Genomic DNA, 57671 nt, shown 5'->3' on the forward strand with positions numbered 1-57671 from the left:
GACGGCATCGGCAGGGTGCTGCGGGACTGCCCGCCCGACCTGGTGGCCGACCTGGTCGACCGCGGGATCATGATGGTCGGCGGCAGCGCGCTGCTGCCCGGCCTGGACCAGATGCTGCGGCAGGCCACCGGTATCCCGGTGCACATCGCCGAGCGCCCCGACGTGTGCGCGGCGATGGGTCTGGGCGCCATGCTGGAGGGCAGGATCCAGCCGCTGGCGCTGGACCCGCTGGCCGGCTGAGCGCGCCTGACCTTGCCGGCTCAGGGAGCCAGGAACACGCGGATCGTCGTGCCCTCGGGGCCCGTGCGGACCCGGACGAGGTCGGCGACCAGGTTGACCAGGAGGAGTCCGCGGCCGCCGCGCTGCTCGTGCGGGGCGGGTCGGCGCCCGGCGAGCGGATCCTCCAGGCGTCCCCCGTCGCGCACCTCGCACACCACGTAGCCGTCCTCGGCCCACACCCGCAGCTCGCCCACACCGCCGCCGTGCACCACGCTGTTCGTGGTCAGCTCGGCGGCGACGAGGGACAGGTCGTCGAGCCGGGCGCCCGTGAGTCCGAGCCGCGCGCCCTCGGCGGTGGCGTGGTAGCGGGCTCCGGGGAGCGTGACCGTGTCGAAGACGAGGGCCGGCGTGTGCGGTACGGGCGGCAGCGGATGGTTGTAGGTGGCGACGACGCCGTCGGGGTCGTAGGCGCCGCTGGCCTCGCCCAGGGGGGAGTCGGAGGTGATGAGGGTGGGGTGGGTGGCCAGGGCGTCGGTGAGGACCTGCTCGTCGAGGCGTTTCACGTCGTAGGGACAGAGGATCGTCACCTCGCGGCCCTGGAAGGCCGCGTTGATCAGCGCCTCGTGCTGGACGCAGGCGGGGTACTCGGTCGGCGTGCGTCCGGCCCAGATCGGTTCGCCGATGATCCGCACGCGGACGCCGGGCGGCTGGGTGTCGGCGAAGGCGCGCAGCACCCCGGGGATGATCCGGCCGGGGTTGCGTCCCGCCTGGCGCATGTCCAGGAAGCGCACCGATGAGGCGGCGTCCCCGAGGGCGTCCTGGATGAGCCGCAGGTTCTCGCCGGGCACCGCCACCGCGACCGGTTCCCCGGCCTGGACGGCCTCGCGCACGAAGGGCACGGTGCCCGCGAGGTATTCCTGTTCGTCCCGGTAGAAGAGCGCGGGGTGCACGAAGGGGTCGGCCACGGCTGTCATGACACCGGCACCTCGATCCCGTCCAGGCCCGGCCACAGCAGCTCCAACGACCGGCGCAGGACGGGGGGCGGCCCATGCAGCACGACTCGCCGGTCCGGGCCCAGACGGCGGACGGCGTCCGCGAGAGCTCCGGCACCGGCGACGTCGACGAACGTCAAGGCCGACAGTTCCAGTTCGTACACGTCCTCGTCCCCGCGTAGCGCCTCGTCCAGCGCGCGCTCCCAGATCACGCGTGTGGCCAGGCCGACTTCCCCTGCCGCCCGTAGGCCCCGCCGTCCGGACAATGGGGACACCGTCAGTCCCGGTTCCGCGTCGACGGCCGCGGACGGTGTCCCGTATCGGATACCCACACCAGTCTCCCCGATGCTCCTGATCGACAGGGCCATACCCCCGTGCGGACCCCTCCATGCACCGGGACGGGTGCGGGGATCGGGTGTAGGAGGACGCGCGCAGGGCAGACGCAGTCGCACGCACGGCGTGACGGACCGCCAGGCACCGGCACGCCTTGACCAGTGTCGGCGACCGAAGAGGCAGGGGGACATGACTTCTGTGGTATCACCATCTCTCGCGGGAGGAATGCTGAGCGCCCTGGTCATCGACGGACACGTGGACGGGCGCCGAGCGCTGCTCGCCCCGCAGGGAGAGCTCGTCCACGGGTGCGCGGACATCCTCGCCAAGGCGCTGGCCGGGCTGTCCGCCGACGTCCGCCGGGTGGAGCTCGACATGAGCGGGGTGACCTTCATGGACACGGCCGGGCTGCAGTTCCTGGAGCTGTTGGAGGACCACACCCGGCGCACCGGTGTCCCGGTGGCGACGTCCGGCTGGGGCGGCCAGCCGCGCCGCATCCTGGAACTCACCGGCCTGGACACCACGGACCCGCTGCGCGCGGCCCCCGACGCTCCGGTCGACCGGGAGCGGCCCTCTCCGGCCCACTCCCCGGTGGCATTGGAGCGAGCCGAGCTGCTGACGCTGTTGCAGCAGGAGATCGAGCAGCTGCGCCGGGCGATCGCCTCCCGCCCGGTGATCGACCAGGCCCGCGGCATCCTCATGGCCGTCCACGCCTGCACCTCCGACCAGGCCTGGGACATCCTGCGCGACGCCTCCCAGCACACCAACACCAAGCTGCGCACCGTCGCCGAGGCGATCACCACCAGCGTCGACGGACCGACACCCCCGGAGGAACTGCGCACGGCCCTGCGCGGGGCCATAGCGCGGCACGTGGGCTGACCGCACCGCCGCTGACCGCACCGCGCCCGAGGAGCCGCGCGGTATCCCGTACGCAGCGCGCGAGCCGCCTGCCTTGCCCTGATTCGCCGCGGAGCGGGGACGGCATATCCTACCGTGAAACGGCCGGGAGCGCACGGCGGGGCCGGGCGGGCGGAGCACGCTGCGGAAGGCGGGGCGGGCAGGGGTGGAAGGGACATCGCCGAACGAGGACGGGCAGCACGATCACGTCGACTTACGGGGCAGCGAGTTCCAGGGCGCCGTAGTCGGCAAAATGGTCATCCACCAGTGCCGGCACTCCGGACCGACCGCCCCGTCCGCCCTGCCCACCGCTCCGCCGGGCTTCACCGGCAGACACAGGGAGCTGGCCAGACTCCTGGACGCTCTGCGCCCCTCCGCCCGCCCCACGACCCCCAGCCCTGCCGCCGTCTGCGCCGTCACCGGGCTCACGGGCATCGGCAAGACCGCGCTCGCCCTGCACGCCGCGCACACCGCCCGGGACGAGAACTGGTTTCCGGGCGGCACTCTCTTCCTCGATCTTCGCGGCTACGGCAACACCCCCGTGACCGCCGACCAGGCCGTCACGTTCCTCCTCCACGCACTCGGCGTCCAGGAAGTGGATCTCCCGACGGAGGACGTGAACCAGTACGCGCTGTACCGCAGCCGCCTCGCCCAGCTCGCCGACGAGGACCGGCCCGTGCTGCTCCTGCTGGACAACGCCTCGGCCCCGGAGCAGATCTCCCCTCTGCTCCCCGGCAGCGGCCGGCACCGTGTCCTGATCACCTCCCAGGACTGTCTTGATTCGCTGAGAGCCCGCCAGTTCGCGCTGGACACCTTGAGTCCGGACGACTCTGCGGCCCTGATCGCCACCGCCCTGCACCTGCGTGACCCGGAGGACGACCGGCCTTCGCGCGAGGCCGGGGCCGTTCGCGAACTGGCCGAGCTGTGCGGTCATCTACCGCTGGCCCTGCACATCGCCGCCGCGCTGCTGCGCCGACGCCGCCCGAACCGCCCCGTCGCCTCGCTGGTCGATGAGTTCCGCACAGCCGCCGACACGACACGTGCGCTGGTCAGCCCGGGTGTCGACGAGTACGGCAGACCTCTGGCACTGCCTCCGGTGTTCGACGTGTCCTTCGGCCGGCTGGGCACCGGACAGGCCCGGATGCTGCGGTTGCTGGCGCTCGCCCCCAGCACGGAGTTCAGCACGACCACGGCGGCGGCCATGGCCGGCCTGGGCCGGTCCGACGCGCTGCGGCTGCTGGACGACCTGGCCTCCGCCCACCTCATCACCGGAAGCCACGCGTCCCAGGGGCAAGCCGAACGCTGGCGTATCCACGACCTCGTCCGCGGCTACGCGGCGACGCTGACGTCCGACGACCCGGCACTGGCCGAGGAAGGTGCCCTGGCACGGGAGCGGTTGCTGGCCTTCTACTGCCTGCTGGCCGGCCCCGCCGACCGCCATCTGCGGGCCCTGCCGGGCGAACCGCTGCCGGAACACTTCGAGGGGCGCGCGGCGGCGTTGGCGTGGCTCGACGCCGAGCGGGTCAATCTGGTCGCCGCGGCCCAGTGGACCGACGACCGGTTCGCGCCGGCCTGCGTTCGCCTGGCCCTGAGCCTGGCCGAGTTCCTGCGCTGGCGCCGCTACTTCGACGACTGGGTCGCCGTCAGCCGGGCCGCCCGTGACGCGGCCCGGCGCTCCGGAGACCGGCCCAACGAGGCGGCCCTGTGCAACCACCTCGGCAACGCCCTGCTGCGGGCGGGACGCCCCGAAGAGGCGATCGAGCCGGTGACGCACGCCGGAGACCTGTTCCACACCGACGGCGACCTGGTGGGTGAGGCCATGGCATGGAACATCCTCGGTCTCGCGCTGCGGAGGGTGGACCGGGTGGAGGAGGCGATCACCGCCCATACCCGGGCGCGCGACCGCTTTCACACCCTCGGAAAGCTGTCCCACGAGGGCCGCGCGTGGCACAACCTCGGCCTGGCCCTGGAGGAGACGGGCCGGGCGGAACAGGCCGTCGTCGCCCTCCTCCACGCCTGCGAGATCCACCGCCGCACCGGTGACCGGCTCCTCCACGGAGATTCGTTGAGCAGCCTGGGCGTGGCCCTGCGGGCGGCGGGCCGAGTGGGCGAGGCCATTGCCGCGTACGAGCAGTCCGTGGAGATCCGGCGGGAGTACGACAACTGGTACGCGACCGGTCTGACCTTGAACAATCTCGCCGTGGCACTCCGAACCGTCCACCGTCACGACGAGGCGGCTCGGGCCAGGGCGGAAGCCGTGGAGGCCTGCGCCCGCGCCGGGACGACGGCCGAGGTCTACGGCCATCTGTATTAGGGGCGGCTGGATCAGGACTGGCCGTACCGGTCCGGCCGGATCAGAACCAGAGGGATGCGGTTCGGCAGCACGTGGGCCGGCCGGATCACGTCCGGCCGGGGTCGCCACCAGGCGTTCGGGGCCGGCCGTGTGACGGAAGTGATTGAAAGCCTGACCGTGCGCCACGGCTGGGTTAGCCTCATCTTCCCTTTGGGAGGGCGAACTGACGTACGGCGAACATCACTTCGGGGGATCTGTGTCACACCAGCGGCCCGTGCCACCGGGCTCGGCAACGAGTGAGGCGGCCGCGCTGCGGCAGACCGGTGCCTCCCCCCTGCGCGTCGGCGACCCGGAGCAGGTGGGGCCCTATGTGCCGCTGGCCCTGCTCGGCAGTGGTGGCATGGGGCGGGTCTACCTGGCGCGTCCGGTGGACGGCAGTCCCGGTCTGGTCGCCGTGAAGGTGATCAGACCGGAGTACGCGGACGACGCGAGGTTCCGGCGCCGGTTCGAGCGGGAGGCGTCGGTGCACGCCCGGCTCCGTACGCCGTACACGCCGAGGCTGTGCGGCACGGGTTTCCGCGACGAACTGCTGTGGATGGCCACCGAGTACCTTCCGGGGCTCGATCTGGCGGAGGCCGTGCGGGACGGCGGTGCCCTGGAGACGGGCATGGTCTGGCGGCTCACGGCGGAGCTCGGGCGGGCGCTCGCCGACCTCGCCGCCGCGGAGATCGTGCACCGGGACCTCAAGCCGTCCAACGTGCTGCTGTCCGTCCGGGGCGCCCATGTGATCGACTTCGGCATCTCCAGGGCCGTGGACGCGAGCGCGATCACCGGTACGGGCAACCGGGTGGGCACTCCCGCCTACATGTCGCCCGAGCACCTGAGGACGGGCCACTCCGACACCGCCTCGGACGTGTTCTCCCTCGCCGGGACCCTCGTCTACGCGGCGACCGGCCGGGCCCCGTTCGGCGACGGCACCGGGGTCGACGTCATGCACCGGGTGGCGTTCGAGGAGCCCAACCCCGCGCTGATCACCCGGATCTCGGCGGCGGACCCGGCGCTCGGCTCCCTCCTCTCCGCCTGCCTGTCCAAGGAACCCGAGAACCGCCCCACCCCCGCCGACCTCGCCTCCACGGCCCAGTCCCACGCCGGACCGGCCCCCGACTGGGCCGAGCCGCTGGGCAGCGCGGTGCGGGCCCGGCAGCGGGCGTACGACCTGCTGCACCGCCTGCCTGTCGAACGCGGCGCCCGCTTACAGGCCCCGGGCGACGGCGGTCGTGACGCTGCGGGGCCGGTCGGGCCGGTGCCGTCCGTGCCCGTGGAGTCGACAGACCGCCCCGCCGAAGCCGCGGGCCCCGCCGTCGTCGTACCGCCGAAGCCGCTCCCGTCGTCCGGCGTTCGTGGCTGGGCGCGGCGGAAACCGGCACTGGTCGTCGTCGCGGCCGTGGTCGTCTGTGCGGTGGCCGCCGGGGTCTTCGTGCTCACCCGTCAGGACGCCGACGCCACCGCCCACGCTCCGGGCTCCCGTACGGCGACCTCCGCCGGCGGCGCCCCCGGCGACGCGCCCCTCTCACCGGCGCCCGGAACTCCGGACGGGCCGTCCGCCGACGGCACGTCCGGCAGGAAGGCGGGCGACGCGGACGGGGCGGTCTCGCGCCCCGGGGCCTCCGGTACCGCCGCCGAGGACGCCAAGGCGGGCGAGGACGGCGAGAAGGGAGGGGAGGGCGAGGAGGGTGACGACGCCACCGGCGCCGGCCGTGGCAGCGGGCCCCCCTCCTCCGGTACCGGCGAACCCGGTGCCCCGCCCGACAGCCCCGATCCGGACCCGAGCGCCCAGGACCCCGAGTCCGCGACCCCGCCCTGGATCTCGGACTGCGCCCACTACTCCGGCAACGGCCGCACCCGCCGGGGCGACAGCGGCAAACGCGTGCTCCAGGTGCAGTGCATGCTGTCGAAACGCGGGTACGCCGTCGGCGACGTGGACGGCGACTTCGGCGCCGCGACGGAGTCCGCGGTACGCGGCTTCCAGTCCGACAAGGGGCTCTCCGCCGACGGCGTCGTGGGCCACGCCACCTGGACCGCGCTGCGCGGCACGGAGTGAGAACGCTCGCCGCGGCGAGGCACTCAGAGCGCGTTGACCAGGACGACGTAGACGGCGGTGCCGATACCGACGCTGAGGATGGTGCGGCGGCCGAAGGCCAGGTGGACGGCGCTGGTGACGGCGACCGCGAGCAGGGCGTACCAGGCGCCCGCGGACGGTGATCGACCCGGTCGCCCGCGGGCGGACCTTCGAGGTGCTGATCGACCTCAGCCTGGAGGCCCAGGACGCGCAGACCGTGGCGCACTTCGAGCAGACCCTGACGCAGGCCGAGGAAGTGCTCGAGCTACGGAGACTGTTCGGCACCCCCGACTACTTCGTCCGCGTGGCCGTGGCCGACCTGCCCGCCTACGAGACCTTCCTCAGCCAGACGGTCATGACCATCCCCCGGATCAAGAACGTCACCTCCCACTTCACGCTGAAGACGGTCAAGCCGGCGGCGTGACGGCCACGGGCCACGGCTTCTCATCGCCGGGCGAGCGGGGTCTCGGACGCGACGCGGGTCAGTTTTTCCGGGTTGCGGACGTAGTAGAGGCCGGTGATGCGGGCGCCTTCGAGACGGACCGCCATGACGCCGTCGAGCTCGCCGTCCAGGCGGAGGAAGAGAGCCGGGTTGCCGTTGACGACCGTGAGGTCGCTGGTGAGCGTGGCCGCCTTCTTGCCGGCTCCGCCGACGATGAAGCGGGCCACCTTGTCGGCGCCGGTGATCGGCCGTACCGCGGCCTGCTTGATGCCGCCGCCGTCGCTCACGAGGACGACCTCGGGGGCGAGCACGTCGAGGAAGCCCTGGAGGTCCCCCGTTTCGAGCGCGTGCCGGAACGACTCCAGGGCCGCCCGGGTGGCGCTCGCGGAGACCGTCTCGCGGGGACGGCGGGCCTCGACGTGGCGGCGGGCGCGGTGCGCGATCTGGCGTACGGCGGCGGGGCTCTTGTCGACGGCGGCGGCGATCTCGTCGTAGCCGACGTCGAAGGCCTCGCGCAGCACGAAGACGGCGCGTTCCGTCGGCGAGAGCGTCTCGAGGACGAGCATCAGCGCCATCGACACACTCTCGGCGAGCTCGACGTCCTCGGCGACGTCCGGCGCGGTGAGCATCGGCTCGGGCAGCCAGGGACCGACATACGCCTCCTTGCGGCGGGTCATGGTGCGCAGCCGGTTGAGGGCCTGGCGGGTCGTGATCCGGACGAGGTAGGCGCGCTGGTCGCGCACCTCTGCCAGGTCGACCTCGATCCACCGCAGCCAGGTCTCCTGGAGGACGTCCTCCGCGTCGGTCGCGGATCCGAGCATCTCGTAGGCGACGGTGAACAACAGGTTGCGGTGGGCGACGAAGGTCTCGGTCGCCGGGTCGGTGGTGCGGTCGCTCATGTCTGGGCCTCTCCCCCGTTCATGCATGTCTTGGTCCCTCCCCCGTTTCTGTACGGTCTAGGCGGCCTGTTCGGCCGGGGCCGGGGCCGGGGCCTCCTGGCGCTGCTCGGCCTGAAGCAGCTGCTGCCGCTTGGCGCCTCCCGAGACGCGGTGCAGGCTGTACGAGCCGGGCTTGTGCGCCTCGTCGGCCAGGTGCTTGACGATTCCCTGGCACACCTTCTCCTTGAGCTTCGCGCCCGGGCGACCGGCGATGTGGAACCACACCGCCACGTCGTACCGGTGGGCGAACTGGAAGATGCCGGAGCGTCGCCCCAGGCTGATGCACTGGCCGGCGAACGCCTGGTTGAGGGGCGCGGGCCGCTCGCCGTCGATCCGGCTGAGCACCGTGTCGGCGGCCCGGGCGCCCAGCGGCATCGCGGCCTGGCAGCTCATCCGCAGCGGCAGGTCCGACGGTGCCGCCGAGTCCCCGGCCGCGACGATGCGTACGTCGTCCACGCTGGTCAGCGTCTCGTCCGTACGGAGGCGGCCCAGGGCGTCGGTGCTCAGCCCGCTGCGCGCGGCCAGGTCCGGCACGCCGAATCCGGCGGTCCAGATGGTCACCGCGCTGGGAAGCTCGCGGCCGTCGCCGAGCCGCACGGCATCGCGTGTCACCGCCGTCACCTTCGCGCCGGAGCCCTGGAGCACCGTCACACCGAGCGCGGCCAGCCGCTTGGCGACCGAGCGCCGCCCCCGCGGGTGCAGGTACGGGCCGAGCACCCCGCCGCAGACCAGGGTGACGGCGCGGCCCGCCTCCGCCAGCTCGGCGGCGGTCTCGATGCCGGTCGGACCGGCTCCGACCACCGTCACCGCGGCCGTCGCGGACGCGGCCTCGACGACCGGCCGCAGCCGCTGCGCCTCCTCCAGGCCGGCGATCGGGTAGGCGAACTCGGCCGCTCCGGGCACGCGCGGATCGGCGCTGCCGCTGCCCACCGCGTAGATCAGGTAGTCGTAGCCGACCGTGCCGCCGCTCGCCAGCGCCAGGCTGCGCCCGGCCGCGTCGATCCGGGACACGGTGTCGACCACCAGCCGGACCCCCTCGCCCAGGACCTCCCGGTAGTCGACGACCGCGTCGTCGGACCCGCCCACCAGCTGGTGCAGGCGGACCCGGTGCACGAAGGTCGGGCGCGGGTTGATCAGCGTCACCGTGACGTCGTCGCGCTGCGTCAGACGATTGGCCGCCATGACTCCGGCGTAGCCTCCGCCGATCACGACCACATCGATGTTCTCAGCCATGGTGTCTCCTCCGTCTTCCCCCGTCTCCAGGGGGTCGACCACAAGACACCGCACGGCCCACGGCTGTGACATCCAGTGACGCGGATCACATCCCTTGCTCAGTCCTGCTCCCGCTCCACCGGCAGCCACAGTTCGGCGTCGGCCTCGGTCCTGTCCGGTGACATGCGGGTGCGCAGGATCTCCGGGCCCAGGCGGGCGCGGTAGGGATTGGAGGGGAACCACTCGGCGTACACGTCCCGCCACAGTTCCTGGATGGCCCGCGGCACCGGACCGGAGACGGTGAACACCGCCCACGTGCCGGCCGGGACGGCCAGTGCCGTCGTGCCCTCGGGGGCGGCCGCGGACGTGATCACCCCCTGGTAGTAGTCGAGTTCGGTGCCCTCGGCGCGGCTCGGATCCAGGTCGTCGCAGACCGCGAGGATGCCGTTGGGCTCCTGGTCCGACAGTTTCTCCAGGCGCTCCAGGGTCTGCGGGTCGATCCCGCGGACGAAGTCGATGATCGCCTGGTTGGGTCCCGCGTGCACGAGTGGCACCCGGGTCTTGAGTCCGACCACGGTGAACTCCGGCCGGTCCACTACGCGATAGCGCATGCTGCTGCTCCCTTCGACGGTGAGGCGGAAGGTCAACCGGGGTTGGGAGACGAGCACGGCGCCCGTGCGCCGGGCCTCGCCCGGTCCGACGCCGTGCACGGCACGGAACGCCCGCGCGAACGCCTCGCCCGAGCCGTAGCCGTAGCGCACCGCGATCTCCAGCAGCGAGTCATCCCCGGCCAGCACCTCGGCGCCCGCGACGGTGAGCCGCCTGCGCCGGATGTACTCCGACAGCGGCATGCCCGCGAGCGCTGAGAACATCCGACGCAGGTGGTACTCCGACGTCGCCGCGATCCGCGCCAGCCCGGCCGTGTCGATCGACTGGTCGAGTCGGCCCTCGATGTGCTCCATGGCCTGGTTGAGCCGCTCCAGCACCCCGGTCTCCTTCCTCTTCGCGCTCACCACGCTAGGGAGCACACCACCCTCCGGACCCGACATCCTGTGCCCGATCAAGTCGGGTGGCACGGCGGGCCGCTACGTGATGCGGATCTCGGCGAGTTGGAGACGGTAGCGGGTGGATTCGTCGGTCGCGGGCGCTCCCAGCCTGGTGGCCTTCAGGCGCAGGTAGCGGCCGGTGGCGGAGGTGAGGGTGTAGGTCTGGGCGGCTCCGTTGGGGTTGGCCCGGCCGGTGACGGTGCGGACGGTGGTGTACGTGCTGCCACCGTCGGCCCGCGTCTGCAACGTGAAGTCGACGGGGAAGCCCGCGGTGCCGCCGCCGGCCGCGGCGGTGTCCGTGCGCGGGAAGAGGATGACGGAGCCGATCGCCCGGTCGGCGCCGAGGTCCACCTCGATCCACACCGGTGTGGCGCCGACGTCGGCGGAGGAGAAGTCGATGCTGGTGAAGCCCCTGGCGCCGGCCACGCTGGTGGTGGTGCCGTCCAGCACACGGGTCTTGCCCCAGTCGCCGTTCTCCAGCGTGCAGTCGGCGGTGACGGTGGTCGCCGCGGTGGGGACGGTGAGTTCGGCGAGCTGGAGGCGGTACTTCGTGGCCTCGTCGGCGGCGGGCGTGCCGAGCTTCGTGGTCTGCAGGCGCACGTAGCGTGCGGTGGTGGTCTTGAAGCCGTACGTCTGCACCAGCCCGCCCGGGTCGGGTTCGGCGGTGACGGTGCGGACGGTGGTGTACGTGCTGCCACCGTCGGCCCGCGTCTGCAACGTGAAGTCGACGGGGAAGCCCGCGGTGCCGCCGCCGGCCGCGGCGGTGTCCGTGCGCGGGAAGAGGCGTACGGCGTCGAGGTCGGTGTCGGCGCCGAGGTCGATCTCGACCCAGACGGGGTTGGCACTGACGTCGGCGGCGGGGAAGTCGTTGCTGGTGTAGCCCTTGGCGCCGGTCACGCCGGTGAGCTTGCCGTCGGTGAGCCGGTTCTTGCCCCAGTCGGCGTTCTCCAGGCTGTTGTTGCTGGTGACGGGCCTGCCCAGGGCGAGGTTGTCGAGGCGGCCCGCGCCGGTGACCGTGAACGTCCAACTGCCCGGCTGGAGAGTGAAGTAGACGTACGAGGAGTCCTTGCTCGCGTACGTCAGTCCGCTCACGCCGCCGGTGGCGGCGCCGCCCGTGAAGACGGTGGTGCCGTTCGCCTTGACGACCGGTGAGGAGCCGCCGTAGGTCGGCACACCCACCCGCGCGGTCGTGCCGCTCGGCGAGGTGAGGGTCAGGGTGACCTTGTCGCCGTCGCGGGTGACGCCGAAGCGGATGTCGCCCCTGACGGTCGGCGTGACCGTGGTGATCCGCGTGAGGGTGCCGGTCTGCGGGACCACGTCGTACGTCGTCCAGCCGGGCCGGGTGGGGCGGACACCGGCGGCGTACGCGGACAGGGCGTACAGCGGGCCGCCGTTCCAGGCGTGGTTGTCGGTGCCGGCCGCCTTGTCCCACACCTCCCACAGCGTGTAGCAGGCGGGGTCGGCGACCTGGGCGGCGAAGCGGTTGCGCATCCGCTCCTCGGCGACGGTGGGCGCGCCCATGAGGTAGAGCGCCTCCAGGACGTAGAACTCCATGTAGGGGCTGGCGTTGAGGTGGGTGCGCAGGACCTCGGTGATGCCCCGGTAGCGGGTGGTGGGGGCGAGGCCGGCGACGACGGCGAGGGCGTTGGCGCGGTCGTCGGTGTCCTTGGTGTAGTCGGGTGAGCGGTACTCGTTCTTCGTGGTGTTCCACAGCACGCGGTCGAAGTTGGCCTTGATGCTGTCGCGCCTGGCCTGCAGGGCGGCGACGTCGCTGTTGTTGCCGCTGAGGCCGGCGAGGGTGATGGCCGTCCCGAGGGCCAGGTAGTACCAGCAGTTGTCGAGGACGCGGGCGTCGATGTTGCTGCCCCAGTCCTCCCAGTCCCAGTCTCCGGCGCGGTGGTTGACGAGGCCGTCCGCGTCCAGGGTCCACAGGTTGAGGTATGCCTTCACCGCCGGGTAGGCGCCGGTGACCGCGTCGGTGTTGCCCGTGTAGAGGTGGTAGGTGCCGAAGGACCACACCGAGGCGAGCATCTGGACGGGCAGCTCGGCCGTCCAGATCGTCGAGGGGACCGGCGAGTACAGCGCGCCGCCGGACTTCTGCCAAGCGGCCAGTTGGGAGATGGCCTTGGCGCCCAGGGCGTGGGAGCGGCTGTCGAAGGTGTAGAAGCCCTCCTTGAGCTGGTTGACCACGTCACCCCACCACTGGGCGCGTTCGCGGGTGGGGCAGTCCATGTAGTTGTCCCGCATGTTGACGTACATGGTGCGCGCGGCCTTGCCCCACAGCGTGTCGAGGAAGGCGTCGCTGCTGCTGAAGGAGCCGGCGAAGTCGGTGTCGTAGCCGGACTCCCGGTACTTCAGATCGAGGATGGTGACGCCCGCGGGGATCGTGTAGCGCACGGCGGTGCCGCTCATCCACGCCAGTGCCTCGAACTCCTGCACGCCTCCCTTGCAGACGTAGGTGGCGCGCATGTTGTACTGCGTGCCGGGCTCGATCCCGGTCAGGCCCGCGCCGTCGTCATAGTGATCGGTCTGGACACCGATCACCGCTCCGGCCGGGGCGTCCACCTTCAGGTACGGGGTGACCTGGATGTTGGACGGCAGCGTCGCCGAGATCGCGGTGGAGCCCTGGCCCGTGGACGGCAGTGAGGAGGTGTTGGAGTAGGCCTTCAGCCCGGAGTAGCGGAACTGCGGGATCGGCCGCTGCACCAGGCCGTTCCAGGGCGCGGCACCGGCGGTGCCGAATTCGGTGGGAGCACCCCATCCGCTGTCGTCGAAGCCGGGCGACTCCCAGCCGGCCATCGCGGTGGCGTTGCGAGCGTCGTAGTAGACGTTCGACTCGGGCAGGCGGAAGTTGACCTGGGTGCCGCCGGTGTTGTTCGCGTAGCCCGGGTGGACGGTGTGCTTCCAGCCGGTGTCGCTGACGAGCCGGCTGGTCGTGGAGCCGGTGGTGATGTCCGACTGGAACAGCAGACCGCCCTTGCCGCTGCTGTTGTGCGAGAAGCCCTGCTTGCCGAAGTACCAGACCAGCAGCGCGACGGTGTTGTTGCCGCTGGTCAGGTAGGGGGCGAGATCGATCTCGTCGTAGTAGGTGTCCGTGCGGTTGGGGCCGCGCTTGAGCCCGCCCTCGAAGACCACCAGGGTGCCGTTCACCCACAGCCAGTACTTGGAGTCCGCCGCGATCTGCGCCACCGCCCTGGTCGGCGCGGATCCCAGCGTGAACGATCTGCGGAAGGCCACCCACTGGTTGGTGGTGCTGGAGGGCGCCCAGATCCACTTCGCGGTCCACGAGACCGCGGCGGACGCCGTGGGCGCGAGCCCGGGAAGGACCAGGGAACCGAGGGTCGGGGCGAGGGCCACGGCTATGGCCGAGCGCAGAGCGGACCGGCGCGTCACGAAGGGCATCGCGGGCTCCTACGTACGAGGTGGGGAGGGGGACGGCACATACGACCGCAGGTATTGAATCGTTTCAATCCTCTGCGTGCAGGCGAGATCCTCGCCGTGGCGCAACCGGGTGTCAATGGTCGTGCAGCCGCCGATTACGACACGAGGGGGCCGCGCCGCTCCGCTGAGCGACACGGCCCCGGCCGCCCCCGGCGGCCCTCGACGACCTCGGAGGTCCGCCCTCACCTCACCTGACGTCGACGAAGTCGCCGGCCGCCGTGGACGGGCCGGTGGTGCCGCTGCCGGCGAAGACGAAGCGGAAGTAGCCGTCGGTCCGCGCCTTGGTGGTGGTCTTCAGCGCGCCGCTGCCGCTGCTGGTGACGGTCTTCAGGGTGGTGTAGGTGGTGCTGCCCTTCTCGCGGAACTGCAACTGGACCGGTTGGGCCGCGTAGCCGGTGTAGGTGCGGCTCTCCCAGTTGGCGCGGGTCAGCTTGCCTGTGACCGTGATGGTTCTGCCCTTCGTCACCGGCTCGGGCGAGGCGTTGACCGTCACCGTGGCGGACCGCTTGACCTGCGCCGTGCCGGCGACGTCGATCTCCGTCCAGTCGTCGGTGGCGTCCTGCGCCCCGGCGAGGACGTTCCAGGTGCCGGCGAGGGTGTTGCGGTGGAGGGCCCGCGCGGGGTCCACGACGAAGCTCACCTTGCAGGTGGACGTGGTGCGGTCGGTGGGCGACACGGTGCACGCGCCGGACGACAGGTAGCTCGGCAGGTAGCCGTCGGCGTCGTCGGTGTTGGGGCCGTGCCAGAGGTAGGCCCACGACGCGAGGACGCCGTCCGGGTCCGTCGCGGTCCACGTGAGCGTGACGGTCTTCCTGGTGGTCAGGTCGAGCACGATGTCCTTGCCGCCGTTGACCACGACCTTCGAGAACGTCGTGTCACTGGACGCGGCCGGGCTCGCCGCGTGGGCGGTGGCCGGAGGCACCGAGACGGAAAGGGCGGTCACACCGAACACGACGGCGACGGCGGGGCGGATGCGCATGGGGTCCCCCTTCGGGATCGTCGGGCTCGTCGCCTCGTCTCCTGCGGCGAACCCTGATGACGTGTCACGTTGGCTAGACCCGTCAACACCGGCGCAGGTTGCCCTGATTGTTCAAGATCGTCCCAATCGGCGCAACGAGGCAGTTGTGTGACCTTTGCGGGTGGTGGTCGTTTTTCGGAGCGTTCGGCTGAGCACGAGCCCTGGCAACAGGACTCACTCCCACTCAGCCCCTAGGAACGGTCGCCCGCGCCTTGATGCGCGACTCGATGATCGCGGGCGCCCGCGGGTGGCGCAGCAGCATGCGGCGGGCCGACAGCACGCGCCGGCGTACGGCGGTCTTCCAGTCGGTGTCGCGGGCCGGTGGGTCGATCTCGCCGACGAGCACGTCGATCATGCCGTCCAGCAACTCGTTCTTGTTCGCCACGTGCTTGTAGAGCGCCATGGGTACGACACCGAGCGCCTGCGCGATCCTGCGCATGCTGAGCGCGTCGACTCCGCCCTCGTCGGCCAGCGCGACGGCCGCGCTCAGAACCCGCGCCTTGCTCAGCGGCTCACGGGGCTGCGCGGCGGAGCCGGCCTGCGTGCTGTTCTCCACGTTCCCCTCTCGTACGGGCGGGGCCCGGAGCCGACCGTCCCCCGGGACGAAGGTACAGCGTCCGCACTTCGGCGCCCTCGTGGTGGCCGCGGCAGGCGGCCGCACGTCCGGCTCGCGGCCGTTTTACTTCGCACACAGTCACTTGTGGATGCCTTGACGATCCGTTCCCGGCGCGTTCAATCCCCCGTCCCTGCAGGGGACGTGTGCCGCCCCTAAGTTCCTTCACCGTTGAGGAAGAAGGGACCCATGGACACACTCCTCGCAATCCGGGCTCGCGGGATCACCAAGTGTTTCGGCGACGTCGTCGCACTCGACGGCATCGATCTGGATGTGACGCAGGGGCAGATCCACGGCCTGGTCGGACCGAACGGCGCGGGCAAGACGACTCTGCTGGGGCTGCTGCTGGGCCTGGCCGTCGCCGACAGCGGCCGCCTCGAGATCCTGGGCGCGCCGGTCGGGCGGGCGCTCGACGCTCCTGACGGTGTCGCCGGCTTCGTGGACGGGCCCGGGCTCTACCCCTCGCTCACCGCCAGGCAGAACCTCGCCGCGCTGGCCACCCTTCGCGGAAGCGACGGCCGCGGCGGTCGCGACGCGCGGACAGCGGGAATTGACGAGGTGCTCGACCAGGTCGGGCTCACCGATGTCGCCGACGACCGGACCCGCGGTTTCTCCCTCGGCATGCGCCAGCGGCTCGGGCTCGCGGCCGCCCTGCTGACCAAGCCCCGGCTGCTGGTGCTCGACGAACCCGCCAACGGCCTCGATCCGGCCGGCAAGAAGCACGTGCACGGTGTTCTCACGCGGCTCGCGGCGGACGGGACCAGTGTCGTGCTCTCGAGCCATCGCATGGACGACCTGGAGGCACTGTGCTCCGAGGTCACCATCCTCGCCACCGGACGGGTCGTCTTCTCCGGCCCGTTGGGCAAGCTGGCCGCCGAGAACCGTGAACTCGACTACCGGCTGGTGACCTCCGATCCGCAGGCCGCCCGCCAACTGGCCGTAGACACGGCCGGGATCGGCGTCGTCGACGGCGTCGGGGCACGGCAGGACGCCGAACGGCTCGTCGTGCGGGCGCTGGTGCCCGCGCTCGACGACCTGGTGGCGCGGCTGGTCCACGGCGGCATCGCGGTGCGCGAACTGACCCCCGTGGTGTCGCCGCTCGAAGCCGCGTTCCTCGCCCTCACCGAGCAGCAGGAGGCGGGCAGATGACCGCGACCGTAGTCAACGACCATGTCACTGCCGGGACCGGACGGGTCTCGGTGCGGCGCGGCTACCGCTTCGAACTGGTGAAGCTGGTCTCGCAGTGGCGGATCCGCTTGCTGGTCCTCGCCTGCTGGATCGCGCCGACACTCTTCGTCGCCGGGGTGAGCGGGCAGAGCACGCTCCCCTCGGACACCCTCTTCGGTCGCTGGATGCACGCCACGGGCTGGGCCGGCCCGTTGGTGATGCTCGGTTTCGCGGGCACCTGGGCGCTGCCGCTGCTGACCTCGGTGGTCGCCGGTGACGTGTTCGCCTCCGAGGACCGGCTCGGGACCTGGCGCCACCTGCTCGTGGCGGTCCGCTCGCCCCGACGTATCTTCGTGGCGAAGGCTCTGGCGAGCCTCACCGTCATCCTGCTGCTGGTGGCCGGGCTGGCCTGTTCCAGCACGGTCGGCGGACTCGTGGCGGTCGGCAACCAGCCGCTGGTGGGCCTGGACGGTCATCTGCTGGCGCCGTCCGACGCCGCCGTGAAGGTCCTTCTCGCCTGGGTCTGTGTGCTCGCCCCGACCCTGGCCCTCGCCGGGATCGGGCTGCTCGGGTCGGTGGCGCTGGGGCGGTCCCCGATGGGACTGCTGCTGCCCCCGCTCGTCGCGCTCGCGATGTCGGTCGCCCAGATGCTGCCGCTGCCCGTGGCCGTGCGCCTCGCTCTGCCCGGCTCCGCCTTCGTCTCCTGGAACGGTCTGTTCACCGGCCCGGCACAGCTCGCCCCGCTGCTGACCGGCATCGTTGTCAGCCTGGTGTGGGCGGTGCTCGCGACCGCGCTCGCGTACCTGCTCTTCCTCCGGCGCGACTTCACCAACCTGGCCTACGACGGTGCCGGGCGCCGTGCGGTCACCACCGCGCTCCTGCCGCTGGTCGGACTGACCGCCCTCACCGTCGCGGTGGTCGCCGTGGCGGCCCCCTCGACGGGCTCCGGAATCGCGCAGGACAAGGTCCAGCGGTCGGTGGCCACGGCCTTCGCCCACCTCTACCGGATGCAGACCGAGCAGCTCCACCGCCCGGCCGTCACCGAGGCGCAGCTGAAGGCCACGGCGGCGTGCAGCAAGGGCGACGGCCAGGTCGCCCCCGAGGGGGCGGGCAACGACTGGCGTTGCGTCGTCAGCTGGCATCTTCCCGGCGTCACGGCCGCGGGGACGGCCATCTACCAACTTGACGTCGCCTCAGACGGGCGGTTCGTGGCCGACGGCGACGGACCCAAGGAAGTGAACGGCTACTTCCTGGTCCGTACCCCCACCGGGGACGCCCCGAATCCGCTCTGGCAGTTCGACGGCAACGTCGAGCTGCTCGACACCACCCCGAAGGGATGACTTCCATGCAGGTAACACGCCAGCGTCGGACGAACGAGAAGGGGCAGATCAGCCTCTTCGGCAGATCTGTCGGCCGCCGGACTCTGCTGGTGACGTCGGGCATCGCTGTCGCCCTCGCCGTCACGGGCACCGCCGCCGCCCAGACGTACCAGTTCGGCACCCAGCAGGTCGGCCAGGTCACCGACAACGGTCAGGTCGTCGCCGCCGACCAGTACATCGCCCCGTACGGCAGCCGCACCGTCATCAACGACGGCAAGATCATGTCGTCCTCGGTCAGCCCGGACGGCGGCCACCTCGCCGCCGCGGTCGCCGACGGTGACGCGGCGCTGGTCATCATGGACCTGAAGACCGGTCAGGTGAAGCAGAAGGTCGGCACCAACAAGGCGGACGACCTGCGCATCAGCAGTGCCTCCGTGGGCCAGGAGGGCCCGACGTACTCGCCCGACGGCAAGCAGCTGTGGCTGGGCCAGAGCGACGGCTACACCAAGTTCACCGTGAACGCGGACGGCACCCTGGCCAATCCGACGGCCGTCTCGATCCCGGCCGACGGCACCAAGCACGCGCTCGTGGGCGCGGCGGTGTTCTCGGCCGACGGCTCCACGGTGTACTCCGCGGTCAACGGCCAGAACAAGGTGGTCGCCATCGACGCGGCGACCGGCACCGTCAAGCAGACCTGGGCCGTGGGCAGCGCCCCCCGTGGCATCGCCCTGGTCGGCGACAAGCTCTACGTCAGCAACGAGGGCGGCCGTCCGGCCAAGGCCGGCGACACCACGATGAACTCCTACGGCACCCAGGTGCCGGCCAACCCGGACACCGGCGCCGCCACCACCGGCACGGTGAGCGTCATCGACGTGGCGAACCCGTCCGCCGCCGTCGGGAGCATCGACGTCGGTCTGCACCCGACCGCGGTGTACGCGAAGAAGGGCGCGGTGTTCGTCACCAACACCGCCGACAACAAGGTGTCGGTCATCAGCACTGCCAACGACAAGGTCGTGCAGACCATCGCCACCCAGCCGTGGCCGGAGGCGAAGGTCGGCTACGAGCCCAACGCGGTGACGCTCACCGACGACGGCCACCTGCTGGTGACGCTCGGCCGCGCCAACGCGGTCGCCGTCTACCGGTACACCTCCCCGCAGCAGCCGGCCGGTTTCGTCGGCCTGCTCCCGACGGACTACTTCCCCGCGGAGATCACCACCGTGGGCAAGCAGGTGGTCGTCTCCAACACCCGTGGCATCGACGCCCGTCGCCCCACCACGGCCGCCGGTCACGGCACCCACGACACGACGTCCAGCCTGACGCAGTTCAAGCTGCCGGACGACAGCGTCATCAGGTCCGAGACGGCCAAGGTCTTCAAGCAGAACGGCTGGACCCCCGGCTCGGTCAGGTCGGCCAAGGGCGACAGCCACGTGAAGCCGGTCCCGGTCCCGGCGCGGCTCGGCGACCCCTCGACGATCAAGCACGTCTTCCTGCTCGTGAAGGAGAACCGGACCTACGACCAGGTCTTCGGTGACATACCGAAGGGCAACGGCGACCCGTCGGTCACCCAGTTCGGCGAGAACGTGACGCCGAACCAGCACGCTCTGGCTCAGCAGTTCGGGCTGTACGACAACTTCTACGACGTCGGCACGAACTCCGCCGAGGGCCACAACTGGCTGATGCAGTCCGACAACCCGGAGTACACCGAGTCCTCGGCCGGTGAGTACACGCGCAGCTACGACACCGAGGACGACGTTCTCGGCCACCAGAAGACCGGCTTCATCTGGACCGGCGCGCAGGCGGCCGGCAAGTCCGTCAAGGACTACGGCGAGTTCCAGTCGATCGAGAGCAAGCCGGCCGACGCGACCTGGCAGAACCTGTACTGCGACACCAAGAACATGGAGTCGACCGGGCAGCAGACCCAGTACCCCATTCAGACGGGCTCGGCGATCCCGTCGCTGAACAAGGTGTCGGTGCCCGGCTTCCCGCTGTTCGACCTCAACGTCCCGGACATCTACAAGGAACAGATCTGGAAGCAGGACTTCGAGAAGAACGGCCCTGCGAACCTGAACATGTTCTGGTTCTCCAACGACCACACCGGTGGCCCGGCGAGCCCGGCCGCCGAGGTCGCGGACAACGACCTCGCGGTCGGCAAGATGGTCGACACGATCACGCACAGCCAGTACTGGAAGGACTCGGCGATCTTCGTCGTCGAGGACGATTCCCAGGCCGGCCTCGACCACGTCGACGGCCACCGTGCCCCGGTCCAGGTCATCAGCCCCTACGCCCAGCACGGCAGGGTCGACAGCCACTACTACTCGCAGATCACGATGATCCGGACCATCGAGCAGATGCTCGGGATCCACCCGATGAACCAGATGGACAGCGCGGCCACCCCGATGTTCGGCGCGTTCACCCAGAAGCCGAACTACACGCCGTTCAAGGCGCAGCCCAACCGGACCTCGCTGACCCTCGGCCTGAGCACCCAGCCCTCGTGCGGCTCGGACACCCCGGCACCGCAGGATCCGAGCGCGGCGCCCGCGCAGACCTCCGTGACGGTGCCGGCGTCCGAGCAGAAGGTCGCGGCGCAGTGGAAGGCCTGGGAGTCGCACCAGCGGCTGACCGGCACCAAGGCGGTTCCCGACTTCGCGAACCCCGAGCAGATGAACCGCCTCACCTGGTACGAGACGCAGAACTGGACCAAGCCGTACCCCGGCGACAGCAAGATCTACGCGCCCAACGACGTACCGGGCGCTTACCTCCCGTCGCCTGAGTCCGACGGCTGACACGGCCTGGTCCGACGCGGCCTGGTCTGACACAGCCTGATCCCCCAAGGGCCCCTGGTCGGCATCACCGCCGACCAGGGGCCTCACTCGTCGGTCATGAGAGGTGCCCCCAGGACGGAATCCGGATCTACAGGCTGCGGGCGGTGATGTCGCCGTTGGAGGTGGTGGCGCGGATGTCGAGTTCGGCGGTGCCGTCGTTCTTGAGGGAGTTGCTGATGCGGCCGTGGGAGGTACCGGCGTCCAGGGCGGCCGAGACGCCGGCGGCGGCGACGACCGAGATGTCGCCGGACTCGGTGCGCAGGACGACCGTGCCGCGTCCGGCCTCGCCGATGCGGATGTCGCCCCGGGCGGTGCTGATCTCCGCGGAGCCGCCCAGCCGGCCGACCTCGACGTCACCGTCGACGGCGGTGAGGCGGACGCTCGCGGCCTCGTCGATCTTGATCTGGCGGTACGCGCCCTCGAAGTCGAGGTCGCCGAGGCGTCCGACGACCCGGAGTTCGGCGCTGCCCGTCTTCGCCTCGACCCGGGAGCCGGCCGGCAGCTGGACGGTCACCTCGACGGCTCCGGAGGGGCCGAAGAGCTGGTTCTTCGCCTCCGCGGCCGTGATCCGCAGAACGCCGTCGCCGTACGCGACCTCGATCTGCTCCGCGTTCTTCATGTCGCGGCTCTTGGAGGCGTCCGCCGGCCGGATGTCGACCGTGGTGTCGGCGCGGTCGGCGGCGATGAACTGGACGCGCCCCGCGGGGATGGAGAGGACGGCGGAGACGGGGGCGGTGGTCTCGAACTTCTGCATGGTGTTCTCCTGGACTCGTTGTCGTTTCTGACATTGGAAACGCTACGTTGCGTTCGAGGTTCAGGCAACAAACACGTTGCGCAAGACAGCAATACACGCAGGTGAAAGCCTGGATATTGTTGCAATGGTTCTGCCTATTAATGCAACAGCCTCACCGAGTTCGTTGCATTGAATTGACGGTGAACGCTATGGTGGGCCACCACGCACCATGAAGGAGGCCGCGAATGCCGGGCGGCAGGCTCACTCAGCAGGAACGTCAGCAGATCTCGCTGGGGCTGGCCGACGGGCTGGCCTACGCGGAGATCGCCAGACGTCTCGACCGTCCGACCTCCACCGTCACCCGCGAGGTGATGCGCAACGGCGGCCCCACCGCCTACCGCGCCGACCTCGCCCAGCGCGCCAGTGAACGCCGCGCCCACCGCCGCAGGCAGGCCACGCCCCGCGGTGCCGAGGCGCCCCCGCAGGCGTACGGACGCGATCCCGAGGCCGTGCGCGCGTACGAGGAGACACTCACCACCGTTTTCATGCAGTCCGGCACGCCCCAGATGATGGCGCGGGTGATGGCCTGCCTCACCATCAGCGACACCGGCAGCCTCACCGCGGCCGAACTCGTCCAGCGCCTCCAGGTCAGCCCGGCGTCCGTCTCCAAGGCGATCGCGTTCCTCGAGAGCCAGGACCTGGTCCGCCGAGAACGGGACGAACGGCGTCGCGAGCGCTATGTCGTCGACGACGAGGTCATGTACCAGGCGATGATGTCCAGCGCCCGGTCCACCGCCCAGGTCGCCGAGACCACACGGCAGGGCGTCGGCATCCTGGGCCCCGGCACTCCGGCCGGCGCCCGCCTCGAGAACACCGCCCGCTTCCTCGACTTCGTCTCCGAGAGCCTCGCCCGCGCGGCGGACCAGGCCCGCGAGATCCTCCACACCAAACCCAGGGCCACCTCGGACGACACCGTGGAGCCGAGTCCGGATCGCGCGGCGGTCGACTGAATCAGTCGGCTGACGGCACACCCGTGTCGCCGACGATCTGTTCCGGCGACCCCGTGCCGGATCGGGCCGTGCGGTCGTGGGTGATCAGCAGTGTGGTCAGCGCGGCGGCCAGGAGGGCGAGGGACAGCAGGGAGGGGACGAGGGTGAGAGCCGGGCCGGCCACGAGGCAGAGGGCGGCGCCGGTGAAGAGGGCCGGGGAGCGGTGGTTCGTGGCGCGGAGCAGGACGGCCGCCGATGCGAGGAGGAACAGACCGACGCCTCCGGGGAGAGCCCAGGCGACCACGCCGTGCAGCGGCTCGGTCAGGTCGTAGTGGCCCGTGTCGGCGATCTGGTGGAGAGCCTTCTTCATGCCCAGGGCCGTGATGACGACCCCGGCCACCAGAGGGAGGTGGAGGAACGTATAGGCGTCGCGGGCCAGGCGGGTCCGTGCGTCGGAGGTGAGGGTGTGGAGGCGATGCTCGGCGGCCTCGCTCACAAGGCGGAAGTACAGACGGTACAGAGCGGCGGAAACCAGCAGACCCGCGACCACGGCGGCCACCACCGCGGGGGTCAGCGGCAAGCCGGTCACGCCGACACCCATGGCCACGATCGACTCGCCCAGCGCGATGATGACGATCAGACCATGGCGCTCGGCGAAGTGGCCGGGCGAGGAGATCCGCCAGCCCTTCCCTCCGGTGACGTAGACGGCCAAGTAGTCGAAAGCCACCGCGGCGAGCCAGACCAGGATCCGCGCCACACCGGTGAAGGCCGTGCCCAGCAGCAGAAGGGCGAACGGCGGCGCCACCGAGAACAGCGCCGTACGGCGCAGGACGGCCCGCAGCACCTGGTCGTCGGGGCTGGCGATCCAGTAGGTGACCAGGTGGAGGACACGGACGGCGCCATAGCCGAGGACGAACACCAGCGGGGCCGGCAGCCCGCCGGGCGCGTCGTCGTACACCGCGGGCACGATGAGGGAGACGACCAGGACGACCGCCATGACCGACACCAGCACGGCGGACAGCGGGCCGGAGTCGGCACGCACCACGTTGCCCAACCACGCGAAGCAGGACCAGCACCACCACAGCAGCGCGAGCACGGCCGTTCCGCCGAGCAGCCGCAGCGCACTCGGATCGGCCGCCATCAGCGCCGTGACCTGAGTGATCGCGTACACGAAGACCAGGTCGAAGAACAACTCGGCCGGTGTCACCCGATGACTGCCGTCCGTCGCGACCAGCCGGTGATCCTCACCACGTATCGACACAACTCCCCCTCCACGGCGCGCACTTCGCCGCCGACCCCGACGTGAACGATACCCAGACCGGAGCGGCGGCCGAGTCCGGCGGGACGGCCGACCCACTCGGGGCCGAGTGCCACGGCTCATAGCCCGACCGCGTGACGCGCCCGGCGGAATGCGGCTGTGAGGCGTGCCGTTCTGTCGCGCCCGCGGCGCAGGATGCTTTGGTCGGGTCGATCGCATCCAAGTCCCCCTGTACGTCGCCCGCTCCCGGCGTGCGTGCCGTCCGCAACACCGAAGGAGAGATCGTGATGGCAGGAAAGGCCGACGAGAGCGCCCGCGCGATGTCCGTGCCGCTTCTGCGGGGCCAGAAGGCGCTGGTGACCGGCGCCAATTCCGGTATCGGCCTGGCCACCGCGGTTGCCCTGGGCCGGGCCGGAGCGGACGTCGTGGTGAACTACGTCGCCGGGGCGGAGGAGGCCGAGAAGGTCGTGGGGCAGATCAAGGACTTCGGGGTCCGCGCCTACGCCCACGAGGCCGACGTGTCCGACGAGGACCAGGTGGTCGCCATGGTCGCCCGGATGGTCGAGGAGTTCGGCACCATCGACATCATGGTGGCCAACGCGGGCCTACAACGGGACGCGGCCCTGACCGACATGACGCTCGCCCAGTGGCAGAAGGTCATCGACGTCAACCTGACCGGTCAGTTCCTGTGCGCCCGGGAGGCCGCCAAGGAGTTCCGGCGACGCGGCGTGGTGGAGGAGGTCTCGCGGTCGGCCGGGAAGATCATCTGCATGAGCTCGGTCCACCAGGTCATCCCCTGGGCGGGGCACGTGAACTACGCCTCCTCCAAAGGAGGTGTGTCCATGCTGATGCAGACCCTGGCCCAGGAGCTGGCCCCCGAACGGATCAGGGTCAACGCCGTCGCACCCGGCGCCATCCGCACACCGATCAACCGCGACGCCTGGTCCACCCCCGAAGCCGAGGCCGACCTGCTGCGCCTCATCCCGTACAACCGGGTGGGCGACCCCGACGACATCGCGGGCGCCGTCGTCGCCATGGCGTCCGATCTGCTCGACTACGTCGTCGGCACCACTCTCTATGTCGATGGCGGAATGACACTCTTCCCCGGCTTCGCCACCGGAGGCTGACCTCCATGCGGGATCACGTCACGCCCCGCCGGGTGGGGATCCTCGGCGGCCGGGGTTTCGCCGGGCTGTTCGCCGCCCGAGCCCCGCGGCACTCCGGACCACCGAGGCACACATGATCGGCACAGCGGCACTTCTGGCGAACACCCCTCCCCAACTCCTGCCGGCCCGCGAGCTGATGGCCTTCACCCTCGCCTCGCACATCCTGCTGGTCCCGTTCGGTGTGGCACTGCCCTTCATCACCCTGCTGATGCACTACCGCGGACTGCGCCGCGACGACGCCGTCGCCCTCACACTCGCCCGCCGCTGGTCGGCGGTGATGGCGGTGCAGTTCGCCATCGGTGTGGTCACCGGCACCGTGCTGTCCTTCGAGTTCGGCCTGCTGTGGCCCGGGATGATGGGCCGCTGGGGTGACGTGTTCGGCCTGGGGTTCGGGGTCGAGGCATGGGCGTTCTTCCTGGAGGCCGTGCTGATCGCGGTCTACCTCTACGGCTGGCGCAGGCTCAAGCCCTGGACGCACTTCTGGCTGGCCGTACCCCTGCCCCTGACCGCTCTGCTGGGGGCGTTCGGCATCATCGCGGCCAACTCCTGGATGAACACGCCGCAGGGGTTCGCGCTCGACGCACAGGGCAGTCCCGTACACGTCGATGTGCGGCAGGCGGTCTTCACACCGATCTTCGGCGCGGAGTACTGGCACTTCGTGGTGGCGATGTTCCTGACCGCCGGCTACGTGGTCGCCGGCGTGTACGCGGTCGGGTGGCTGCGCGGGCGCCGCGACCGGTACCACAGGCTCGGCTTCACGGTGCCGTTCACCGTGGCCGCGATCCTCACACCGGTGCAGTTCGCGCTCGGCGACTCCGCCGCCCGTGCCGTCTTCCACAAGCAGCCGGTCAAGTTCGCCGGCATGGAGCTCGTCTGGAAGACGGACACCCACGTGCCCGAGTACATGTTCGGAAGGCTGAACAGCGACGGGACGATCTCCGGCGGACTCAAGATCCCGCAGCTGGACTCGATCCTCGCCGGCTTCAAGCCCAGCACCCGGGTGACCGGGCTGACGTCGGTACCGGCCGCCGACCGCCCCACCGTCGTCCAGGCCACCATCGCCCACTGGGCCTTCGACATCATGGTCACCATCGGCAGCCTGCTGATCCTGCTCGCGCTCTGGTACGGCTGGTGTCGGCTGCGGCGCCGGGACCTCCCCCGCAGCCGCTGGTTCTTCCGTTGCGCCGCCGTCGCGGGAGTCGCCTGTCTGGTGACCGTGGAGTGCGGCTGGATCACCACGGAGGTGGGGCGCCAGCCCTGGATCGTCTACCACCACATGAGAGTGTCGGAGGCGGTGACAGCCACCGGGGCGGGGTCGCTGTGGGCCATGCTCGGCATCGTCATGGCCGTGTACGTGGCCGTCTTCGGCTCGTTCCTCGCGGTCGTCCTGAAAATGCGGACACGCTGGCGCCTCGCCGACGAGGGCCGTGCCGCCGCGGGCACCGTACCGCCCCCGGAGACCGACACCCCCTACGGGCCCAAAGGACCCGGGCCCGCGGCCACCCCGGCCCCGCCCGGCCGTTCCGCCGGCGGTGCGTCATGATGGCCGATCTCATCGCCTGGGTGATGGTGCTCGCGATCGCCGCCTACGCCTGCGCCGGGGGCACCGACTACGGCGCCGGCTTCTGGGACCTGCTGGCCGGAGGAGCGGAGCGCGGGCGACGGCCCCGGTGGCTCATCGACCACGCCATGGCACCGGTCTGGGAGGTCAACAACGTCTGGCTGATCTTCGTCCTGGTCACCATGTGGACCGGCTTTCCGACGATGTTCCAGGCCGTCTTCGCCGCGATGTGGCTGCCGCTCGTCCTCGCCGCCGTCGGGCTGGTGCTCCGCGGCGCCGGATTCGCCCTGCGCAAACCGACCCGCCGACTGGCCCAACGCCGGGTCTACGGCGCGATGTTCGCCGTGTCATCGCTCCTCACGCCGTTCTTCCTCGGGGCGGTGCTCGGCGGCATCGCCTCCGGTCGGGTCGCGGTCGGCACGACGGCCTCCGCGGACGCCTGGGCCAACGGGACCTCCGTCCTGGCGGGACTGCTGGCCATCGCCGCCACCGCGTTCCTGGGGGCGGTGTTCCTCTGCTCCGACGCCCGGCGGTTCGGTGCCGACGACCTCATCGGCTACTTCCGGGTGCGCGCGCTGTTCGCCTTCGCCGCCGTCGTCGTCCTCGCGCTCATCGGTCTGCCCGTCACCCGCGTCGACGCCCGGTACGTCTGGGACGGCCTCACCGGCGGCTGGGGCCTGCTGCTGGTCGTCCTGGCCGCGGTCTGCGGCCTGGCCACAGTGCTGCTCCTGCTGCGGCGGTCCTACGGCTTCTCTCGCTACACCTCGGTGGCGAGCGTCGCCCTGACCGTCGGTGCCTGGGGCCTCGCGCAACGGCCCTATCTGCTGCCCACCTCGCTGACGGTGGCCCAGGGGGCGGGCGCCGCGGACACCCTGCGCTGGCTGGCGATCGTCACGCTCATCGCGGTCGTCCTGGTCGGCCCGGCTCTGGTGCTGCTGTACCGGCTCGACACCATGGGCGAACTGGAACCGCTCACGGATGCCGACACCGGGGCCGCGGGAACACCCGGGGACAACCTCTGACGGCACACCGGCCCAGGTTCAGGGCCTGGTCAGCTCAGCCGTGCGGCGATGCGGTCACCGACCCGCAGGGCGTTCGCGATGGCGGTCAGTGACGGGTTCACCGCGCCGATGCTCGGGAAGAAGCTGGTGTCCACCACGTAGAGGTTGTCGAGGTCGTGGGCCTTGCAGTCGACGTCGAGGGCCGAGCTCTTCGGGTCGGCGCCGAACCGTACGGTGCCCGCCTGGTGCGCGGTCGCTCCGATCGGCATGCCCTTGTGCAGGTAGATGCTGTGCGACAGCAGATGGTGCTCGTGCATGCCCAGGTGCCCGAGCATCCCCTGCAGCTTGTGCCGGAGGCGATCCAGCCCGGCGATGTTGTTCTTCTCGTCGAGGGCCAGGTGGATGCGGTCGTCCTTGTCGAGGGTGACGCGGTTCTCGGGCAGTGGCAGGTCCTCCCCGCACAGCCAGAAGTCGACCGCGTGGTGCGCCAGCATCTCGAACGGCATGTCGGGCGAGACGGCACCGGCCCAGCGGGGCGCCTCGCCATGGATCTGGTCGGCGTCCGACTTGCCGAGCATCTGGATGCCACCGAGCGGGAAGTCCCAGTCGTCCGCGCCCAGGTACCAGTCGTGCAGCGCCAGCGTCTTCTGGAACCTGGTGGGGTTCGGTTCCCTGGACACCGCCATCAGGGCCGCGTTGTTGTGACGCATGTAGTGGCGTCCCACCACGTCCGAGCTGTTGGCCAGGCCGCCGGGGTGCCTGTCGTTGGCCGAACGCAACAGCAGGACTGCGGAGTTGACCGCACCGCAGGCGACCACCACGATGTCGGCGCTGAACGACTCGGTCGTTCCGTCCCCGAGTTCGGCGACGGCCCTGGTGACGGTGCGTCCGGTCGGGTCGGTGTCCAGGCGCCGCACATGGGCGCCCGTCACCATCGTGACGTTGTCGTGCCTGAGGGCCGGGTCGACGCAGATCACCTGGGCGTCGGACTTGGCACCCAGCAGGCAGGGGAAGCCGTCGACCCGGTCACAGCGGATGCAGGCGCTGGAACGGGTGGCCCCGCCGTTCTCGTCCTGGGTGAGGTTCACGCCGATGGGCAGGTGGAAGGGGTGCAGCCCCCTCTTCTCCAGATCGTCACTGAGCTGCTGGATGCGCGGCTCGTGCTCGACCGGGGGGTGCGGATACTGGCCGCTGGTCGGCCCCTCGGTGGGGTCCTCGCCGTGCCGCCCGTGAACCAGGTAGAGCTGCTCGGCCTGGGTGTAGTACGACTCCAGGTCCTCGTAACGGATCGGCCAGGCCGGGGAGACGCCGTCGTGGTGGCGCAGTTCACCGAAGTCCTCCGGCCGGAGCCTGAAGAGCGCGGCGCCGTAGAACTTGGTGTTGCCGCCGACGTAGTAGTTGACCTCCGGAGGGAACTCGTTGCCGTGCTTGTCGCACCAGAACTCCGGGGCACGGTAGGTGCCCTTGACGAAGACGGCGGTGGAGTCCCAGTTGTCCCGCTCCCGCGGCAGGTAGTCGCCGCGTTCCAGGATCAGGATCCGCCTGCCGGTGGGGGCCAGCCGGTGGGCGAGCGTACCGCCGCCTGCTCCGGTGCCGATGATGATGACGTCGTAGTGCTGATCGTCAGCCATGAGGGGGACCCGTTCGCAGTAGCATCCGCTGGGGCGATTGGGGTGTTCACTCCTCTTTCGACGCTATCGGTCACCGCCGGGATCGGCGACCCGGAGGGAAGCCACCGCCGCCACGACCCGCCGCGCGGCGGGTCGTGGCGGCGGGCTCTCCGGGGGCGGCGTGAACCTCCGTCAGGCCTCTTCCAGGGCATCGCCGAACTCGCGCAGCACCCGGCTGTGGTGGTTGTGGGCGAGCTGATGTCCGACGGCCAGGAGCAGCGCCACCGGCCATTCGACGACTTCCAAGGCGGCCAGAACGCCCAGGCCCGCCAGAAAGGCGAGGTGGTCGGGCGGGGGCAGTTCGACGCGCTGCCCGAAGACGTCCAGCGCCACGGCGTTGTGCGTCACCGCTCGCTCGGCTGCCGCACGGGGCGTCTTGGCGTCGCCCTTTTCCGAAGCGTCCGGCTGAGCGGGGCGGACCTCCTGGGGGGTGACGTTCGCTACGGTCATGGTCGTCATCCGTTCCCTCGGTTCCCCCTTCGTCCACCATATGCAGGGCTCGGGGGCGGCGCACGGACGAGCGGCGGACGGTCTTCCCCCCTCCCTCAGCCCGCCTGCGCCGGTCCGATCACGACAGCGATGTCATCGGGCCGCGGTGTGGGCCTGCCACCGCCGTCGGCGGGTGCCAGTCGGCCACCGGGGCGCACCAGGAGCAGCAGGTCGTACTCGTGCGGAACAGGGCCGTCGAAGCGCCGGGCCACGACACGGGCGCCCTGGGCGTAGCGCTGGGAGACGGCGAGACGGGTGAGGTCCGGGGCGAGCAGGGTCTCCCCAGTGCCGTAGGGGGCCACGACTCCGTACTCCCGGCTGCGCGGTCCGAGGCGGTAGACCGGAACGCCGCCGGCGCGGTGCAGGACGGTCGAGGCCAAGGCGTTGAAGTCGTCTTCGTCGGTCAGGAGCAGCACCGCTGTGATGGCTTCGAGCCGGGCGCCGCGTCCGGTGGCCGCTGCCAGCAGTTCCCCTGGCGCCAGTTCGAGTCCGGCCTCCCGGATGCGTGCCCTCTGTTCCTCGGAGCTGGCCCACATCAGCACCTCGATCCCCGCCGAGCGCAGTACGCGCCCGAGGTCGATGGCCCAGGGATCACCACCGACGAGCAGGGGGCGGGCCCGGGTGGAGCGGGTGACGCCCAGGCGACGGGCGACGGGGACCGCCGTCAGGCCGTAGAGCGTGACGGTCGCGGCGATCACCAGGAAAGTGACCGGGAGGATCTTCGAAGCCCCGCCGATGCCCGCCGCGACGAGACCGGCGGAGAAGGTCGACGCGTTGGCCGCGGCCACGATGCCGCGCGGGGCCATCCACGCGAGGAAGCCGCGCTCGCCGCGTGTCATGCCTGCCCCGAGCGTCGCCAGCCACACGGTCAGCGGACGCGCGAGCAGTAGGAGGACCGCGACGAGGCCGAGTGTCGGCAGGACGACGTGGCGCAACGAGGCGGGGGTGACCGTTGACGAGATGGAGACGAACAGCAACCCGATGATCAACCGGACCAGCGTCTCGATGAAGGGGCGCTCCTCGGGCACGTCGTATCCAGGCAGGTACACCACCGCGAGCCCCATGACGATGGCGGCGATGAGCCCGGAATCGTCGCGGACCATGTCGCAGGCCGCGGCAGCCGCGATCACCGTGGCCACCTGTGCGGAGGTGGCCAGCACGTCGCCTAGCCGGAGCCTGGCCAGCAGCAGCCACAGCAACGCCGTCCCCACGGCGGCACCCGCCAGTCCGACCCCGACACTGACCGCGAACTGCCCCACCCGACTGGCGAAGCCCCTGTCATGGCCGTCGTCGAGGACAGCGGCGTAGACCAGAGCACCCAGGATGCCCCCGACGGGGTCGACGAGGGAGCCCTCCCAGGTGAGGATCCGCTGGGGCCGCTCGGCAGGCCGGACGAAGGCGAGCAGTGGCCCGACGACCGTGGGACCCGAGACCACGAGGATCGCGCCGAGCATGAGTGCCGCCTGCCCGGACATCCCCAGCACGGGGGCGGCGAACAGCGCGGCGGAGGCCCAGGACAGGACGACTCCGGCCACGATCAACCTGACCACGGTGCGGCGCGGGCGCCCCTGGAGCCTGCGCAGGTCGAGCCCTAGGCCGGCGTCGTAGAGGATCAAGGCCACGGCCAGCGACACCAGGGGCTGGAAGGCCGGGCCCAGCAGCCGGTCGGGGTGGATGTCGTCGGTCAGGGCCCCGGCCACGAACCCCGCCGGGAGCAGGATGATCAACGCCGGCACCCGCACACGGGAGGCGACGATCTGGGAGCCGACCGCGAGAACGAAGGTCAGGCCCACGCCGAAGAGGATCTCGTCGGTCGTCACCGCCCGCCCTTCCTCCGGCCCGTCCCATCGCCGATGCCGCTCACCGTCCGCGTCCCATGCTCACTCGGTGGGGAGCCCTTCGCATGTCCGACGGGGGCACACGGGTTCCTCCCGGGACGCCGGCGTTGCAGGGCGCCCCGAAGGCGTCCGGCCTTGCGAGGGAAGGGCTGGAGGGCCGGGCGGCAGACCGTTGCCGCCCGGCCGTCATCGTTTGCCGCCGCCCACCCCCGGTTCAGCCGTTCTTGCGGGCCACTCCGCCGTAGATACCGATCGGCGGGGTGTCGGGCGCGGGGGGCTGCTCGGGGCGCCAGTCCGGGACCGGGGTCAGGCCCGGGTCGATCAGGGTGAAGTCGCCGAAGAAGTTCAGGACCTGGGGCCGGGTGCGGGGGTTCATGGTGGCGGTGGCGTTGTTGTAGACGGCCGCCGCGCCTTCGCGCCGGTCCTCGTGGAGGTCGCCCGTCGCGTGCGACAGGACGAGGTAGGAGCCGGTGGGCAGCGCGTCGCGGAGGGTGGCGACGAGGGCGTCGGGGTCCTCCGCCTCGGTGATGAAGTGCAGGACGGCGACCAGCAGCAGCGCCACCGGCTCGTCGAAGTCGATGACCTCGCGCACCTCGGGGTGGTCGAGGATGGCCCGGGGATCGCGCAGGTCGGCCAGGACGACGGAGGTGTTGGTGTCGTCGTCGGCCAGCAGAGTCCTCGAGTGGGCGCTGACGATCGGGTCGTTGTCGACGTAGGCCACGCGGGTCCCGGGAGCTGTGGCGCGCGCTGTCTGGTGGACGTTGGGCTCGGTCGGCAGACCCGTGCCGATGTCCAGGATCTGCCGGATGCCGCCCTCGGCGACGACGTGCCGGACGGCGCGGTGCATGAAGTGCCGGTTGGCGCGGACGGCCACCCGTACCTCGGGGGCCGCCTCGATGAACTTCTCGGCGGCTTCCTGGTCGACCTCGTAGTTGTCCTTCCCGCCCAGGAAGTAGTCGTACATCCGGGCCGGATGGGGCCTGCTCGTGTCGATCTTCAGGGGCTGGGCGGCACCGCCGCTGAGAGGGGAGGTCATACTGCCTGGCTCCGTCCTGGACCCGTGTCCCGCCACCGCGTGAAACGGGATGAGTGACTGTCAGATCATCATCCTGGCATGGCTAAGGCCACCGATTCACGCAACCCCTCAGCCATCGGGGCACCGCCCCGAGGTTCCCTCGACGCGTCGGCCGCCCGGGTCCGTGACGCTCACCGGCGCCGGCTCGGCTCCGGGATCGGCGACGCGCTGCGCCGCGACGGCCGTACAGATGATCTGGTCCGCCGCGAGGTCACCCAACTCATCGTTCAGCGATTTGAGGTGCACGGTGATTTCACCGTCCCGCTCTGTCACCGTCGCCCGGCCGGGCGAGGAATCCCCCTGCGGCACGGCGGTGGGGCCGCCCGTGGCCGGGGGGACACCGGCGAGATTCAAGAGGCCTGGGGGCAGATCCGTCCTCATCCGCTTGTTCCGCTCCGCGTCGCTCGGGCCCAGGAGCAGGAGTTCCACGGCCGAGTCGACATCGCCCGGCGCGTCGGTCTCGCGCGGGACGGAGACCAGGCGGCCGTCCCGCACGAAGTAGACCCGGGTCTTCGGCACGATCCCGACGGCGGGACCGCCCGCCTGCACCACGCCGGTCGCGGGAATGCCGCAGGAGGTGAGGGCGCACAGCGCCGGGAGGAGGAACAGCGCGGTGCGGCGCAGAGCGGTCGTGGGCCGGGGTGCGGGAGTCACCAGCGGTTCTCCTCGGGAAACTGGTCGCCGGGCAACGGGAGTTCCACCGTGAAGACGGCGCCCCCCTCGGGCCGGTTCGCGGCGCGGACGGTGCCGCCGTGCACCCGGACGTTCTCCGCGGTGATCGCGAGGCCCAGGCCGCTGCCCTCGGTGCGGGTGCGGGCGGCGTCCGACTTGTAGAACCGCTCGAAGACATGCGGCAGCACGCTGTCGGGGATGCCGGGCCCGCTGTCCGACACCTCGATGACCGCGAGCCGCCGCGCGTCCGGCTCCCCGCCCTCGTACAGCCGGAGTGCGACGGGCCGGGCCCCGTGCCGCAGGGCGTTGCCGACCAGGTTGGCGACGACGACGTCGAGGCGGCGCGGGTCGACGCGGGTGCGCAGGGCGTCGGGCGGTGGCAGGTCGGTGTCCACGAGGTCGGTCCACGCGCGGGCGGCGAGGGTGCGCCGCAGCGACTCGGCGAGGTCGATCTCGTCCAGGTGCAGCACCGCCGCGCCCGCGTCGAAGCGGGAGATCTCCATGAGGTCGTCCACCAGCCGGGCCAGCTTCACGGTCTCCTCGCTGATCAGGCGGACCGCGGTGGCGGTGTCCGGGTCCAGGCGGGCGGCGTCCTCGTCGAGGACGTCGGTGACCGCCGACATGGCGGCCAGCGGGGTGCGCAGCTCGTGCGACACGTCCGCGGCGAACCGGCGGGCCCGGGCCTCCATGCCGCGCAGTTCGGCCACCGACTCCTCCAGCGCGGCGGCCGTCTCGTTGAACGTGTGCGACAGATCGGCGAGTTCGTCGGATCCGTCGACGGCCAGCCGCGTGTCCAGCCGTCCCTCGGCGATGCTGCGGGTGGCGCGGCGCAGCGCCCGTACGGGCCGCAGAACCCCGCGCGCGGCGAGCAGCGCCAGCAGTACGGCCAGCGCCAGCGCGGGCACGGTGGCTCGTTCGATGGCGGTGACCAGGGCGTCGACGTAGGCCCGTTCCGTGGTCTGCGGCACGGTCAGGAAGACATGGACCCCGGAGGCGTACTCGCCTTTCCTGGGCGGCTCGGCGAAAGTGACCGTCATGCCGACGACGAGGGAGGTGTGGTCGCCGGCGTCCACCCGCTGGAAGACGGTGGCCATGCTGGAGTCCACGGCCTTGCGCAGGGCGGGGGTCAGCTCCTCGAAGGGGTCGCCGGGGACGGAGGTGGCCCGCAGGTCGCCGTAGGTGGCCAGGACGCGCCAGGTCCCGGAGGGCTCGGCGCGGGCCACGTCGGCCGTGAGCCGCCGCAGTTCGGCTTCGCCCGGCGGGAAGCCGAGTTGCGGAGCGAGCCGGTCGACCTGGGCGCGCAGCACTTTGATCACGGCGTCCTGGCTCTGCTGGAGGACGCCCGTGCGCGCCTCACGGAAGGTCAGCGCGCCGGTGGTGGCGACCGTGAGACCGGCGACGAGCACGAACGCCACGACCAGCCGCATCCGCAGGCCGCGCAGTTGGGGGACGCGTGGACGCTTCACTGGGCCGCGAACCGGTAGCCGAAGCCGCGCACGGTCTGGATGTAGCGGGGATCACGCGGCGGCTCGCCCATCTTGGCGCGCAGCCGCTTGACGCAGGCGTCCACCAGCCGGGCGTCCCCGTGGTAGCTGTGCTCCCAGACCGCCTCCAGCAGCTGCTGTCGGCTGAACACCTGGCCGGGCGAGGCGGACAGGGTCAGCAGCAGCCGTAGTTCGGAGGGGGCGAGCGCGATCGGCGCGCCCCGCAGGGCGACCGAGAGCCCGGCCCGGTCGACGGCGAGGTCTCCGTACGTGTCGATCTTCGGTATGCCGCCCTCGGCGGGCGCGCCGGCGGCCGCGCGGCGCAGCACGGCGCGGATGCGTGCCTCCAGCACTCGGGCCTGCACGGGCTTGACGACGTAGTCGTCGGCCCCCGCCTCCAGTCCTACGACGATGTCCTCGTCGTCGCCCCGCGCGGTCGCCATGATGATCGGCAGGGTCTGGTCGAGGGTGCGTATCCCGCGGCACACGTCCAGGCCGGATATGCCGGGCAGCATCAGGTCCAGCACCACCACGTCCGGCCGGAAGGACCGCAGCCGTTCCAGCCCGTCCTCCCCGGTGTCGACTGCGGCGACCTCGTGGCCCTGGCGGCGCAGGGCGAGTGCGACGCCCTCCCGCACGGCACGGTCGTCTTCGATCAGGAGAACGCGTGGCATGCGCCCAGTATCCGCACGAACTCCGGCCACCCGCGGCCTTGTTACCGGATGATCATAAAACCTGTAACGGATCAACCGTTACCCTTTCGTTACCGCTTGGGCCAGATCTGATCACACTACGATCACAACCTGACCAACATGACCACGCGCACAGCACGCCACACCCGTGGCCGTAGCCGCCCCTCACACGCCTCACCGCCCAAGCGGAAGGGACCCCTGTGGGCAGGCCTGGTCGCGCTGGCCGTCCTGGGCGCCGCAGGATTCGCGCTCATGGACACGACCACGTCCGGTGCGGACCGAACGCGCGACACCGCCCGCACCGAGCCCACCGGGCGCGCCGCGTCCGGCCCGGGTACCGCCGCGAGCACGGGGAGCGCCGAAGCCGACGCCACCTCCGAGCCCGACGCCACCTCCGAGCCCGGCTCCGGGTCCGGCTCCGGTGAGGCGACGCACAGCTCCCCGCCCCCGCGCCCGCACCGGCACCCGTCGTCCGGTCGGTCCGCCGGCGCCTCCTCCCCGCCTCCCAAGACCTCCTCCGAGCCCGACATCCCGGCCACGGGACCGGGCACGTACACCGTCGCGGCCGGCGGAAGCGCCAAGGCGGGGACGGGAACCGCCCTGCGCTACCGGGTCGAGGTCGAGGACAACCTCGACCTGTCCGCCGCCGACGTCGCCCGGCAGGTGGACCGCATCCTGGCCGACCGGCGCGGCTGGACGAGGGACGGACACTCGGCGTTCCAGCGGGTGTCGACCGGCGCGACCGACTTCGTCGTCCGGGTCGCGACGCCCGCGACCGTGGACAAGAAGTGCCTGGAGGGCGGCCTGGACACCCTGGGCGACTACAACTGCAGCTGGGGCGACAACGTGATGGTGAACCTCGAACGCTGGCTGCTCGCGACCCCCGTCTACGCCAAGGACGTCACGGCCTACCGCGCGCTGATCATCAACCACGAGGTCGGCCACTTCCTCCGCCACAACCACGTGGGCTGCCCGGGGCCGGGGCAGCCGGCTCCCGCGATGATGCAACAGATCAAGGGAATGAACGGCTGCGTCCCCAACGTCTGGCCGTACGACGAACGGGGCCGCTACCTGACGGGACCGGCCGTTCCCTAGTCGGCCACCTGCCCAGCTACGTCGGTGCGGCGATGTCATGCTCGGTCTCTTCGCCGCGCCGGACGCCGAGCAGCCCCCGCCCGGCGAGTTCGCCCAGCTCCCTGACCGGCCGGCGCACGGTCGTGAGGTCGGTGAGTTCTGCGGACGGCGCCGAGGGCGACCTCGTGGGAGTGGGCGTGGACGGGGTGGGCGGCTCGGGCCGGCTGAGCGGCCTGGCCGTCGCGTCCGCGCCTTCGGCGCCGCCCCGGTCGACAGTGACCACGAGGCGTTCATCGAGGGGGAATGCCCCGTCGCCGTCGACTGCGGCCTCAGCAACCAGGCGTCACCAGCCCCGTCTACGTGACCACGACCGCCTGAGCCCTGCTGCCCACGCCAGCTTGGTCATGGGATCCCTCACCCGGGTCACCCGGGCACGGAAGTACAGCGTTCAGACCGTTGCGTCAGACGAGATCACTGTGTCAGGCGGAAGCCGTCGGGGCAGGTTGGCTTCTGGATGACGACGACCAGTACTCACTGGTAGGCGGGTACGGCCCAGGTGGCCTTGTAGCGCCGGTCGGCGGCGGAGACCGACTCCAGGGACTGCGGGCCGCTGGTGGGGACGAAGCGGATGTACGCGGTGTCCCAGGAGTTGCCCGCTGCCTGTGTCTCCGGGCACCCTGTCGAGCAGGTGGAGATCACGGCGCCCGTGGTGGGGGCGTTCCCAACGCTCTTGATGAGGGTGCGCTTGGTGACCTCGGCCCGGTTCGCATAGTTCGTACACCAGTGATTCTCCGCCCCGGCCACGTACTCCGGCAGTGGCCAGGTGCCCTGCGAGTCGTCGTAGCAGTCGACGGCACCGCTCTTGGAGAACTGGACGATGCCGGCGTTGGCACCGACCCACAGCCGGTCGGTGTTGCCGTAGACCGGGGTGAGTTCGTGGCCGTACGCCTTCTTCGCGCCGATCTGCTGGGGAAGAGGCCAGGCCTTCCCCCACTTGAGCCGACCGTCGACGTAGTCGTACCGCACCAGAAGCTCATCGCCAACAGCCCACACCGAGTTGCTGCTCGGGTCGTAGAGGACCTCGTGCGCGCCGGCGAGGGAGGTCTGCTGGACGGGCGTGGCGCTCCAGTCGCCCGGGGTGCCCTGTGCCTTGGAGTAGACCGCGAGCCCTCCGGCGATCCCCTCCGAACCGAAGACCCGCGAGGCGAACGCGGCGATGACCGTGCCGTCCGGCAGCATCTCCACCCCGTGCAGGTCGTTCGGGTCGCCCACGTTGATCGCCCAGTGGTAGCCGGCGAGGGACGGGTACGGGATCACGCCGACGAATCCGCTGGCGCCGTCGCCCGTGACGAGGACCTGTCCGCCGTACGTGCCGCCGGGGCGCAGCTTGTGTGAGGTGCCGCCGGCCCAGGAGTCACCCTTCAGGGTCGTGTCGAAGACCGAGTGGTAAGCGTCCGGGATCCATCGCTGGTACGGGCCCGAGGCGGGCCAGACGTCCGGGCTGGTGGAGTCGAGAAACTCCAGTGCCGAGTGCGCCGTGGGGTAGTTGTTCGGGTACGTCGGGCCGTACCCGTTGCCCGAGATGATCGGTGTGGAGCCGGCGTTGAACTCGACCTCAAGCGTCGGTGTGTTGTACGCGGCGTGGCACGCGTAGTCGGTCGACACCGTGTTCATGGAACAGAAGTCCTTGTAGCCGGAACTGGTGTCCTCCTGCGCCGAGAACCTGATGCCGTAATTCGGGAACGAGGCGTCGTTGGCCCACGCCCTCACCCAGTCGGTGACGTCGATGCGCTGGATGCCGTTGGACGCGGCAGGGTTGGTCCTGTTCGGGATGTCCGGGCAGTTCGGGTGGCCGAGTCCGAACCACGTACCCTTTCCCGCGCCGACGGCCGGCTGGTTGGCCCAGGTGATCGTGGACTGGTCCCACGGCTGGGTCACCGGGTAGACGCCCATCCAGGCCTTCGCGGCGCAGTCCGAGACGAAGGAGTTGTAGACCCGCAGGTATGCCTTCGAGATCGGGGCTCCGCGGAGCTTGGAAACGTCGAAGCGCATGAAGCTGCGGTACTTCGTGGTGCCGTTGTCGGGCGTGCCGACGTGCAGGAGTTGCCCTTGCGAGTGGTCGACGCCGTCCGCGTTGGTGATGTAGGTGTCCTGCAGCCGCTTGATGATGTTGCGCGGCCCCGTCTGCGTCATGGGGGATGCCGTGGGCGTCGACGCCGTGACGGCCGCCGTCTTGGCCGTCTCACCGGTTTCGGCCGCCTGGGACGGCGGGACGAGCAATGACGCCAGGAGCGCCACTCCGCCTCCCGCCGTCACGAGGCATCTCTTCAGGAGACGCCGTTGACTGTGACGATGCACGTGTGAGTCCGCCTCTCACGATCTGGACGGCATGGCCCTGGGGCCGACCGTGCCGGTTCACGGCACGGTCGGCCCCAGTCAGTCATGTCCGCGGTGCGGGTCAGAACTTGGGGTCGAGCAGCGAGCCGAACGTGTGGGAGCCGGTGGTGGTGCCCACGCCGCTGACGAGCGTCGCCGCCGGGGAACCGGACTTGGCGAGGTAGGAGGTCTGCGTGTAGCCACCGTCCCCAGGGACCAGGCAGTCCTTCCACGTGTACGAGCCCGCGGCCAGGGAGATGTCGCGGGTCGGGACGCGGAAGGAGTCGAAGACCTGCGACCACGTGTAGTTGCCGGCGGCCAGGGTGATGGACTTGCTGACGCACGCGGTGGCGTCGGACGGCGAGGGGTTGCCGTTCAGGGTCAGAGTCCGCGTGTTGTACGCCGTGCCCGCCGCACTCGCCGGGTTCCCCGCGATAGCCACGAGCGCCGTCGCCGCCGCCGCGACGGCCGCGAACCTGCTGATCTTCCCAACCATGTGATGCCTCCTGGTGAAGTGACGTCGTTGCTGTCCGCGACACTAGCATCGCGTTTCACTTAAGTGAAAGCATTTGATCTCCAACGCAGCGCAACACCGCTTTCTTGTCGAGTGGATACACCCCTCCCCCTTCCCGATGCGTTCATCAAGTGCATCTTTATGTTCTGCCTCCCGGTGTGGGTATCACCGCGAGCGTCGGCGCACGGACCGCGCGCGGCGCGCGGGATAATGCCTCCCTGACAGGAGGCGTCGAGAGGTGAGCGACCGTGAGTGAGACCGAGGGGCAGCGGCTGGCCGCCCGCCTCGAGTACCTCTTCGAGCATGTGCAACCCCTGGGCAGGCGCCACACCCTTCAGGAGGTGGTCGACGGCATCAAGGCGGTGGAGGAGCCTGCAGGCGTTTCACTCTCGGTGGGCCGGCTGTCGATGCTGATGAACGGCAAGGCACCCAACCCCACCATCGGAACGCTTCGCGCGCTCGCCGACTTCTTCGGCGTACCGGTCGGCTACTTCGTCGACGACGCAGTCGCCGACCGGACCATGGCCCAGCTCGCCCTCCTCACAGCCATGCGCAACAACGACGTCAAGGCGGTCGCTCTGCGCGCGGCGACGGTGGCCACCCTCTCCGCCCACGGCCTGGACGTGGTGCGCGGCCTCGTCGAACAGGCCGCCGACCAGTCCCGGGAGCACGACGGGCCGGAGGCTTAGACTTTCCTGTGGCCAAGGCTTATGACCGCGCGGCACGCCGCCGAGCGGTCGGGGGAAGAAGGGGCGCGGTGCGGGACGGCAACCGGTTACGGGCAGAGTCCTGGTCCGACTTCCGCACCCGGTGCGATGCCATCCTGGACGGCCTCCCGCTCGGACGGTCGCAGCCCCTGACCATCGACGCGCTGTGCGCCGCGATCCAAGAACAGCACGGCAGGCGGCTGTCCCTGTCCCCCCTGCCGAAGCAGGCGGGAGCCACCGCCCACCTGTGCGGACTGTGGGTCAGCCTCGGCCATACCGATCACATCTTCTACGAGACGTCCACCAACGCCCTGCACCAGCGGCACATCATCCTGCACGAGATCTCCCACCTCCTGCTCGACCACCGCACGACGGACAGCGACGGCGGCGGTTCGTTACCCGGGATGGAAGCGCTCTTCCCCGGCCTCGATCCCGCCATGGTCCGAAGGCTGCTGGCCCGCGGCCGTACCGACTACACCGAACTGCAGGAGCAGCAGGCCGAGCTGCTGGCCACCCTGATCCACCAGCGGTCGACCGAGCGCCCGTCCCATGGCGCTCCGCCGGTCCACGAGGGGGCGGAGAGCCTCGACCGGCTGGCTCGCGCCCTCGGTCTGGTGCGTCGCCGGTGACGGCCATCCGCCCGTACGAGGTCGTCCTGCTGGTCCCGATGTGGTCCCTCACCGTGCACTCCGCCCGTCGGGCACTGCGCAGCCGCGCCGTACCGGAATCCGCGCCCGCCCGGCTGCTCGCCGGAGTCATCGCCCTGGTCACCCTGTCGGTCACCGTCGGAGTCCCTGCAGTGCGCCGCGTGATCGACACCGTCACCGGTGTACCGAGCATCACCAATGTCATCAGCCATCTGCTCGGCATGTCCGCCATCACGTGCCTCACCGCCTTCGTGCGTCGGACGTCCGCCGCAACAGGCGCGGCTCACCGAGGCCGAACCCGCGACTGGCTTCCCCTTCCGGTGGTGGCAGCCGCCCTGTGCACAGCCTTCTTCCTGGCCCCCCGCCCGAGCGGCGAGCAGTATCTTCTGACCGACCACTCGGCGGCCCACACCGCCTACTGGGCCATCTACATCGGTTACGTGCTCTGGGGAGTGGCAGCGATCGGGGTGATGTGCCTACGGCACCACAAGCAGGCCCCTCCAGGCCCCCTGCGGACCTCCCTGAATCTGATCGGCGCGGGCGCCGTGACAGCCATCGTCTACGCCCTGCACCGGTGCGCCTACCTGGCCCTGCGCGACTCCGGCATCCCGCTGTTCGACGACGCCGTCGTCGTGCCCACCACCCAGGTCCTGCTGACCGGTGCACTGCTGCTGTCCAGCTCCGGGATCGCCTGGCCGGCCCTGACGGACAGATGGCGTGCATACGCCGACCGCCGCAGACTGCGCCGCCTCGAACCGCTGTGGCGGATGCTGACCGACGCGGTACCCGAGGTCGTCCTTCCCCTCCCGGCCCAACTGCGCGCCGACCCTGAACTCATGCTGTACCGCTACACGATCGAGAGCAGTGACGCGATACTCGCCCTCACCCCGTTCCGCAGCCCCACCGTCGAGACGGCGGCGCGCGAGCAGCTCGCAGCCCACGGGGTCACCGGTCCGCGGCTTGCGGCGGCCACCGAGGCCGTCGTCCTGCGCTGCGCCATCGCGCGGGCATCCATGACGCAGACGGCAATGCCGCCGACCAAGGCCCCGGAGCCCTCGAGCGACAGCACCCGACACAGTGGCGACCCGCTCGAGTGGCTGGAACTGCTGGCCGCGCACTGCCGGCACCCGCTGGTCCGCAGCGTCTCCGCGGCCCTGACCGTGCCGGCCAACGACTGAACAGCGCGGGTCACACTGGCCCCGTCCCGACGCCGACGTGAGGGTATCGGCCCGCCGAACCGTGGTCGGCGGGCCGATACCCAGCATGTCCTTCGAGGTGGCGGGTCGGGTCAGTCCTTGCCGTTGAGCCTCCAGATCTGGTTCTTCTTGGTGGTCAGGGCGCTTGCCGCGTCGCAGGTCCACTGGTGGACCAGGGCGCCGGGTGCGGTGGAGATGGTGCTGACGTCGACGCACTTGCCGCTGTGCACGGCGACGAGCTGGTAGTCGTGGCTGTTGCCGAGCGCGGTCACCGGCCGGAGCGTGAAGCGCTGGTTGGCGCCGTTGAGGCAGGTCCACTGCTGGACGGCGGCGCCGTCGGCCGTGGAGAGCTGGCTGACGTCCAGGCACTTGCCGCTGAAGTGGTTGACGACGGTGTAGGTGTCGGTCGTGCCGGTGACGGGGTGGAAGTCGAAGACCTGATCCTGGCCGCTTCCGCAGGTGTTCTGCTGGTACTGGGTGCCGTTGGCGGTGGACTGGCCGGGGTCCTCCAGGCAGAGCCCGCTGTGCTGCGCGACGGCCGTGGAGGAGAAGCCGGACGCGGCGCCGATGTGCAGACCCACCGGTGCGAAGGAGACCTGGTCGAGGTGGGGCGCGGAGCTGGAGCGCATGGGCTGTCCGATGTCGCTGCCGCCGCCCGAGTAGACCACGCCGACGGTGGTGCCGTCCCAATTGTAGAGCTGGGAGGCGGTGAACTTGACGGTGTTGGCGCCCTTGGCGAGGGTCACGGGGACCGTGTAGTTCTGGAACTGGTTCCAGTGCAGGGTGCTGGCGAAGTTGACGCGGGTGGCGGTGCCGCCGTTGACGCTGACGTCGGCGTGCTCGGCGTACAGGTCGGGGTTGTAGTGGTTGGAGGGCAGTTCCTCGGCGTTGGCGTAGCGCATGGTCATGGCGTAGGTGCCGGCCGCGGGCGCGTTGACGTCGAGGGTGAGGGAGTTGGCGGTTCCGTTGCCGATGCCGGTGACGACGCCGCCGTTGGCCTGGTTGTAGGTGTTGTCGACGGTCGCGGTGCCGGTGAGGGTGCCGTTCTCGGCCTGGTAGGTGACGACGTTGCCGGTGGTGACGGCTGACGTGGCGCTGAAGGGGGTGACGGCCAGGTTGTCCAGGGCGAGGGTGCCGCCGGCACCGGTCACCTTGACCTTGTTGATGCCGCCGTTGAGGTACACCCGGTTGGTGGAGGTGGACCAGGCGCCGGTCGTCGCGCCGGAGAGGGTCTGGTCGTCGGCGGTCTTGCCGTTGACGGTGAGACCGGCCTGGCCGGTGTTGCGGAAGCGGGCCGTCAGGTCGGCGTATCCGTCCCGCGCGGAGTAGACCCAGAAGGTCGCGGACTTGCCGGAGGTGAGGTTCACCGCGCCCGCGCCGGACTGGCCCTGGGCGGCGTAGGTGGCGGTGCCGCTGTCGGAGAGGTTGGCCTGCTCGGCCTCGTAGAGGGTGGTGCCCTGGACCGAGGGGTCCTGGTACGTGAGGTCGATCTTGTCGATGATCGCGTCGCCGACGGTCGTCGCGCCGTTGTCGCCGGTGGTGGCCAGCGTGATGGTGTGGCTGCCCGCGGTGAGGTGCACGGTGGCGTCATCGTGCCCCCACACGACCCACTGGAAGCCGACCGGTATGTCGATCCTGGTGGAGGCACCGCCGTCGACCCGCGCGTACACGTTCGTCGGCCCCTTGACGTCGGCGTCCTTGGCGTAGCTGTTGCCGAACACCGACAGGTCGTAGTCGCCGGTGGTGGGGACGGAGACGGGGAAGGAGATCACCGTGGTCGAGCCGGTGCGCAGGCCTCCGACGTCCTTGGTGCCCGAGGTGGCGAACTTGCCGACGTTGCCGGTCGTGCCCTCGGTGTTGATGTTGTAGCCGCTGCCGCTGAGCGTGGCGTTCTCGGCCTCGTACGTGCCCGTCCAGGTGGCGTCGGACGCGGTCGTGCTGCCGGTGCCGCCCGGGGAGACGATCACCTGGTACGCGGACATCGCGTCGAGGGTGATGGGCAGGGTGATCGAGCCGTCGGAGCCCACGGCGACGTCGGCGTCGGAGAGGCGGGTCGGAGTGGCCGCCGCGCCTATGTAGCCGCTGTAGCGGTCCTGGAAGACGCTGACGTGCACGGTGCTGCCGAAGACCGCCGGGTCGATGTTCTTGATGACCGTGTCCGAGGCGCCGCTGGTGCCGCCGCCGGCGAGGATGACACGCGCCTGCTTCTTGGCCGTGTCCACACTCGCCAGGCCCTGGAGGGTGTAGGCGGCGTTGGCCCCGCTGCTGGTGACCTTGACGGTGTTGCCGCTCATGGAGCTGTACCAGTTGTACAGCCACCACTGGGCGTTGGGGGTGTTCTGGGCGGCGGCGGAGTCGCCGAGGTTGCCGTTGATGTTCCAGTACGGCAGGTTGCCGTCGACCTTCTCGTCCTCGATGGCCGCGATCCACTGGACCATCTGGCCGGGGTCGGTCAGGTGGTAGCGGTGGGCGTACTCGTTGAGGTTGACGGGGATCGGGGAGGTGATCCCCGCGGCGGTCTCCACCGCACGGTAGGCGTCGACGGTGCTGCGGACGCCCGCCGGGCTGCCCAGGGTGTGCCAGGTCACCACGTCGGGCAGGCAGTTGTTGGCCTTGCAGTACGTGAGGAAGCCGCTGAGGGAGGAGTCGCTGTAGCTGGAGGTGTTGGGACCTGCCAGCCGTGCCGCGGGCCAGATGCCCTTGATGAAGTTGTAGGTCTGGCGCCACTCGGCGTTGAAGTTGGCCAGCGCGGTGGCGTTGGTGCGCATGCCGCTGAACCAGTTCAGGTCGGGCTCGTTGTAGGGGATGAAGACGATGTGGCTCGCGTACGGGCTGGCCATCGCCTGCTCGACCTGCGTCTTCATGGCCGCCTGGTAGGCCGAGTAGCTGGTCCGCTCGTAGTTGGCGCGGTACACGTCCGTCATGTAGATGAAGACGTCCCCGCCGCCGCTGTCCACGAAGGGCTTCGCGATCTCCAGCGCGTCCGAGCCGGGGTGCTGCTGTCCGTCCTGGTACTTGGTGTTGGTGGTCTTCAGCCCCATCCCCTCGATGAGGTTGTTCGTCGGCACCTCCGGGCCGTACAGGCCGTACAGCGCCCCGGAGGCCCCGCCCCGGAAGGCTCCGGTGCCGGCGCCCAGGTCGACGGTGAGGGTGGGAGTTGCGGCGGAGGCCGGCGTTGCCGTCACGGTGGTGACACCGGCGACGACGGTCAGCGGGAGCAGCGTCTTGGCGACGCCGCGCAGGAGACGTCTCGTCGTCGAGCGTCTTCGCCCGATTGCTGGCATGTGCTTACGTCCCTTCAGGGATAGGGCTGGGTCTTGCTGTTCGGCCCCCGTGCCGGACGTGTGGGTGGGTTGGCGCTCGCGGTTCGGGTGACGGTGGCGTCGCTCTCCCCTGACTCCTTCATCGAACCGGTTCGCTTTCCACTTACGAGGAAGCCCGTTCGGGTCAAAGCGATGGAGATGAGAGGGCACCCCGATGTCGAACCGGTTCGCGTGAAGGGAAAGTAGGAGGTGACCGTGCGGGTGTCAATACTTCTCGCGCACCCTCCGAAACGCATCGGAAACCTGTACGCGCGGCCCCCTCGCAACTCCCTTTCCGGGCCCCGACATAGGGATGTCGGAAGTATTGACGCGTCCTACGTCCCGCACTTAGCGTCTGCCCGACCTTACGAACGCCGTTCGCCATTTCGGACAACTCGCTCGCGTCGCCGACCCCGCCCAGGTGAAGCGCCACCTCGCGGGCGCCCAAAAACCGGCACCGGGACCGAGCCGCCCCGCCACTCCACCGCGCCACTCCACCCGATGGTGGCATCCGCAGAACGACAGGAGACGTACATGTCCGCGCTGCGCGCACGGCTGTCGGCGATATTGCTCGCCGCGTGCCTCCTCTTCACCTCACAAGCCCTGACCGCACCTGAGCAGGCGGCCGCCGCCGACCCCGGCTACCTGATGGTGCACTTCACCGGGGAGGGGGCGACCAACCAGCAGATGTACCTCTCGCACAGCACCGACGGCCTGCACTGGAACGACCTCAACGGCGGCGGCATGGTCCTGCGCTCCACGGTCGGTACGCAGGGCGTGCGTGACCCCGCGTTCGTGAGATCCCCCGACGGCAGCAAGTACTGGATCATCGCGACCGACCTGTGCATCAGCTGCGGGCAGACGTGGAGCCAGTCCATCAACGACGGCAGCCGCAACCTCGTGGTGTGGGAGTCGACGGACCTGGTCACCTGGTCGAAGCCGTGGCTGCTGAACGTCGCCGGCGCGATCCCCGACGGGCGCAACGCGTGGGCCCCGGAGGCGATCTGGGACCCGGAGACCAACGACTACGTCCTGTACTGGGCGACGAACGTGCCCTTCAACGGCGCGACCAAGCACCGCATCTTCTACGCCCGCACCAGCGACTTCCGCACCATCACCACCCCGCAGCTCTACATCGACCGCCCCGGCACCCAGGAAATCATCGACACCCAGATCATCGAGCTGCCCTCCGGAGTGGGCGGCTACCGCTACGTGCGGGCCTCCGGCGACGGGCAGATCACCCTCGAAGGCAGCAACTCGATCCTCGGGACCTGGACCAGGCTCGGCGACCTCTCCGGCATCGGCCTCACCGGCTCGCAGGTCGAGGGCCCGATGTGGATGAAGTTCAACGGCACCGACAAGTGGGCGCTCTACCTTGACCAGTACGCCACCAGCGGCGGCTACATGCCGGTCCTGACGACCGACCCGTCCAACCCCGCCGCCTACCAGAAGCAGGCATCAAGCAGCTACAACATGGGCGGCACGAAGAAGCGCCACGGCTGGATCCTGAACCTGACGGCCGCCGAGGAGAGCCGTGTGCTCGCCCGCTGGCCCAACACCGCAGCCCAGCGGCTCCAGTCGTACAACTTCCAGGACCGCTACGTCCGCCACACCAACTTCGACGTGCGCATCGACCAGAACATCACCAGCGACGACGCCAAGTTCCGGCTGCGGCCCGGCCTCGCGGGCACCGGCACCGTCTCCTTCGAGTCGGTGAACTTCCCCGGGTACTTCCTGAGGCACTCCAACTTCGACTTCCAGCTCGCCCACAACGACGGCACCAGCCAGTTCGCCCAGGACGCCACCTTCCGCCAGGTCGCCGGACTCGCCGACTCCACATGGTCGTCGTTCCAGTCGTACAACTACCCCGACCGGTACATCCGCCACTACGCGTACGAACTCCGCCTCGACCCGATCACCACCACGACGGCCCGCAGCGACGCCACCTTCCGCACGACGAGCTGATACCCCGCCCGGCCGGCGCTCCGAAAGGGGCGCCGGCCGGGCTGGTGCCCGGTCCCCGTACTCCGCCACGTTCTTGCAGGTCAGCGCCCTCAGTCATCCTCCTTGTCGACGTTCTCGCCCGGCAGGAGGATCCGGCGTGCCCAGAGGCCCAGCATCACCGTCCCGCCGACCAGCAGCGACACCGGGTCGTAGGCAAGGGGGGCCAGCGCGTACCCGAGCGCCGTGACGGTGCAGACGGTCAGGACGATGAACGCGCTCCCCGACCGCAGCGCCGGCCGACCCGCGACCAGTACGCTCCCCCCGCCGGGCACCCAGGGTCCGACAGCGATCACCAGCAGTCCCGCGGTGACGCAGACGTCGCCCAGTTGAAAGGACATCGCCTCGGGGCCATGCGGGCCGCCGATTATCCGCAGGCGCAGGGTGTCGCCGATCAGCATGAGGAACAGTCCGACGATCGCCGCCCACACAGTGCCCTGCTGGTCGCCCCGTACGAGACGTCGCAGGACGAGCAGAAAACCGAGGGACACGACTTCCGAGGCCCACAAGAGGCCGAACATCCCCGTCTCCGGCCGCCAGCCGTCACCGGCTCTCCCGAGGAGGACCCATCCGGCCATGAACACAGTCCCGGCCGTGACGGCTCCGTCGAGCACGCGCCGCAGCCACGCGTGCCGACCTGTACCCGCATCGGCGGCGACCACCAGACCGGCCATCCCCAGACCGACCGCGATCGTCACTCCGGTGACCACCGTCAGACCGGCCAAGCCGCGTGAGTCCAGTCCCTGCGCCGGTTGAGCCCACAGCGCGGTGGTCGCGGCCCGATAGACGCCCCCGGCGGTCGCGGAGACCGCCAACAGCAGCAGCCGCTTCCGCACCCGCCCACTCGAGCCCCAGACACGGAGCAGCAGAGAGAGCGTCAACACCCAGCAGGCGACGGACGGTCCGAGGGACATCATCCGCGCCGCCGAACACGTGCCCTGGTCCCACGCCGACTGCTCATCCGGGCCGTGAACCCGCCCGACGGCTTCCCCAACCTCAACATGCAGGTGCGCCTTTCAGCCGGCGCCCGCCGTCAGGACCTCCCCCACGGCCGCCGGACCCGTACGCAGACCGTACGAGACTCACCACCGACACCGAGCGGAAAAGCCGGCTGACTCACTCGTGCTGCGTAAAGAGAGTGCACAGCCCTCGGCTCCCGCAGCCATCACCGATCGTCTGCGAGCGGCGGCCTCCGCAAGCGGGCGGCGGCGGTGCGGGGGAAGCGCACCACCGCCGCCGGTCGAGGGCGGGGCCCCACTCGAAGGGACGGTGTCTAGGACGGGGTGACGGTGTCGTGCGACCGGTTGCGGCCCAGGCGGTCGCGGACCAGTGCGACGACGACCACGCCCACGGCCACCAGGGTGGACAGCACGACCTGGTCGCGGCCGCCGCCGTCGGCGGTGTCGGTGAGCATGTAGCCCAGCACGAAGGTGATCATCGCGATGGTGGCCCAGGTCAGGTACGGGTAGAGCCACATCCTGATGACCAGCTTGTCCGGCGCCTCCCGCTGAAGGGTCTTGCGCATCCGCAGCTGGGAGAAGCAGATCACCAGCCAGACGAACAGGGCGATCGCACCGGAGGAGTTGAGCAGGAACTGGAAGACCGTGTCCGGCCACAGGTAGTTGAAGGCGACGGCGACGAAGCCGAAGACCACCGAGGCCAGAATGGCCGCCTGCGGCACTCCGCGGCCCGTGGTCCTGCCGAGGGCGGCCGGGGCGTCGCTGCGGCGGCCGAGGGAGAACGCCATCCGGGAGGCGGTGTAGAGACCGGAATTGAGGCAGGACAGCACGGAGGTGAGCACGATGGCGTTCATGATCTGGCCGGCGTGCGGGATGCCGACGGAGTTCAGTGCGGCGACGTACGAGCCGTCCTTGAGGATGGCCGGGTCGTCCCAGCGCAGCAGCGACACCACGACCAGGATCGAGCCCAGGTAGAACACCGCGATCCGCCAGATCACGCTGTTGGTGGCCTTGGTCACCGCTGCCCGCGGGTCGGCGGTCTCGCCGGCGGCGAGGGTGACGATCTCGCTGCCCATGAAGGAGAAGACCACCATCAGGATGCCGGTGAGGATCGCACCCGGACCGTTGGGCAGGAACCCGCCGTGCGCGGTGAGGTTGGAGAAGCCGGATGCCGGGTGGTCCGAACCGGGCAGCAGGCCGAAGATCGCGAGTCCGCCGATCACGATGAAGGCGGCGATGGCGACGACCTTGATCCCGGCGAACCAGAACTCGAACTCGCCGTAGGAGCTGACCGAGGCGAGGTTGGTGGCGGTCAGGACCACCATGACGATCAGGGCCCAGCCCCACTGCGGGACCGCGGGGATCCACCCGGCCAGGATCTTGGCGCCGGCGGTCGCCTCGACCGCGAGCACCACGACCCAGAAGAACCAGTACAGCCAGCCGATGGTGAAGCCGGCCCAACGGCCCAGCGCACGGTCGGCGTAGGCGGAGAACGATCCGGAGGTGGGATTGGCCGCGGCCATCTCGCCGAGCATCCGCATCACGAGGACGACGAGGACACCGACGAGCAGGTAGGAGATCAGGATGCCGGGGCCGGCGGCGGCGATGCCGGAGCCGGAGCCGACGAACAGGCCGGCGCCGATGACACCGCCGATCGCGATCATCGACAGGTGGCGGTTCTTCAGCCCGGCCTGCAGGCCGGATCCTTCCGAGGAGCTCTCGGTGGTGGTCACCGGGTCGGGGGCGGAAACAGGGGGACGTGTGGTCATCTCGACATCCAGGGGCAGATGGGACGAGGGAAGGTTCCGGCGGGATCGGCCGGGGTGGCCGCAGGGATTCCACCGGGCGGGGCGTGCGAGGTACCGGGTAACGGGGCGGGTGGCGATCACGGTCGCGGAGCGGGCATGGTGGACCGTGGCCTCCGGGCAGGTGCCTGCTGGACCGGTCGCGCCGGTGGCGGTCACGGGTTGTGCCGGTGGCGGTCAGGAAAATAGTTCAGGACGATCGAAAAAAACAAGGGTCCCGTCGCCCGCTCCATGGGATCCGCGTACTGTCCACCGACGGCGCCCCAGCCCGTACGCACCCTGCCGACGGATCCCGACGACGCTCTCGTCGAGGTGCAAATTCCCTGCTCAGCCCCATGGTGACCCGCCGACGACCCGATCCTCTCCGCCGACTTCCCGACCGGTCGCGGCGAGGTCTTGTTTAACTGTTCACCTTGCTCTAATTTTTTGCTGCATCGCGATCCGCTCCTCCCGTCGCGACACCTCCCCTCCCCCTGGGAGCCGCTCATGCAGCACACCGTCGCGTCGCCGCGGGAACCACCCGCGGACCTTCCCGCTCACAGGTCCCGGTCGGCCGGACCGTCACGTGCCGGGCCCCGTCCTGGCGCGCGGAACCGTGTCCGTCGCGGGCCCCGACCGCGATCAGCGGGCCGTTAGGGTGGCGCCGTGGTGAATGCAGCGGGCAAGTTCGGGCCTTACAACCAACCGGGCCCGGCTCCTACGACCTCGGTCATCGGCGTGGCACACGCCCGCGCGCTGCCTCTCGGGGGCCAGAGCGGATCCGATCTCGTCCGGTCGCGGATCGCACTGCGGGTGCGACTGCGATCCGTGCAGCCCGGGGACCGGCTGCCGGACGCCGGGGTCCTCGCCGAGGAGCTGGGGATCAGTGAGATCACCGTGCGCCGCGCGCTGGAGGGCATGTGCCAGGACGGCCTGCTCGACCGTCGGCGCGGACGGGCGGGCGGAACCTTCGTCGCGCAGGGCTGGGACACGGTCGTCGCCCTGATGCACGACGCGGAGGAGGCGGCTTCGCTGGACGCCTTCCATCTGCTGCTGGAGTGCGGTCTCGTGGCGCACGGTTCGGGAGAGGTACCGGCCGAGCGGCTGGACGGGCTTCGCGCACTGGTCGAGGAGATGGAAGGGACCGACGCCCCGGCCCGCCTGGCCGAGCTGGAGACCCGCTTCCACCTGGACCTCGCGGAGGCGCTCGGTGGCGCCGGAATCCGTGAGTTCGCCGCCGATCTGCTCGGCCGGCTGAGCCTGCTGCTGCCCGCGCCGCAGCCCGAGGTGGTACGGGCGCAGAACCGCTGTCACGCCGACGTGCTCACCGAGCTCGGGCGGGGTGCGACCGATCCGGCCGTGCGGGCGGTGAAGGCACACCAGCGTGCCCGGCACCGCTGACGCCCGGCCCGTCCCCGCCCGAACCTCGACACCCCGCGCACCCACCACGCCGCCACACCGCACGAGGAGTTGCCGCCATGCCCAACCCCGGAGCAGGTCCGCTGTCCCCGCCGGGTCCCGTCGGCGGCGCGCCCCAGCGGCTGCGCGGCGGCGTACTCGGCATGGCGGACATCGCCGCCGCCACGATGGCCAACGTCGGCCCGGCCATGAGCTTCTTCTTCGGTTTCGCCTTCCTGGCCACCACCGCGGGTGTGGCGTCGCCCCTGACCATCGCGGCCGCGGGTGTCGCGGTCGCGCTCCTCGGCAACACGCTGGCGGAGTTCTCCAGGGCGCACCCCTCGGCGGGCAGCTTCATCACCTTCGTGGGCAGGACCTTCGGACCGGTCAGCGCGGTGACCACGGCGCTGCTGGCGGCGCTGGGCTACATCATCGCGATGGCCGGCGTCGTCTCGATCTCCGGCGGGTTCGTGCAGATCACCCTGCACCACTACACCGGCGTGGACCTGCCGTGGATCATCTGGACGCTGCTGCTGACCGGGCTGGCGGTGGTGCTGATGCTGCGCGGGGTGGTCGTCTCCACCAAGTGGGCCGGCTACTTCTTCGGCGCGGAGATGCTGGTGCTGGTCGTGGTCTCGGTCGCGGCGCTGGTGGAACACCGCGGTCACCTGTCCTTCGACCCGTTCCTGCCCAGCCACATCAGCGACGGTTTCAAGGGTCTGGCGGCGGGCTTCCCGCTGGCGGTGTACCTGTTCATCGGCTGGGAGAACTCGGCGGCACTCGCCGAGGAGACGGAGAACCCGCGGCGCAACGTCGGCCGCGCCGTGTTCTCCTCCGTCGCGATCATGACGGTGAGCTACATCCTCTTCGCCTACGCCACGGTCACCGGCTTCGGCTACGACGTGAACCGACTCGGGGCCTCCCGCATCCCCTTCATCGAGGTGGCCCACGACACCCTCGGCGTGCTGGCGTTCCTCGCCTACCTCGGCGGTCTGACCTCCACCCTCGGCGTGCTGATCGCGGGCATCAACTCCCAGGCCCGCCTGGTGTTCAACGCCGGACGCGAGGGTCTGCTGCCCTCCTTCTTCGGCTACGTCCACCCCGTCCGCCGCACCCCGAACAACGCGATCGTCACCTTCACCGCCATCGCCCTGCTGATCATCGGCGGCTGGGGCCTGGGCCACCTGCTGGGCTCGGAGGGCGGCCGGATGAACCCGGTGGTCTTCTTCACCGAGTCCTCGACGCTCGGCGCCATCCTGATCCTGCTGGTCTACCTCGCCTCCAACATCGCCCTGCCGCTGTACTACCGCAGATACCGCCCGCAGGAGTTCCGGGTCGTCCGGCACCTCCTCCTGCCCGCGCTCGGCACGGTGGCCATCCTGGTACCGCTGTACTACCTCGCCAAGCCCGGCCAGCCCGCGCCGTACAACTGGTTCCCCTACGCGGCGATCGCCGCCCTGCTCGCCGCCGTCGGCTACGCAACCCTCCTGGTCCGCCGCGACCCGACCCTGGCCGAACGCGTCGGCTCCATCGTCGCCGACGCGGAGTGAGACGGGCCGAAGTCACCAGGGGATGACGCCGTCGTCCTCGAAGAACGAACCGGTCGGGCCGCCGTCGGGCAGCGTGGCGAGCCGGATCGCCGTGGCCGCGCCCTGCTCAGGAGTACGGGGTCCGTGGAAACCGGTGAAGTCGGTCGCGACCAGGCCCGGGCAGGCGGCGTTGATCAGGACGTTCGTACCGGCGAAATGTCGGGCGTACTGCACGGTGACGGCGTTGAGGAACGACTTCGACGGCGAGTACGCCGCCATGACGGGGCCGATCTCGATGCCCGGGTCCGCCTGGCGTGTCAGGGAGGCGACGGCACTGGACACGTTGACGATGCGTGGCGACGTCGAGCGCCGCAGCAGCGGCAGCATCGCGTTGGTCACCCGGATGACACCGATCACGTTGGTCTCCACGACCGTGCGGACCACGTCGAGGTCGAGCGTGGTCGGATCCTGAACCCATCCCGGCCCCGTCTCTCCCGAGATGCCGGCGTTGTTGACCAGGGCGTCCAGGCGCCCGGCCCGCCGTTCGACCAGCTCCGCGGCTTCGGTGACGCTCTGGCCGCTGGTCACGTCCAGGGGCACCCCGAACGCGTCCACCCCGGCGGCACACAGCTTCTCGACGGCGGACTCGCGCCGGGCCTCGTCGCGGGCTCCCACGCCCACGCGGTACCCGAGGGCGCCCAGCCCGGCCGCGATCTCATACCCGATCCCCTTGTTCGCGCCGGTCACCAGCGCGGTCTTCGTTTCGCTCATGCCGCTGATGTTCACTCGCGGACGCGGGGCGCATCCAACACCGATACGGTGCCCTGTCATACCCGGCAGGTATCACGGAAGTAGGCTGCGGCCATGGACGCCTTGGAAACCCGCGAGTTGAGGTACTTCCTGGCCGTCGCGGAGGAGCTGCACTTCGGCCGCGCCGCCGAGCGCCTCGGCATGGCGCAGCCACCGCTGTCCCGGGCGATCCAGCAGCTCGAACGGCGCCTCGGTGTCTGTCTGCTGCAACGCAACCGCCGCGGTGTCTCCCTCACCGGCGCCGGAGAGGTACTGCTGCACGAGGGCCGTGCGGCCCTCGACGCGACCGCCGCTGCCGCTCGCCGCGCCCGTCGCGCCGGTGGCGCCGACAGCCCGGGCGGCCCCCGCAACCGCCTGGTGCTGGCGGTGAAGGCCGCCGCGTCCCACGAACTGCTGCAGAAACTCCTCGCCGCCTACGCGGCCCAGCCTGACGCCGCCGAGCTCGAGGTGCTGCCGAGCGGCATGTGTGAGCAGGGAGAGATGCTGCGCGACGGCCGCGCCGATGTGGCGCTCATGCACGCGCCGTTCAACTCCCTCGCCGGGTTCGACAGCGAGGAACTGCTGACCGAGGGGCAGATCGCCATCCTGCCCGCCGGACACCCCCTCGCCGCGCGCGAGACGCTCTCCCTGGCCGACGTCAGCGACGTCCCCGACCTTCCGCTCGCCCGCTGGTCCCGCCACGGCACCTACCCGCCCGGCCCTGGCCCCGAGATCCACGACCAGACCCAGCTGGCCCAGCTGATCGCCCTCGGACGCACGTTGGCCGTCTTCCCCGAATCCGCCCGCGCCTGGCTATGGGCCGAGCACACCGCCGTCCCCCTGACCGACGCGCCTCCCGTCGTCACCCACATCGCCTGGCCCGCGCACAGCCGCTCCGTCGCCCTCGCCGGGCTGATCCGTACAGCCACACAGCTATGAGCGACCGTGGTCGGAAGGCTACGCAGCGGCGGCAGGGCGCCCCGCAAGGAGCAGACTGGCATCCATACGGGCGGCCGGGAGGTGCTGGGATGCGGTGGTGGGCCGGGGCGTGGGTGATCGCCGGGGTGGTCGTCGTGGCCGCGTGCGGTACTTCGACCGGGGGTGGCGGAGCTACTGGGGAGCCGTCCGGGAGGCGCACGATGGAGCCGGGCACCAGCACGCCGACGCCCACCCTCGCGAACCCGTCCTCTTCCGCTTCGGCCGGCGCCTGCGCCGCCGGACACGCCGAGGTCACCGTCGCTCCCGGTGGCGCGCCCGGACAGCGGCTGTGCGTGCGGCCCGGGACCGTTGTGTCGCTGATCCTCGAACCCCGCTCCGACGACAAACGATGGGTGGCCGTCCACAGCTCCGCGCCGGTTCTCGTCGTGACGTCCGGATGGCGGGTGGAGGGGGACGGTTCCGCCCGCGCCGCACTGCGGTGCGCGGGCACCCGGGGCGGCACGGCGGAGGTCACCGCGCTCGCCAAGGCGCCGGACGTCGCGGGCGCGGCGCGGGTCGCCTTCACGCTCGAGGTGAGTGTGGTGCCGCACACGACGGAGCGGTGATCCCGAGGGCCGGGATCACCGCTCCGTACGACTGTCGGGTCAGTCGACGTCACGCACGGGGATGCGGTAGATGCCGCGGCCGTGCGTCGCCGCGTACAGCGTGCGGCCGTCGGGGCTCGGCTTCAGCTGGAGCACGGCGACGGCCGGGAGCGATCCGACGCGCTGCCACTTGGTGTGGCCCGGGGCGCGGTGGACGACGCCGAGGTCGGTGGCGACGGCGAGGCCGCCGCTCGGGGTGACGACCGCGGAGTCGGCCGGTACGTCGGGAAGGTTCGCCGAGATGTCCTTCCAGGTGGTGCCGCCGTCCCTGGACTCGAAGACGTGGCCGACACCGGCGCCCGGTCCCTCGGTCCACTGGCGGGAGAAACCGCTGACCGTGAGGTAGACGTGGTCGGCGTTCCTCGGGTCGATGGCGAAGCCGCTGAGGTAGCGGTTGGGTACGGTGCCGTCCGCACCGGTGGCGGGCAGGGTGATGTCGTGCCAGCCGGTGCCGTCCGCGTTGCCGACGGAGATGCCGCGGGCGAAGCCCTGGTTGTTGCAGGGGCCGCACCAGGCCGCGTACACCTTGCCGCCCGAGGCGGCGACGGCGGTCGCGGTGTGGCCGGCGCCGAGGTCGTACACGCTCTTCCACTCGTCACCGCTGCGGATGGCGTAGCCGTGGGTCTGCACCCAGACGTGCCGGCCGCCCGCGATCCAGGTCGAGCTGTTCTTCGCGTCGGCCGCGAGCGGGGCGATGAAGCGGGCCTCGCCGGTGGCGTTGTCGGCCGGGGCGACGTTGTAGGACGTGGCCTTGCTGGCGTCGGTGGCCCAACTGCCGTCGTTGACCGCGCAGTTCTGGGTCACCTGGATGGACAGGTAGACGTACTCCTCGGCGATGTTGCAGCCGTTGGCCGGGTCGGTGAGGGTGTCGCCGCCGTCGCCGCCGAAGTTGGAGCCCATCACCTTGTCGTTGCTGCGCAGGATCGACTGGCCGTTGTCCTGCAGGCCGCCGGTGACGGAGACACCGCCGTGGTCCAGGTCCTTGCCGACGCCCACCGAGTAGTACTGCAGGGTGTCGATGGTGCCGTCGTTGAGCGAGGTCCAGTCGGTCGCGTGGCCGGAGGAGTCCTGGGCGCCGTCGACCGGGCGCCTGTAGACGCCGCCGTCGTTGCCGACGTAGACGAAGCTCTTTCCGTGGTAGCGGCCGATGGCGACGCCGTGCTGGTCGGAATGGGTGGTCTGGTTGCAGTCGCCGGTCTGCTTGGCGGGGTCGATGCTCCAGCAGGGGAAGGTGAAGTTCCAGTACGGGCCGACGGTGGACCAGGTGCCGCCGCCGTCCTGGGTCTCGTAGACCTCCTCCAGGCCCGCGTACACGTGCTCCGCGTTCACCGGATCGACGGTCAGGAACTGGTTGTACCAGGCCTGCACGCCCGGCATGTAGCCAGGAGTGGTCAGTGCCGAGTTGTCCGCGGCCAGGCCCTTGTAGTCGGCGATCTTCGTCCATGGGCCCTTGGGAGAGCCGGACTTGGAGACGTAGATGCCTTCCAGACCGCTGTCCGGGTTGGTGTTCAGCTGCTCCGGCGACTGGTCGATGGCGTAGTAACGGGAGCCGTCGGCGGAGCGGGCGAAGGTGACGTTGCCGACGTCGTCCGCGTCGGTCGGCAGGTCGCCGAAGCCGCTGGTGATCCGGGTCCAGGTGCCGTGGGAGGCCTTGGCGTCCCTCGTGTAGAAGCCGTTGTAGTCGTCACCGCTGCGCCAGCCGACCGCGAGGACCACCTTCGAGGGGTCCTTCGGGTCGATGGCGATGTCGTTGGCGATGTTCTTGTACGCCGCGTCGGGGTCGTCGGCCTTCGAACCGCCCGGCAGATAGTCGGGGTTGGGCGCGAACTCCAGCTTCCAGGCACCGCTGAGCTTCTTCGTGGAGTGGCTCCACACGCCTTCGCTGGTCGCCGCCCAGACCTTGCCGCCGCCGAACCGCAGCTCGTGGATGGTGGTGGACTCCAGTTCGTCGCCGCCGACCCGGCTGCGCGAGGAGAACGTGCCGTGGTGTGGGTCGGACAGGACGTAGACGCCACTGCCGAGGTACGCGTCCGCGTTGGTGGACGCCTCGCCGGTGCCCAGCCACAGCCGTCCGGTCCCGTCGAGCGCGAGCGCGCCGGTGGACTGCGAGGACAGCCGGTCGCTGATCGGCTTCCAGTGCCCTCCCCCGCTGCGCGAGCGCCACACGCCGCCGCCCGCGCTGCCCGCGTACACGTACCCGGCGTCGTCGGCGGCCATCGCGGCCGTCCGACCGGTGACGTTGCCCGAGCCGCCGCTGGAGTTGGAGTCGATGTCGCGGTAGCGCGGGTCGTCGGAGTTGTACGGCAGGTTTGTGAC

Annotated in this window: 45 protein-coding genes and 1 pseudogene (2 of these 46 only partly in view); 21 read left to right on the forward strand and 25 right to left on the reverse strand. The window is 70.6% G+C overall.

The features are described from left to right. A protein-coding gene (locus tag ACGFNV_RS28555) for a rod shape-determining protein (RefSeq protein WP_393626110.1) crosses the window boundary here: on the forward strand, positions 1–240 show its 3' portion. Its footprint begins 798 nt before the window's first position; 240 of the gene's 1038 nt are visible here — the last part of the coding sequence; its start codon lies off the left edge, out of view; its stop codon occupies positions 238–240. Between the two features lie 20 nt (positions 241–260). Here the strand turns inward: ACGFNV_RS28555 and ACGFNV_RS28560 are convergent, their stop codons facing one another. Together ACGFNV_RS28560 and ACGFNV_RS28565 are read right to left on the reverse strand one after the other, a co-directional pair. Then, on the reverse strand, positions 261–1193 hold the full coding sequence (locus tag ACGFNV_RS28560) for an anti-sigma factor RsbA family regulatory protein (RefSeq protein ID WP_393626111.1): 933 nt from the start codon (positions 1191–1193) through the stop codon (positions 261–263). Further along, complete coding sequence (locus tag ACGFNV_RS28565; RefSeq protein WP_393626112.1) at positions 1190–1543, reverse strand: STAS domain-containing protein; 354 nt, start codon at positions 1541–1543, stop codon at positions 1190–1192. The genes ACGFNV_RS28560 and ACGFNV_RS28565 overlap by 4 nt, the downstream gene beginning before the upstream one ends. A gap of 226 nt (positions 1544–1769) precedes the next feature. On the opposite strand from ACGFNV_RS28565, the gene ACGFNV_RS28570 reads away from it, so the two are divergent. From ACGFNV_RS28570 to ACGFNV_RS28585, 4 genes are all read left to right on the forward strand, one after another. Beyond that, positions 1770–2420, forward strand: a complete 651-nt coding sequence (locus ACGFNV_RS28570; protein ID WP_393626113.1) for an ANTAR domain-containing response regulator — start codon at positions 1770–1772, stop codon at positions 2418–2420. Positions 2421–2691: 271 nt separating this feature from the next. Then, positions 2692–4752 carry a tetratricopeptide repeat protein gene (locus tag ACGFNV_RS28575; RefSeq protein ID WP_393626114.1) on the forward strand — a complete coding sequence of 687 codons (2061 nt, stop codon included), beginning with the start codon at positions 2692–2694 and terminating at the stop codon, positions 4750–4752. 253 nt (positions 4753–5005) lie between these two features. After that, on the forward strand, positions 5006–6832 hold the full coding sequence (locus tag ACGFNV_RS28580; RefSeq protein WP_393626115.1) for a protein kinase: 1827 nt from the start codon (positions 5006–5008) through the stop codon (positions 6830–6832). Positions 6833–6989: 157 nt separating this feature from the next. Beyond that, positions 6990–7274, forward strand: coding sequence for an Lrp/AsnC ligand binding domain-containing protein (locus ACGFNV_RS28585; protein WP_393626116.1), 285 nt, complete (start codon positions 6990–6992; stop codon positions 7272–7274). A 20-nt stretch (positions 7275–7294) separates the two neighbouring features. On the opposite strand, the gene ACGFNV_RS28590 is transcribed toward ACGFNV_RS28585, so the two are convergent. The 6 genes and pseudogenes from ACGFNV_RS28590 to ACGFNV_RS28615 all read right to left on the reverse strand — a co-directional run. After that, positions 7295–8191 (reverse strand): RNA polymerase sigma-70 factor, encoded by an 897-nt coding sequence (locus ACGFNV_RS28590; RefSeq protein WP_393626118.1) that lies wholly within the window; start codon positions 8189–8191, stop codon positions 7295–7297. A gap of 57 nt (positions 8192–8248) precedes the next feature. After that, complete coding sequence (locus ACGFNV_RS28595) at positions 8249–9463, reverse strand: NAD(P)/FAD-dependent oxidoreductase (RefSeq protein ID WP_393626120.1); 1215 nt, start codon at positions 9461–9463, stop codon at positions 8249–8251. A gap of 98 nt (positions 9464–9561) precedes the next feature. Then, entirely contained in the window at positions 9562–10428 is an 867-nt protein-coding gene (locus ACGFNV_RS28600) for a GyrI-like domain-containing protein (RefSeq protein WP_393626410.1), read from the reverse strand. A gap of 99 nt (positions 10429–10527) precedes the next feature. Continuing rightward, positions 10528–13890 carry a discoidin domain-containing protein gene (locus ACGFNV_RS28605; protein WP_393626121.1) on the reverse strand — a complete coding sequence of 1121 codons (3363 nt, stop codon included), beginning with the start codon at positions 13888–13890 and terminating at the stop codon, positions 10528–10530. A gap of 226 nt (positions 13891–14116) precedes the next feature. Next, complete coding sequence (locus ACGFNV_RS28610) at positions 14117–14908, reverse strand: hypothetical protein (protein WP_393626122.1); 792 nt, start codon at positions 14906–14908, stop codon at positions 14117–14119. 244 nt (positions 14909–15152) lie between these two features. Next, positions 15153–15386, reverse strand: a pseudogene (locus tag ACGFNV_RS28615) (TetR/AcrR family transcriptional regulator); the annotation flags it as partial. Positions 15387–15749: 363 nt separating this feature from the next. On the opposite strand from ACGFNV_RS28615, the gene ACGFNV_RS28620 reads away from it, so the two are divergent. Genes ACGFNV_RS28620 through ACGFNV_RS28630 form a run of 3 tightly spaced genes read left to right on the forward strand, consistent with a single transcriptional unit; the run spans position 15750 to position 20829 of the window. Then, on the forward strand, positions 15750–16709 hold the full coding sequence (locus ACGFNV_RS28620; RefSeq protein WP_393626124.1) for an ABC transporter ATP-binding protein: 960 nt from the start codon (positions 15750–15752) through the stop codon (positions 16707–16709). Beyond that, complete coding sequence (locus tag ACGFNV_RS28625; protein ID WP_393626125.1) at positions 16706–18067, forward strand: ABC transporter permease; 1362 nt, start codon at positions 16706–16708, stop codon at positions 18065–18067. The genes ACGFNV_RS28620 and ACGFNV_RS28625 overlap by 4 nt, the downstream gene beginning before the upstream one ends. 5 nt (positions 18068–18072) lie before the next feature. After that, positions 18073–20829, forward strand: a complete 2757-nt coding sequence (locus ACGFNV_RS28630) for a bifunctional YncE family protein/alkaline phosphatase family protein (RefSeq protein ID WP_393626127.1) — start codon at positions 18073–18075, stop codon at positions 20827–20829. Positions 20830–20956: 127 nt separating this feature from the next. Here ACGFNV_RS28630 and ACGFNV_RS28635 read toward each other — a convergent pair whose 3' ends face one another. Further along, the gene (locus ACGFNV_RS28635; protein WP_393626128.1) at positions 20957–21622 is read right to left on the reverse strand and encodes a DUF4097 family beta strand repeat-containing protein; all 666 of its coding nucleotides are present in this window, start codon (positions 21620–21622) and stop codon (positions 20957–20959) included. A 224-nt stretch (positions 21623–21846) separates the two neighbouring features. On the opposite strand from ACGFNV_RS28635, the gene ACGFNV_RS28640 reads away from it, so the two are divergent. After that, a complete protein-coding gene (locus ACGFNV_RS28640) occupies positions 21847–22611 on the forward strand; it encodes a helix-turn-helix domain-containing protein (protein ID WP_393626130.1) in 765 nt (254 codons plus the stop codon). Position 22612: 1 nt separating this feature from the next. Here ACGFNV_RS28640 and ACGFNV_RS28645 read toward each other — a convergent pair whose 3' ends face one another. After that, positions 22613–23851 (reverse strand): low temperature requirement protein A, encoded by a 1239-nt coding sequence (locus ACGFNV_RS28645; protein WP_393626131.1) that lies wholly within the window; start codon positions 23849–23851, stop codon positions 22613–22615. A gap of 284 nt (positions 23852–24135) precedes the next feature. On the opposite strand from ACGFNV_RS28645, the gene ACGFNV_RS28650 reads away from it, so the two are divergent. From ACGFNV_RS28650 to ACGFNV_RS28660, 3 genes are all read left to right on the forward strand, one after another. Next, positions 24136–24975 (forward strand): SDR family oxidoreductase, encoded by an 840-nt coding sequence (locus ACGFNV_RS28650; protein ID WP_393626412.1) that lies wholly within the window; start codon positions 24136–24138, stop codon positions 24973–24975. Positions 24976–25087: 112 nt separating this feature from the next. Further along, positions 25088–26557, forward strand: a complete 1470-nt coding sequence (locus tag ACGFNV_RS28655) for a cytochrome ubiquinol oxidase subunit I (RefSeq protein WP_393626133.1) — start codon at positions 25088–25090, stop codon at positions 26555–26557. Continuing rightward, positions 26554–27597: a cytochrome d ubiquinol oxidase subunit II gene (locus tag ACGFNV_RS28660; protein WP_393626134.1), complete on the forward strand. Its 1044-nt coding sequence runs from the start codon at positions 26554–26556 to the stop codon at positions 27595–27597. The genes ACGFNV_RS28655 and ACGFNV_RS28660 overlap by 4 nt, the downstream gene beginning before the upstream one ends. 29 nt (positions 27598–27626) lie before the next feature. On the opposite strand, the gene ACGFNV_RS28665 is transcribed toward ACGFNV_RS28660, so the two are convergent. The 7 genes from ACGFNV_RS28665 to ACGFNV_RS28695 form a co-directional block, all read right to left on the reverse strand. Next, on the reverse strand, positions 27627–29207 hold the full coding sequence (locus ACGFNV_RS28665; protein ID WP_393626135.1) for a GMC oxidoreductase: 1581 nt from the start codon (positions 29205–29207) through the stop codon (positions 27627–27629). 171 nt (positions 29208–29378) lie between these two features. Further along, complete coding sequence (locus ACGFNV_RS28670; RefSeq protein WP_393626136.1) at positions 29379–29696, reverse strand: hypothetical protein; 318 nt, start codon at positions 29694–29696, stop codon at positions 29379–29381. A 95-nt stretch (positions 29697–29791) separates the two neighbouring features. Continuing rightward, positions 29792–31555 (reverse strand): cation:proton antiporter, encoded by a 1764-nt coding sequence (locus ACGFNV_RS28675; protein ID WP_393626137.1) that lies wholly within the window; start codon positions 31553–31555, stop codon positions 29792–29794. A 232-nt stretch (positions 31556–31787) separates the two neighbouring features. Continuing rightward, positions 31788–32609 (reverse strand): SAM-dependent methyltransferase, encoded by an 822-nt coding sequence (locus ACGFNV_RS28680; protein WP_393626139.1) that lies wholly within the window; start codon positions 32607–32609, stop codon positions 31788–31790. Positions 32610–32717: 108 nt separating this feature from the next. After that, the gene (locus ACGFNV_RS28685) at positions 32718–33302 is read right to left on the reverse strand and encodes a hypothetical protein (protein WP_393626141.1); all 585 of its coding nucleotides are present in this window, start codon (positions 33300–33302) and stop codon (positions 32718–32720) included. Then, the gene (locus tag ACGFNV_RS28690) at positions 33299–34747 is read right to left on the reverse strand and encodes a sensor histidine kinase (protein ID WP_393626414.1); all 1449 of its coding nucleotides are present in this window, start codon (positions 34745–34747) and stop codon (positions 33299–33301) included. Before ACGFNV_RS28690 ends, ACGFNV_RS28685 begins: the two co-directional genes overlap by 4 nt. A 35-nt stretch (positions 34748–34782) precedes the next feature. Continuing rightward, entirely contained in the window at positions 34783–35478 is a 696-nt protein-coding gene (locus ACGFNV_RS28695; protein ID WP_393626142.1) for a response regulator, read from the reverse strand. Between the two features lie 138 nt (positions 35479–35616). Between ACGFNV_RS28695 and ACGFNV_RS28700 the strand changes: the two genes are divergently transcribed. After that, positions 35617–36591, forward strand: coding sequence for a DUF3152 domain-containing protein (locus ACGFNV_RS28700; protein ID WP_393626144.1), 975 nt, complete (start codon positions 35617–35619; stop codon positions 36589–36591). A 16-nt stretch (positions 36592–36607) separates the two neighbouring features. Here the strand turns inward: ACGFNV_RS28700 and ACGFNV_RS28705 are convergent, their stop codons facing one another. The 3 genes from ACGFNV_RS28705 to ACGFNV_RS28715 form a co-directional block, all read right to left on the reverse strand. Further along, the gene (locus tag ACGFNV_RS28705) at positions 36608–36853 is read right to left on the reverse strand and encodes a hypothetical protein (protein WP_393626145.1); all 246 of its coding nucleotides are present in this window, start codon (positions 36851–36853) and stop codon (positions 36608–36610) included. 248 nt (positions 36854–37101) lie between these two features. Next, complete coding sequence (locus ACGFNV_RS28710; RefSeq protein WP_393626146.1) at positions 37102–38886, reverse strand: DNRLRE domain-containing protein; 1785 nt, start codon at positions 38884–38886, stop codon at positions 37102–37104. Positions 38887–39028: 142 nt separating this feature from the next. Beyond that, the gene (locus ACGFNV_RS28715) at positions 39029–39442 is read right to left on the reverse strand and encodes a hypothetical protein (RefSeq protein WP_393626147.1); all 414 of its coding nucleotides are present in this window, start codon (positions 39440–39442) and stop codon (positions 39029–39031) included. 266 nt (positions 39443–39708) lie between these two features. Between ACGFNV_RS28715 and ACGFNV_RS28720 the strand changes: the two genes are divergently transcribed. The 3 genes from ACGFNV_RS28720 (at position 39709) to ACGFNV_RS28730 (ending at position 41992) form a co-directional block, all read left to right on the forward strand. Continuing rightward, positions 39709–40149, forward strand: a complete 441-nt coding sequence (locus ACGFNV_RS28720; RefSeq protein WP_393626148.1) for a helix-turn-helix domain-containing protein — start codon at positions 39709–39711, stop codon at positions 40147–40149. A gap of 68 nt (positions 40150–40217) precedes the next feature. After that, entirely contained in the window at positions 40218–40796 is a 579-nt protein-coding gene (locus ACGFNV_RS28725; RefSeq protein WP_393626150.1) for a hypothetical protein, read from the forward strand. Beyond that, positions 40793–41992: an MAB_1171c family putative transporter gene (locus tag ACGFNV_RS28730; RefSeq protein ID WP_393626151.1), complete on the forward strand. Its 1200-nt coding sequence runs from the start codon at positions 40793–40795 to the stop codon at positions 41990–41992. Before ACGFNV_RS28725 ends, ACGFNV_RS28730 begins: the two co-directional genes overlap by 4 nt. 110 nt (positions 41993–42102) lie before the next feature. On the opposite strand, the gene ACGFNV_RS28735 is transcribed toward ACGFNV_RS28730, so the two are convergent. Beyond that, the gene (locus ACGFNV_RS28735) at positions 42103–45294 is read right to left on the reverse strand and encodes an RICIN domain-containing protein (protein WP_393626152.1); all 3192 of its coding nucleotides are present in this window, start codon (positions 45292–45294) and stop codon (positions 42103–42105) included. 552 nt (positions 45295–45846) lie between these two features. Here ACGFNV_RS28735 and ACGFNV_RS28740 point away from each other — a divergent pair. Further along, positions 45847–47277 (forward strand): glycoside hydrolase family 43 protein, encoded by a 1431-nt coding sequence (locus tag ACGFNV_RS28740; protein ID WP_393626153.1) that lies wholly within the window; start codon positions 45847–45849, stop codon positions 47275–47277. An 89-nt stretch (positions 47278–47366) separates the two neighbouring features. On the opposite strand, the gene ACGFNV_RS28745 is transcribed toward ACGFNV_RS28740, so the two are convergent. Both ACGFNV_RS28745 and ACGFNV_RS28750 read right to left on the reverse strand, forming a co-directional pair. Then, on the reverse strand, positions 47367–48197 hold the full coding sequence (locus ACGFNV_RS28745; protein ID WP_393626155.1) for a hypothetical protein: 831 nt from the start codon (positions 48195–48197) through the stop codon (positions 47367–47369). A gap of 389 nt (positions 48198–48586) precedes the next feature. Next, a complete protein-coding gene (locus ACGFNV_RS28750; RefSeq protein WP_393626156.1) occupies positions 48587–50041 on the reverse strand; it encodes an amino acid permease in 1455 nt (484 codons plus the stop codon). A gap of 681 nt (positions 50042–50722) precedes the next feature. Here ACGFNV_RS28750 and ACGFNV_RS28755 point away from each other — a divergent pair. Beyond that, positions 50723–51457, forward strand: a complete 735-nt coding sequence (locus ACGFNV_RS28755; RefSeq protein WP_393626158.1) for a FadR/GntR family transcriptional regulator — start codon at positions 50723–50725, stop codon at positions 51455–51457. 77 nt (positions 51458–51534) lie between these two features. Then, on the forward strand, positions 51535–53004 hold the full coding sequence (locus ACGFNV_RS28760) for an APC family permease (protein WP_393626159.1): 1470 nt from the start codon (positions 51535–51537) through the stop codon (positions 53002–53004). A gap of 12 nt (positions 53005–53016) precedes the next feature. On the opposite strand, the gene ACGFNV_RS28765 is transcribed toward ACGFNV_RS28760, so the two are convergent. Further along, complete coding sequence (locus tag ACGFNV_RS28765; RefSeq protein WP_393626161.1) at positions 53017–53754, reverse strand: SDR family oxidoreductase; 738 nt, start codon at positions 53752–53754, stop codon at positions 53017–53019. Positions 53755–53847: 93 nt separating this feature from the next. Here ACGFNV_RS28765 and ACGFNV_RS28770 point away from each other — a divergent pair, with 93 nt between their 5' ends. Both ACGFNV_RS28770 and ACGFNV_RS28775 read left to right on the forward strand, forming a co-directional pair. Then, positions 53848–54711, forward strand: a complete 864-nt coding sequence (locus ACGFNV_RS28770) for a LysR family transcriptional regulator (protein ID WP_393626162.1) — start codon at positions 53848–53850, stop codon at positions 54709–54711. Between the two features lie 200 nt (positions 54712–54911). Further along, positions 54912–55316, forward strand: a complete 405-nt coding sequence (locus ACGFNV_RS28775) for an acetyl-CoA synthetase (protein ID WP_393626164.1) — start codon at positions 54912–54914, stop codon at positions 55314–55316. A gap of 39 nt (positions 55317–55355) precedes the next feature. Here the strand turns inward: ACGFNV_RS28775 and ACGFNV_RS28780 are convergent, their stop codons facing one another. Then, positions 55356–57671 carry the 3' portion of a glycosyl hydrolase gene (locus ACGFNV_RS28780; RefSeq protein ID WP_393626165.1) on the reverse strand. The gene runs 345 nt beyond the window's last position, so 2316 of the gene's 2661 nt are visible here — the last part of the coding sequence; its start codon lies off the right edge, out of view; its stop codon occupies positions 55356–55358.

The organism is Streptomyces sp. NPDC048751 (genome assembly GCF_043198595.1).
In the GTDB taxonomy this organism is placed as follows: Bacteria; Actinomycetota; Actinomycetes; order Streptomycetales; family Streptomycetaceae; genus Streptomyces.

Excerpts from the sequence above, each read along its gene's own strand:
- ACGFNV_RS28590 (WP_393626118.1), bottom strand. The coding sequence starts at position 8,191 with ATGAGCGACCGCACCACCGACCCGGCGACCGAGACCTTCGTCGCCCAC.
- ACGFNV_RS28735 (WP_393626152.1), bottom strand. The coding sequence starts at position 45,294 with ATGCCAGCAATCGGGCGAAGACGCTCGACGACGAGACGTCTCCTGCGC.
- ACGFNV_RS28775 (WP_393626164.1), top strand. The coding sequence starts at position 54,912 with ATGGAGCCGGGCACCAGCACGCCGACGCCCACCCTCGCGAACCCGTCC.
- ACGFNV_RS28695 (WP_393626142.1), bottom strand. The coding sequence starts at position 35,478 with ATGCCACGCGTTCTCCTGATCGAAGACGACCGTGCCGTGCGGGAGGGC.
- ACGFNV_RS28655 (WP_393626133.1), top strand. The coding sequence starts at position 25,088 with ATGATCGGCACAGCGGCACTTCTGGCGAACACCCCTCCCCAACTCCTG.
- ACGFNV_RS28740 (WP_393626153.1), top strand. The coding sequence starts at position 45,847 with ATGTCCGCGCTGCGCGCACGGCTGTCGGCGATATTGCTCGCCGCGTGC.
- ACGFNV_RS28765 (WP_393626161.1), bottom strand. The coding sequence starts at position 53,754 with ATGAGCGAAACGAAGACCGCGCTGGTGACCGGCGCGAACAAGGGGATC.
- ACGFNV_RS28750 (WP_393626156.1), bottom strand. The coding sequence starts at position 50,041 with ATGACCACACGTCCCCCTGTTTCCGCCCCCGACCCGGTGACCACCACC.
- ACGFNV_RS28680 (WP_393626139.1), bottom strand. The coding sequence starts at position 32,609 with ATGACCTCCCCTCTCAGCGGCGGTGCCGCCCAGCCCCTGAAGATCGAC.
- ACGFNV_RS28670 (WP_393626136.1), bottom strand. The coding sequence starts at position 29,696 with ATGACCGTAGCGAACGTCACCCCCCAGGAGGTCCGCCCCGCTCAGCCG.
- ACGFNV_RS28770 (WP_393626162.1), top strand. The coding sequence starts at position 53,848 with ATGGACGCCTTGGAAACCCGCGAGTTGAGGTACTTCCTGGCCGTCGCG.
- ACGFNV_RS28665 (WP_393626135.1), bottom strand. The coding sequence starts at position 29,207 with ATGGCTGACGATCAGCACTACGACGTCATCATCATCGGCACCGGAGCA.
- ACGFNV_RS28625 (WP_393626125.1), top strand. The coding sequence starts at position 16,706 with ATGACCGCGACCGTAGTCAACGACCATGTCACTGCCGGGACCGGACGG.
- ACGFNV_RS28620 (WP_393626124.1), top strand. The coding sequence starts at position 15,750 with ATGGACACACTCCTCGCAATCCGGGCTCGCGGGATCACCAAGTGTTTC.
- ACGFNV_RS28715 (WP_393626147.1), bottom strand. The coding sequence starts at position 39,442 with ATGGTTGGGAAGATCAGCAGGTTCGCGGCCGTCGCGGCGGCGGCGACG.
- ACGFNV_RS28575 (WP_393626114.1), top strand. The coding sequence starts at position 2,692 with ATGGTCATCCACCAGTGCCGGCACTCCGGACCGACCGCCCCGTCCGCC.
- ACGFNV_RS28595 (WP_393626120.1), bottom strand. The coding sequence starts at position 9,463 with ATGGCTGAGAACATCGATGTGGTCGTGATCGGCGGAGGCTACGCCGGA.
- ACGFNV_RS28630 (WP_393626127.1), top strand. The coding sequence starts at position 18,073 with ATGCAGGTAACACGCCAGCGTCGGACGAACGAGAAGGGGCAGATCAGC.
- ACGFNV_RS28700 (WP_393626144.1), top strand. The coding sequence starts at position 35,617 with ATGACCACGCGCACAGCACGCCACACCCGTGGCCGTAGCCGCCCCTCA.
- ACGFNV_RS28605 (WP_393626121.1), bottom strand. The coding sequence starts at position 13,890 with ATGCCCTTCGTGACGCGCCGGTCCGCTCTGCGCTCGGCCATAGCCGTG.
- ACGFNV_RS28660 (WP_393626134.1), top strand. The coding sequence starts at position 26,554 with ATGATGGCCGATCTCATCGCCTGGGTGATGGTGCTCGCGATCGCCGCC.
- ACGFNV_RS28560 (WP_393626111.1), bottom strand. The coding sequence starts at position 1,193 with ATGACAGCCGTGGCCGACCCCTTCGTGCACCCCGCGCTCTTCTACCGG.
- ACGFNV_RS28640 (WP_393626130.1), top strand. The coding sequence starts at position 21,847 with ATGCCGGGCGGCAGGCTCACTCAGCAGGAACGTCAGCAGATCTCGCTG.
- ACGFNV_RS28570 (WP_393626113.1), top strand. The coding sequence starts at position 1,770 with ATGCTGAGCGCCCTGGTCATCGACGGACACGTGGACGGGCGCCGAGCG.
- ACGFNV_RS28650 (WP_393626412.1), top strand. The coding sequence starts at position 24,136 with ATGGCAGGAAAGGCCGACGAGAGCGCCCGCGCGATGTCCGTGCCGCTT.
- ACGFNV_RS28690 (WP_393626414.1), bottom strand. The coding sequence starts at position 34,747 with ATGCGGCTGGTCGTGGCGTTCGTGCTCGTCGCCGGTCTCACGGTCGCC.
- ACGFNV_RS28610 (WP_393626122.1), bottom strand. The coding sequence starts at position 14,908 with ATGCGCATCCGCCCCGCCGTCGCCGTCGTGTTCGGTGTGACCGCCCTT.
- ACGFNV_RS28635 (WP_393626128.1), bottom strand. The coding sequence starts at position 21,622 with ATGCAGAAGTTCGAGACCACCGCCCCCGTCTCCGCCGTCCTCTCCATC.
- ACGFNV_RS28760 (WP_393626159.1), top strand. The coding sequence starts at position 51,535 with ATGCCCAACCCCGGAGCAGGTCCGCTGTCCCCGCCGGGTCCCGTCGGC.